Below are 57671 nucleotides of genomic sequence, written 5' to 3' on the forward strand. Positions count from 1 at the left end.
GATCCTCGGATTCGTCGAGTCTTAATTTTGTTCCGTTTTTCTGAAGTAAATAAATCGGTTGTTTTTCAGTATCGTAAGGAAGAAGTTTTCTTTTAATTTCATGAACCAATTCATTTGAATTATCGATTTCTAAAATTTCGTTCCCCTTTTTTATTTTTTCTTCAATAAATTTTTCATCAAACGGATGTGATGAAATAATTGTTTTTGGTAAATTTCGCTGAATCACACATTTACACCAATAAGCCAGCACGTAATCTTCAGAATTTTGCCAAAATTTCATCGCCTGAATAATATCATTATCATCCAACTGAGTGAATCTTTCTACATCTTCATCAGATGCAGCGGCTTTTCCACGATGCAAAAAATAGTTTAAATTATCAGAAGCAGGAAGTTCAAAACCTTGAGAAACGAGATATTTAGCTCTTTCTAAAATTTTCACCAAAATAAATTCCGCCAACGCTGATGTTTTGTGATAATAAACCTGCCAATACATAAACATTCTGGCTGTTAGGAAGTTTTCTATGGAATAGACTCCTTTTGCATCAATCACCAACTCTCCTTCTTCACACACATTCATCATGGAAATAATTCGCTGGGTATTAATATTCCCTTCAGAAACTCCAGTGAAAAAGCTATCACGCTTTAAATAATCAAGCCTATCGACATCCAACTGGGAAGAAATTAACTGATTGAAAAATTTTCTGTGATATTTCCCCTGAAACATTTCAATCGCAACAGAAAGCTGACCATCAAATTCCACATTCAATCTGTTCATTAATAATAGCGAAAGATTTTCGTGATGCCAATCATCCATCAACATACTTTCGAGCGCATGAGAAAACGGACCATGCCCAATATCATGCATTAAAATCGCCAACATCGCACCTTTCTCTTCCTCTAAAGAAATTTCAACGCCTTTCTGTTTCAACGTATCCAAAGCCGTCACCATCAAATGCATTGCTCCCAGCGCATGATGAAACCTCGTATGCGTTGCTCCGGGAAATATGAGATTTAAAAGTCCGGTTTGCCCGATTCTTCTTAATCTCTGAAAATACGGATGCTCTATAATATCGAATAAAATTTCGTGTGGAATTCTGATAAAACCGTGAACAGGATCATTAATAATTTTTAGCTTATTCTGCATTGAAAGGTCTGATTAGTAAACAAAGTTAGGAAATTTAAAACGGAACTTCAATTAAATAAATATTAAAACAGTTTTCAATTCGGCTATTCGCTGTTCTGTATCATTTTATTTTTACTTGAAACAATTCTAAATTTAAATTGATTTTTTCTCTATAAATCCTTTCATTAAAGCTTTAAAAATTATATATTCATAGTCTTTAATTGTTGAAGATAATATAAATTTGTTTTTAACGATTATTTAACTATAAAGCTGCGTATTTTGGCAGTTTTTAGAAAGAATTGGTCAACATTTTGATACAATAACCATGTAAAAAAAATTATTATGTCGGAAAAGATATTATGGATTGATGATGAAATAGATTTACTAAAACCTCATATCGTATTTTTAGAAAAAAAAGGTTATCAGGTAACCCCTGTTAACAATGTAAACGAGGCTTTGGAATTGATGGATTCAGAGAAATTCGCCTTAACACTTATTGATGAAAATATGCCCGGAATTTCCGGTCTTGAAGCGATTCCTATGATCAAGGATAAAGATAATGCGCTGAAGATTGTAATGGTAACGAAAAGTGAAGAAGAGCACATTATGGAAGAAGCAATTGGTTCCCAAATTGCCGATTATATCCTGAAACCTGTGAATCCTAATCAAATTTTACTTTCATTAAAGAAAAATCTGCAACAGGATAATCTTGTGGAGCAGAAGACTATTCTACAATATCAGCAAGAATTCAGAAACCTTTCTATGGAATTGTCTTATTTAAGAACATACCAGGAATGGGCAGAATATTATAAGAAAATCCTTAATTGGGAAATTAAATTTGATAAAGTAGCGGATAATGAATTTGCCGATCTTCTTCAAAGTCAGAAAGAGGAAGCCAATATTCAGTTTGCAAAATTTATAGAAAACAATTACGAAGACTGGTTACAAGGGCATGATAAACCGATCATGAGCCATACACTCTTCAAAGAAAAAGTAAAACCTGAAGTAGAAAAAGACAAAGTTCTTTTGCTGATGGTTGATAATCTTCGTTATGATCAGTGGAAAGTAATTGAGCCTTTATTCACTAAATTTTACAACAAAACATCTGAGGATTATTATTACAGCATTTTACCAACGGCAACTCAGTATGCAAGAAATTCTTTTTTTGCAGGATTAATGCCTTCGGAAATCGAAAAACGTTTTCCAGATAAATGGTTTAATGATAATGAAGAAGGTAACAAAAACGAATTCGAACGCGATTTCTTAGAAGATCAAATGAAGCGAATTGGTCTAAGTTCAAAATCAATGAAATATTTAAAAGTTTTGAATGCCGATTTTGAAAGAAAGATTTATGACGATTTCAATCAGCATAAAAATAATGACCTATTGGTGATTGTTTACAACTTTATAGATATTTTGTCTCATGCAAAAACAGATAATCATATTGTTGACCAATTGATTCGTGATGATAAAACCTTCAGATCACTAACATTGAACTGGTTTGAGAATTCTTCTTTATTAAAAATCATTAAAACAGCTGCGGAAAGTGGTTTCAAATTGATTATTACAACCGATCACGGAACGGTTTATGTTAAAAAGCCAAGCAAAGTGGTTGGTGACAGAGAGACTTCTACCAACATTCGTTATAAGACGGGTAAAAGTTTAACGTATGACGATCGTGATGTTTGGGCAGTTACCAACCCCGAAAAACTGTTTTTACCAAAAGGAAATTTAAGTTCAAAATATATTTTTGCAAAGAATAATACGTTTTTAGCCTATCCTAAGAACTACAATCATTTTGTGAATTATTATAAAGAAACATACCAGCACGGAGGAATTTCTCTTGAAGAGTGTATTATTCCGTTCAGTATTTTAGAACCCAAGTAGTTTTTTTCATAGTTTATTCAATTCTGGGTTGAGCCGGAAAAGATCGAAAGGTTTTTTCCGGCTGTTTTTTTATATTTTTGAACCATGAGATTAATTACCTACAACGTAAACGGAATAAGAGCCGCTTTTACAAAAGATTTTTTGGGTTGGCTGAAGACTGCCGATCCCGATGTAATCTGCATTCAGGAGAGCAAAGCCGGAAACGACCAGATTGATATCGATAGTCTTGAAAAATTAGGATATCACAGTTATTGGCATTCGGCGCAGAGAAAAGGTTATAGCGGCGTCGGAATTGCCTCTAAAATAAAGCCTAATCATGTGGAATATGGTTGCGGTATAGAAAGCTATGATAATGAAGGGAGAATCATTCGTGCGGATTTCGACGGATTCTCAGCAATTTCAGTATATGTGCCTTCTGCTTCAAATATCGAAAGGCTGGATTTTAAGATGCAGTTTTGCCACGATTTTCTGGCTTATATTAAAGAATTAAAAAAGACCATTCCTAATTTAATTATTTCAGGAGATTTTAATATTTGTCATGAAGCGATTGATATTCATAATCCGATCGGTTTAAAGAATGTTTCAGGCTTTTTACCGATGGAAAGAGAATGGATGACCGATTTTATTAATGAATGTGAGTTAATCGATTCTTTTAGGTTTTTCAACAACGAACCGGATAATTATACTTGGTGGAGCTACAGGCAAAATTCTCGCGAAAGAAATAAAGGTTGGAGATTAGATTATAACTTTACTAGTTATACTTTAAAAGACAAGCTTTCGAGAGCTGTTATTTTGAAAGAAGCAGTACATTCTGATCATTGTCCTGCCTTAGTGGAATTAGACATTTAATACAAAGCAAAAAGCCAACTGAGTCAGTTGGCTTTTTTAATTTAAAATCATAAATTTTAATCGACAATTTCATATTCGATCGGAATTGTACCTCGGTCAATATCTCCGATCTCATCGAACGCGGCTTTAGACATATCTAATGCTCTTGATGAATGGAAAGGTCCTCTATCATTTACCTTCACTATAACCTCTTTTCCATTGTTCAGATTGGTTACTTTAATATTAGTACCAAACGGAAGCGTTCTGTTTGCTGCTGTAAATTTTCCGTTATCGAAAATCTCACCGCTCGCTGTTTTTCTACCATTAAACTTATCGTGGTAGTACGATGCATAACTTGTTTTTTTCGCATCTATGGCACTGTTCTTGAAAGAATAAATACCAAAGGTTGAAATCATCATTATGATTACGAGAATGAATCTTTTCATCATGTTGAACTTTTATTGGTTTTGACAGGGCAAATGTATCAGTAAAGTTCCAATGAGCCTATTTCATTTGTTAAAATATGTTAACAAAAAATCAATTCTATGTTAACTACATTTGTAACTACCTATGAATAGGGGGCTTAAGTAACATTGTTAAAAAATGTTAAAATAAAACTTAAAAAGTTAACAAAATTAACTAATTAAAGCATAATTTAAATTTATAAATTTCAAAACCAACTGATTATCAATCAAATCACTATTTTAGAAATTTCCATAAAATATTAAAACTCTAGATAAGTTTATTCTAATCGTATAAAAACAAAAAACCAATGAGAATCTCATTGGTTTTTATATTATTTGATTTAAAATATTATTATTTCAAATATTCTAATACATAATCATAAGTTCCTGTAGGATATACTACAGACATGCTTGGAGATCCTGTAACAGCTGATCCGTTAGTAATATCATAAGAATAAAGCTCTCTACCATATACTGTGTTAGTTCCCGCTTTATAAATAGTAATACCATACATTGAAGTAATACCTGTTGGAGCAGGAATTGTTACACCTGTACTGTTACCTGTTGTAGTAAAAGTACCTTTGATACCGTAGATTTGAGCATTGTTAACTAATCTGTTAGTAACAGTTTCTGTAGTTAAGATATTTTCTTTACCACCTCCACCAATGATTGGTCTCCATGTACCACCATTTGTGGTCGTCGTTTTATTATCATAATACCAAAATCCTGCAAATAAAGGTTCAGAAGTAGAACCAACACCAGCAACTCCACTTGTAGCCGTATTATATACAATCATACCGTCAAAACGAGTAGGAAAAGAGGTACCAATACCAACCGGAGTTCCACTGAAACTAGTAAAAGTCGTTAAATCTGTTCTTGGAAAGATTAAACCTTTACCAACATTTGTTGTACCATTAGTTGTAGAATTGGAAGAGGCATCGATAAATGCGGAACTATTATTTACTGCTTGGTTTGTAGCTGAGTTTACAATTCTAACTTGCCCAAAAGAGAAGTTAATAGCACCCAATAAAATAGCAGCAGAAAGATATTTAAATTTATTATTGTTCATCATTACAAATTTTATTAGATTAATAACCAGAAATAATTGACCAAGGACTTGTAGCATTACCAGTATACATAAGGATATTCCCTTGACCAGCAATTAAACTTACGTTAGCTGTTTCTCTAGGAGCTGGAGACAAAGCAACATCCGCTGTACCTATAACAGACACATAAATTCTCTTACCAACAGTAACACCTGTAGTTGGTAATGTCAAAGTAGCTGGAGCTGAAGTTGTATAAAGAATGATATCATCAGTTGCTAATGCAGTGTAACTAGCAGTTTGATTAACTACATTTAAAGCCGGGTTAGCAGCAGCACCGCTTCCTACTCCCTTCCATACATTATTTCCTACAGTTCCATCATAGTAATAGAATCCTGTAGCAGTCACATTAACTGTCTTTCCGGTTCCTGTACCGCCTAAACCAGTAACAAAAACTAAGGCTCCATTTTGAGTACTAGGAGTACCAGCTGTACCATCTACGTAAGCTGCATTCTTAGCTTCTAATTGAGCTCTTGTCATACGAGGGACTAATAGCGCGTCTGGCCTAGTAGCGTCAGCAGTATTAGCAGCAACATCTAATGTAGCTGCCGGAGTAGTAGTATTAATACCAACTCGTCCTTGCTGCGCATTAGACAGCGCTGAGAAACAAACAAGCATAGTTGCTGTAAATAAAAATTTTTTCATAAGTTTTTAAAGATTTTAATTACATTTTTTTCACCAATAATTTTTTATTATCATAGGATCTTACGATCCCAACTTGTGCCTAATTTAAAAACTAAACCGCTAAATTTTAAATGCAGTAAATCAAAAACCATTCCGCTTCTGATTTCTTCACTCTTTAACCATTTAATTCTCAACAAATAGCATTTATAAAAAACTATTCTTGTTGCAAATTTATGATTTAATTTTTTAATTTCATTATTATATTATAAAAAAAACAAATAATTTTTAAATTAAAAAATACAAACGATTGATAAACAATTAATTAACTTTATAAATAGTTAAAACTGTAAATCATTAAATTTTATTAATATTTTAAAATCAGAAGCTTAATAATCCTGATTATCTTTAAATTATGATAAATAGCAAACAGATTTACTAAACCAATTCGCCATATAGATCAAATTCTTCAGCAGAGGTAATTTTAACATCAGCAAATTCACCAATTGAGATATAGGTATTCTCCGCAGAAACCAACACGGTATTATCAACATCCGGCGAATCGTACTCTGTTCTACCAATGAAATAATTTCCTTCTTTTCTGTCGAACATACATCTATATATATTACCTATCTTTTCCTGATTTTTTTTCCAAGAAATTTGAGACTGAAGCTCCATAATCTCCTCTACCCTAGCCTCTTTCACTTCTTGTGGAATATCATCCTCTAATACATAAGCTCCGGTATTTTCTTCATGAGAATAAGTGAAACAGCCTAATCTGTCAAACTTCTGCTCTTTTACCCAATCTTTTAATTCTTGGAATCTTTCTTCAGTTTCACCAGGATAACCCACGATAAGTGTAGTTCTAATCGCCATATCAGGAACTTTTTCTCTGAATTTGCCTAAAAGTGCATCAGTTTTTTCGTGAGTTGTTCCTCTTTTCATCGATTTCAATAAATCTGAATTAATGTGCTGAAGGGGAATATCTATATAATTACAAACTTTAGGTTCTTCACGAATAATATCTAAAACATCTTCTGGGAAACCACTTGGGAAGGCATAATGAAGACGAATCCATTCGATTCCTTCTACTTTTACCAATTCCTTTAATAAATCTCCTAGAGCACGCTTTTTGTAAATATCTAAACCATAATAGGTAAGATCCTGAGCAATCAAAATCAATTCTTTGGTTCCTTTTTTAGCCAACTTTTGTGCTTCAAGGACTAATTTTTCAATTGGAGTGGAAACATGACCTCCTCTCATTAACGGAATTGCACAGAATGAACAAGGTCTGTCGCAGCCTTCTGAAATTTTCAGATACGCATAGTGCTTTGGCGTTGTCGTTAATCTTTCTCCAACCAATTCATGCTTATAATCAGCACCCAAATGCTTTAATAAAATCGGAAGATCTCTGGTTCCGAAATATTGATCAACATCAGGAATTTCACGAACCAAATCTGGCTTATATCTTTCTGAAAGACAACCTGTAACGAATACTTTTTCTACTTCTCCTCTGTTTTTAGCATCAACATAATCAAGAATTGTATTGATTGATTCTTCCTTCGCGTTATCGATAAATCCGCAGGTATTGATTACAACAATATCTCCTCTGTCTTCATGAACCACTTCTTTACCATTAGCCTTCAGCTGACTCATTAAAACTTCAGAATCATAAACATTTTTGGAGCAACCAAGCGTTACAACATTAATTTTCTTCTTACCTACAGATTTTGTGCGCATCTTTTTGATTTTGAGTTTGCAAAGATACAAAATATTGAAAGGTTTGAATTAAAAAATAAAAACCACTTCAATGAAGTGGTTTTCAATATCATATTAAAAGTTTCTTTCTGAAAACGTGGGCAATACGCGGTCTTTTTCTGATAACTGAACAACATCTAATGGTAATTTCCAGTCGATATTTAATTCAGAATCATTCCAAATTACACTACCTTCAGACTCTTTATTGTAAAAGTTATCGCATTTGTAAGCAAAAATAGCAGTTTCGCTTAATACAGAAAATCCGTGACCAAAACCTCTCGGAACATAGAGCTGAAGCTTGTTCTCCGGAGTCAATTCAATTCCGAACCATTTTCCAAAAGTTGGAGAATCTTCTCTTAAATCAACAGCAACATCATATACCTTTCCTTCCAGACACGAAACCAATTTTGCCTGCGCGTGCTCCCCTTTCTGCAAATGAAGACCGCGAAGAACACCATACGAAGATTTTGAAATATTATCCTGAACAAAATGACCATTCATACCTGTAAGCTCTTCGAATTTTTTTTCATTAAATTTTTCGAAAAAATAACCTCTGTCATCTTCAAAAACAGTAGGCTCGATGATATAACAATCCTTTAGTGGAGTTTCTTTAATTTTCATAATTTATTTTGTTTTTTCTAGAGATTAAATTGCTTTTTCAAACTCCATTTCAGCCCCAAATAAAGACCTCCAATCGGAATAAAAATAATTAAAATGATTGCCCAAATCGGAAGTTGCGAATTTACTAAAAATATATTCACAATTAATTGAAAAATGGCATACACAGAGCTAATTACTAAATGAGAAACCTTCTTCTCGTTTACAAATAGTTGATATAAATGCCTTCTGTGGGCTTCAAAAATATTTTCTTTTAATAATATTCTTTCAATAATTGTTAAAACGACCTCCATTCCATAGATTGAGAGTAGTAAGATGAATTTGTACTCACCTGTTCTCATAATCAGTAACGTAATTAATCCGATTACCCAGAAACCAATTCCCATACTCCCAACGTCACCTGCAAAGCATTTTGCTTTCTTTCTGAAATTAAAAAATAGAAAAACAATACATGCCAAAATAGGATACATGATGAAGTTTTCATCTGTAAACGGAATTATATTTTTATTGATATATAATATTGAACCTAATGTGACTAAACTGTAAGCACCTGTCATACCATTAATTCCATCCATAAAATTATAGGCATTTAGCGTACCGATAATTAGAATGAATAAAATTGGCCAAGCCCAAAACGGCATTAGATCAAATGCTCCCGTAAAATAGAGCAGTAATACTACAGAAATCAAATGAATGGAAAGCCTGATTCTGTTTGACAACGTTTTAACATCATCAATAAAACTAATAGTACAGATGGCAAGTAATCCTAATCCAAATGACCAGTAATTTTCAATAACTTCATTGAAATTAAACAAGCAGAAAACAATAAAAGCAATCGGAAAAATAACTCCACCACCACGAAGTGTAATCTGAGTGTGCGCACTTCTGTGATTGGGTTTGTCGATGATATTATATTTATCTGCAATCTTGAAATAGATGACCTCAATAACTAATAATATTAGAATTACAGCCCCAAATGTTAATATACTCATAAAGTGAATTTAATCGTTAGTATATTTTACAGAAAAGAATAATTTTTCAAGCATATCTCTAATAATAATTGTTTTAGAAAACTGAAATACATTAAGCAAAAATAATAGTGGTTTCAATAAATTTCGATTAATTATAATATTGGGATTATCTATTTTGAAATAAGCTAGTAAATCTTTTTGATCATGATCTTTAGAATCTTTAACAATTAATAAAGAATTACTATTGTCTTGAATAAGATCTTTGATTTTTTTGGTAACTATGTCCATATGACATAATGTATATGATCTTTCTTGTTTGGTAATAAAAGACGATTTAAAAATTGGTAAAAAAACTCTTTTGCTAATATCTTGTAAATTTTTCTCCGTATATACTGGACTCAACCGAAGAGTATGAAAATACTTGGGTTTCTGGTCACGTATAATTTCTTCACATTTCAGCTTACTTTTTCCATATTTCGTGACTGGTATTGGAATATCATTAATGGAAATAATTTTCTTATTATTTTTATAACTATAGACAGAAACGGAACTTAGAAAAATAACTTTGCTTTCAGAGGTATCTAAATATTTAAATATATTTTCAGTCATTAAAATATTCGCATTTTCTACAGACATATTATTAACTTTATTTTTGCCATGAGCAATAGCAGCTGCGTGAATAATAATATGAAATTTTCTATTCTTAAAAAATTCTTCACAAGCCAAACTATCTAATAAATTAAGATTTGTAAATAATGAACTCGCTGAAGAGGTTGTTAATGCCGTAATATCAAAATCATTCTCTAATTCTTTATAAATCTGTGAACCAATAAAACCACTTGCACCTGTTAATAAAAGTTTAGGTCTCATTTTTTATAATTTGATTAAAGGTAACAAACTCGTAATTATTTTGTTTTAGCAATTTAATAAGTTTATGCATTTTATTTTCAACACTTTTTCTTCCCATATTAAATCTAATTTTGGTTTTGAAATTAGTATTTTCAGGTACTTTTATATTATAATTTTCAGAAAATTCAAATGGATGAATATAAAAAAAGTAATGTTTGTTTGTTTTAAAAAATCTTTTCAGTAAACCTTTTGTTAAAAACCATGGGAAAATTCTAAGATATCCGCCCCCTGAAACGGGAAGGTTTTTATTCAAAAACTCAACAGTTGATGCTTCAAATTCATAAAAATTTGCTTTCTTATAAATATTTGTATCTGTATCTTGAAAATCAGAAATGTTAATTCTTCCGTAAAGATCATGAGCATCAAATTTTATTTTACTAGAATCAAATTCAAATCCTAATTCTCGTAAAATATCTAATCTATCTCTATCTAAGCTAAAACAAGGAGCTCTATAACCTTTCACATCAGTATTAGTAAAGTTTTTAAATGATTCAACACCTAAAATTGTATCCTTTTTAAAATCTTCCAAGCTCAATTGAAGTGGTCTTTTATGCGCGTAGGAATGAAGACATATTTCATGCCCCTTTCTCTTAATAATTTCTATTTTATCTTTTAATTTTTCAACTAATTCCCCAACAATAAAAAATGTCGTTTTAATATCGTACTGATCTAAAATATCTAAATAAATATCTAAACCATCCATTGTAGATTGATTTTGATTACATTCATCTTTATTAAAGTAATCAAGATGATACCAATCTTCTACATCCATACTAAGAACAGCATATTTTTTCATATTAATTTTCCTCCGTTTTTAGTAAATTCTTGAAATTGTTCTATTGTAGGCCAAGTAAAATAATTCCCATTTTCAGTTATATTTTCTGTTGTCTCAATATTTGCATTTTTAATTCTCAGTATCGTATCACACATCAAGTTTCCACCAATTTCTTTACTTTTTAAAATTAGTGAAAACATAGTCTCATTAGCAGAAATTTGTATTTTTTTTTGGTTCAAAATCTTTCCATTATCAATTTTTGAGTCCATGTAGTGAACTGTTGCTCCTGTTTCTTTTTCTTTTTTATAAAGCGTCCAAAAGCTAGGCATTACTCCGGCATAATGTGGCAAATATGAACAATGTAAATTAATACAGCCATGTTTAGGAATTTCTAATAAATCTTTTTTAAACACGACAGGTGCAGAATATGAAACTATAAGATCGGGTTGTAATGATTTTATGCTATTTAAAAACTCTTTATCATTAGGGTTTTTAATTCGTAAAAAATCAATCTTATATCTTTTTGAAACTGCTTTTAAACTTTTAGGTGTAATTTTCAAAGTTTGAAAAGTAGCAAAATCAATGATATTAATAATTTTTGCCGACACAACATTAAGTCCCATTTTAATTGTCTGCAAAATCCCAAATCCCTTTATAAAATAAGATTTTTTATTTACTAAACTATAATCAGAATCAATATCTACAACTTTCAAAATCTCTACTCCATCTAATTGAGTAATTTTTTCAATATTTTTTGGAACAACAAAAGCATCCTCTTGTGTTATAATTATTATTTTCATCTAAACTTTACTAGTCATTAATTAATTTACTTATGTGTTTAAAATATTTTTCGGTCACTTTCTCTTTTGTATAATATTTATTTACAATCTCATACCCTTTATTCCCCATTTCTTTTAATATACTTTTATCATTAAGTATATCATCAAAAATATTAAAAAGATCTTTAGACACATCATTACCTTTATTCTCTATTAAAAATGCTGCATTTGTGTTATCTAATAGATCATAAAGAGGAGTATTTTTATTACTTATTACCAAAAGAGGCTTTTTGCATGCCATAATAGTATAAACTTTTGAAGGTAATCCATCATTTTCTAATTTTTTATTCATAAAAATGAAATGCAAATCTGCATAATTAACAATTTGTGGAATACTTTCTCTCGACTGATAATCTATTAAATGAACATTTTTAAGATCATATTTTTCAATCTCATCTTTTAGCCAATCCCGACAAGCCCCATCACCGATGATAAAATAGCTCACTTTGCTGTCTTTAGTTCTTCTTGCAATCTCAATTAATGGTTCCCAGTCTTGTGCAAACCCAATATTACCAGCATACATTACTTTTAGATCTTCATTATCCGGAAATAATTCTTTATTTACAAGAGGTTTTTCTATTGGATAGTACAATTCTGTATCAACAAAATTTGCTATAATTTCAATTTTTTCAGGATTTTTCATTCGTGGAGCAAGAGTATTCTTAAAATTCTGATCAATAGTAATTAAAGAGTCTGAATGTTTATAAACAAATTTTTCTAACTTTTTTAATTGATTCAAAACAAAATTAGATTTCATTTTTCCTTGATTTACAAAAAAGTCAGGGTAGATTTCCTGTACATTATAAATAAACTTAGACTTCTTTAATTTTGCTAATATAATTGAAACTAATGCTATAGTTAGTGGTGGCGAAGGGCTAATGATTACATCAACATTCTTAATTCTTAAACCTAAAATAAATGAAACAATATGCCAATATATCATACCAATACCTCTCAAAAAAACACTATTGTATTTTTTCTGTGGTATATGATATACTTTAATTCCTTTATAATAGCTTATATAATATAGTCCTCCTGCTTTTTTATCAAATTTAGTTTGATCTAAATTTTCTTTTACTTGATTATAATGAGGTGTAGTAGATAAAACTTCTACATCAAATCCATTTTTTTTTAAATTATAAGCTATATCATTATACAAGTAAGCTGTTGACACAGCATCTGGTGCAAAAACAATACTGTGAATTAATATTTTTTTATTCATTATTTCTTACTCCACACTACTCTATTAATATAATCTGTATAACTTAAAATAATTCTGACTACTTTTTCAGAAACATTTGGCATAGAATAATCTGCTACCGGTCTGTAATTTCTTTCTTTACCTGTTTTCTGTTGTTGAAGCTGAACCAACCCTTGTAAAACTCTTTCAGGAGATAAACCTACCATCATTACAGATGCTTCTTCCATTGCTTCTGGTCTTTCGTGAGCATCTCTGATATTCAACGCTCTGAAATTTAGAATTGATGATTCTTCCGAAATTGTTCCAGAATCTGATAACACTGCATAGCTTCTCATTTGCAATGCATTATAATCATGAAAACCAAGTGGTTTTAGAAACTGAATTTCCGGTCTTACCTCAACTTTCATTTTATCAATCATATTTCTTGTTCTTGGGTGAGTAGAAACAATGATCGGATAACCGAATTTTTCGGCAATAGTATTTAAGCTCTCAATTAATCCGTTAAAGTTTTTCTCAGAATTAATATTTTCTTCTCTATGAGATGAAACGACGAAATACTTTCCTTCTTCTAAATTCAAGCGGTTTAAAACGTCTGAACTTTCAATTTGTGGTAAATAATGATTCAGTACTTCAAACATAGGAGAACCAGTCTTAATAATTCTGTCTGCAGGAAGCCCTTCTCTTAGTAAGTATTCTCTTGCGATATCAGAGTAGGTTAAATTAACATCCGAAGTATGATCTACAATTTTTCTATTGGTTTCTTCCGGAACTCTTTGATCAAAACATCTGTTTCCTGCTTCCATATGGAAAATCGGGATTTGTCTTTTCTTAGCAGGAATTGCACAAAGGCAAGAATTGGTATCTCCCAAAACTAAAAATGCATCCGGCTTCAATTCTTCTAAAAGCGGATCTATTTTAATCAAAATATTTCCAACGGTTTCGGTTGCTGTTTTTCCGGCAGCTTCTAAAAAATAATCCGGTTTACGAAGTCCAAGATCTTCAAAGAAAATCTGATTCAATTCGTAATCATAATTTTGTCCTGTATGAACGATAATATGGTCAATAGCTTCAGACGCATCTAAAGCTGATAATACTCTTGATAATCTAATAATTTCCGGACGAGTTCCTACGACCGTCATTACTCTCAATTTTTTCATTATATTAGTGTATAAATTAAAACCTCCTATGAAAAGATTTTTTTTATTATTATTAATTTTTATTCCTTATTGTCTTTTTTATTGTAAAGTTATTAATATAAAAGATCATGGTGCTATAGGTGATGGAGTTTTTGACAACTCTAAAATATTCAACTCTATTTTAAAAAACACCAAAAATACTGAAACTTACAAGATTTTAATACCTGAAGGCGTATTTTTAATTACAAATCCTATCGAACTTCCTTCTAATATAAGTATTGAAGGAATAGCAACAAATCTTTCAATATTAAAAGTAAACAATTATAATATTAATGCTATTACAATTCTTGACAATAAGAATGATAATACATATCAATATAAATACGTTCGAAATTTATCAATTTATGGACCAGAGTATGGTAAAAACCCTTTTAGTTGGAAAAATACTACACAAAACTTTGAAAATAATATAGGAATTAAAATCTTAGGTATCAGAAATAGAATAGAAAATTGTGAAATAGATGGCTTTTTTACAGCAGGTTTGCACCTTAGTTCCTCTTATTATAATTTCATAAATAATTGTTTTATTAAAAATAATAAGTACGGGATCAAAATAAACAAGACGTGTACCTCTACATATATTTCAAAATCTGAGTTAAGAGTCAATTCTATTGCAATCTTAATTCAGGATTCCTATTCGATTTATGTTACAGATAATATCTTAGAGGCAAATTTCTCAAATTTTATTGATAATTACGATGTAACTAATACTCTTTCCAATGGTAAAGCTTTGATTCTAATAAATTCTAATAATAATTATATTGAAAAAAATTATTTTGAAGAGCAATTCTACAATATCCTTTTAGATGGCTCCAACAATAATATTTTTACTTCTAATTTTTTCGCCATTGGTAATAAAATGCCTGATAATATTAAGAAAAAAAATCAAATAACTTTTCTTTTTAAAAATAAAAGTTCTTCAAATACAATTACTAATAACAATATTCTAACCTCAACCTCCCAAGTACAAAAGGCAGAAATGATCTTTGATGATTCAAATTTTTCTTCCAATAATATTAATTTTGATAATGAAATTAATTCTTCATTAAGAAAAATATGGCAAAATGATGCTAAAAAACCAACTATAAAATAATTCAATCTAAACTTCTACAAAATAAGTATCAGAATCTTCCGGATTAAAAGGTTCATTAATCCAGAAAATTGTATATAATTCTTCTTCTCCTATATTTTTGATGTTATGCGTATACCAAATTGGCATATCTACATAAGCAGGTTCGTTTCCGTCAAGATAGAAATCTAAAACTTCATCGGTATCAATTTTTCTTAATTGAATTAAAGCTTTTCCTTTAATTACCGCAAATCTCTCAATTTTTCTTGTATGAAAATGATTTCCTCGCGTTATTCCCGGAACTGTGGTAGAAAATGAACATTGCCCGCCAATTCCTAATCTTATAACCTCAACAAATGCACCTCTGGGGTCTGTATGTTGAGTAAATTTAACAGGATAATGATCTTTAATATTAAAATAACAACGGAAAGTATTAAACAGATTTAAATCAAACTTACTTTCCAACACAGGAATTTCTCCGTTGTTAAAATATAAATTTTTGAAATTTTCTAATTTCTGAAGAACCTCTGAAACTTTATTTAAAGAAGTATAAGGTACTTCATATAGCACATTAGATTCTTCTTTTTCAATCTGATCAATAATTTTCTGAACAAGCTCTCCTACATAGATTAATTTCACCTCGCCATCGTTATCAATTACCGGAGTTTCGCCATGAGTAAGTTTATGACAGAAAGTGGCAACAAAAGAATTATAATTGGGTTTACCGAAAGGGCCAAAAACATTAGGAATTACCATTCCTGTAAATTTTCCTCCTGATTTTTCTGCCCAATTTGCTAAAAGCTCTCTTCCTTCCTTTTTAGATTTCCCATATAAATTATCTTTTTCTTCCTGAGAAGATGATGAGAAAAGAACATGTGCTTTAGACTTTGTTTTTTCTAGGGAAACAATTATCTTTCTTACAAGATCAACATTATTGTTATAAATAATTTCCGGATCCTGATGACGATTCATTGCTGCAAGATGTACAATAACATCGCACTTTCCAACAAATTCATTTAATTTTTCTTCGTCATCAAAAAAGTTTCTTTCGAAGTTTATTTTTTCATATTTATCAGGCTGTAGACCTAATGTATTATATAAATGTGAACCAACAAAACCGTTTTGTCCCGTGATACCTACTTTTTTCATCATTTTAATTTTTCAAAATAATTTATTTCAAAACGATATTCATCATTTACTTCTCCTAACAGATAATCTGCCATTACCATTAACTTTGAGTTATCTTCTCTTGCTTGAATAGCAGTTGCAAATCCTTTTGGAATATGGAGAATATTAAACTTCTGACTATTCAGTTCAAACTCTAATATTTCAGTTTTTTTATTAGGATTATCCCAATTATCAATTTTTACTAACCTTATGGTAAAATTTCCTTGTAATGCACTAAACCAGCGTTGCTCTATCTGATGCCCCGTCCAACCTCTGATAATACTTACATCTTTATTTTTAATAAAATAGATCCTTTTTATTTCCGAAGCATCAAAGTTATTATTGAAAAATAAATTTCCTCGTTCATCAGAATGCTTTCCTCCTTCAATAATTCTAGGAATATTCATATCAATCTTATTAATCAGGATACTGCATCAAATCTTCTCCAAGAACTTCTTTTCTTATTAAAGGAAGTTTTAATAAAAGTTTTTTCATTCCTTCTACGTCTTCCTGCTTTGTGTTATGAGAATGGTAATCTTCTATTTTAGAAATATCTTCCACCCCTTCAGAAAAATATTGTGCATAATTAAGATCTCTGTTGTCTGCAGGAATTCTATAGAAATCTCCCATATCTTCAGCCTTAATCATTTCTTCTCTTGTACAAAGAGTTTCGTACAATTTTTCGCCGTGTCTGGTTCCTATAACTTTGATAGGATTTTCAACTTTAAACATTTCTTTTAAAGCTTGGGCCAAATCTCCAATAGTTCCTGCAGGAGCTTTATTTACAAATAAATCGCCCGCATTACCATGCTCAAAAGCGAATAAAACCAAATCTACAGCTTCTTCTAATGACATTAAAAATCTTGTCATATTCGGATCTGTAATCGTTATAGATTCACCACTCTTAATTTGTTTTACAAACAAAGGAATTACAGAACCTCTTGAGGCCATTACATTCCCATATCTTGTAAGACAAACCGTTGTATTTTCTAAATTTCTGGAAGCTGCCACTGCCACTTTTTCCATCATTGCTTTAGAAATTCCCATTGCATTAATAGGATATGCAGCTTTGTCTGTACTTAAGCAAATAACTTTTTTCACACCATTGGAAGCTGCTGCATCAATAACATTTTGAGTACCCTCTACATTTGTCTTTACAGCTTGCATCGGAAAAAATTCACAAGAGGGTACCTGCTTCAAAGCCGCCGCATGAAAAACATAATCAACACCTCTCATAGCCGGCTCAATACTTCTATAATCTCTTACATCGCCAATATAAAATTTCAGTTTATCATTTTTAAACTGATTTCTCATATCGTTCTGTTTTTTTTCATCACGAGAAAAAATTCGGATTTCTTTAAAATGGTCTGTATTAATAAATTTCCTTAAAACAGCCGTCCCAAATGAACCTGTTCCTCCCGTTATAAGTAGTGTTTTATTTTTGATTTGCATATTCCTTAGATTTTTCAGAAAGATATTTGAATGTAGCATTCGCACAATCTTTCCATGTATAATTTATAGCTTTTTTAAAATTAATTTCAGAGGTTATTTTTCTTTTTTCCGTGTCTAATAAATATTTTTTCAATGAATCGTAAATATCATCTACATTCAACGAATTAAAAAAAGAAGCATTGTTTTCTAATATTTCTTTCATTGGCTGTTTAATAGAGCTCGCGATTGGCAATCCTGCAGTCATTGCTTCAATAAGAATTATCGGCATGTTTTCGCATGTTGAAGCAAATATAAAACCATGAGCATCTTTATAAATTTCGCTTAATTCTTCATAAGGAATTAATCCTTTATAATTTACAACCTTTTCTTCATCATTCACTAGAACAATTTTAAGTTTTTCTAATGCTTCATTTGTATAGCCTCCCACCAAATCTAAAGTCACGAAAAAACCGTCTTTGCGTAATCTAATTACTGCCTCTGCAACATTCCATTGATGCTTGTATTCTGTAACAATTGAAACATATAAAAACCTAAACGGATTTGCTTCATTATAAAATTCAATATCATTTTGTATTTTGGGAGAATTTAAAAAAGAGCTTTTTATTCCGTGAGGAATTACAATATTATCTTTTTGATTAAGCTTTGCAGACTTAATAATATAATTTTTAGCATAATTAGTCAAAAATATTACCCCTTTAGATTTTCTAAATGTATAAGATTGGGTCAACTTAAGTAATCTAAACTTCAATCTGGAACTCCATTTAGGAAATCTTTCCAGCTCTTCTTTTTCAAAAGGAAGCATATTTTGGCTCATTGATACTATTTTACTAAAGCTTCCTAAAAACGTACCTCCCGGTACAAATACAATATTACAGTTGTTCTTTTTTATATCTGAAGAAATAAAAAGACTTTGATATATAAAAGATATAATAAAAGATTTATTGAGCCATTTATTATTAATTTTTAATAGCCATTCATAGTTTGGTAACTTATCTAAAGTGGACTTACTACTCCAAATAAGGACTTTATTAAAACCATATTTTTCTGGTTCTCCATTAAGAAGAATTTCTTTTAAATGTGTTACCCCGCCACCTTCTCGAATATTTGAAGCATCAATTCCTAATATCATATTAAAATTAAATATTTACAAGAGATTCAAAAAGGTTTTCCCATTCCTCCATTATTTTTGATTTTGAGAACTCTTGAGACTTATTTTTAGCATTATTCCCCATCATCATTCTCAAGTCTTCATTGCGAATAATATCTGTTAATTTTTCGGCAAATTGCTCTATATTTTCTTTTTCTACCAAAATACCAGATATATTATTTTCAATAATCTCCGCCGGCCCTTGAGGACAATCAAAACTTACTATTGGTAAACCACAACTTATTGCCTCTAATAAAACTAAAGGAAAACCTTCATATCTAGAGCTGCATAAGTAAAGTGAGCTCTCTAATAATTTATTCTCTATTTCATTTGTTGAACCCTTAAGTTCAATATTTTCAACTTTTTTTTTAGCAATTTTTTCTTTTAATTTATTTTCCCATTCTCCCTGTCCATAAATCTCAAGTTTCCAATCTTTATTATATTCTTTTATTTCAGCCCATGCATCAATTAACATATCGAACCCTTTTTGAGAATCTAATCTTCCAATAGCAATGGCTTTTTTATTTTTAAAATTTGATTGAGACTTGGTTTCAATAAAAGAAAAATTATAAATCTGCTCAACATTTTTATTTGTATTAATCCAATCTTGTTTATCCTTTTTTGTTAAAACAATTAATTTATCTAATTTTTTTGTTTGATAAATCAATTGCTTTGTTCTTAAAGTACCAATAAAATTGTTAAGTAATGAGTTTTTTCTAGCTATCAAAAATTGTTTTCTTATATCTTTTGCGAAATGTATTTCACAGATTTTTTTACAGTTGACATCTAAACTGGATAAAAACTCTAACTCTTTCCCTCCTAATGATATACAAATATCAATTTTATTTTCTATAATAAAGTTTTTAAGTTTAGAATTATAAAGCTTTAATAATTTTTTCGTCTCAAGATATTTTTTAATTAAATTATAATTAAAAAACATATTAAAATTTAAGTTCAAATGTATAGTATTAACTCTTTTATCTAAAAAGAAATAATTTGGTTTTTCCATTTGATCTGTCGTCATAATAGAAACGTCATATTTGCCCGTTCCAACCAAATGATTTATTTTATTAGTTAATATTCTTTCCATTCCTCCTGGAGCATATAAAGAAGGTATGAGATATAATAATTTTATTTTTTCAGGAATCATATTTATGATTAATCTTGGTTTATTATAATGTGGAATAAGCTTTGATTTGATCATTATCTTTTTTATTCAAGTTATAATTATTAATATTGTTAATATAACTCTCAAAATTCTCTTCAATCTTAGCTAGTGCTGTAAGAAAACTATCTACAGACATTGGATCAAAAGTCTCCCCACTTTTAATATCTTCCAGAAGTTCTGGGTATGACCCCACCCTATTACTTAGTAGCAAAATACATTTATTATATAAAGCCTCTTCTACAACTAGTCCCCAAGGCTCAGATAAAGAGGGAAGAATAAAAACATCATGTGTTGCATATATATCTTTTATATTATCATTCTTTACAAAACCTAAAAAACGAATATTCTTATTTGCTATAGACTTTAAATAGTTTTCATCCTCTCCCGTTCCAACAATTGTTAAAGACCTATCCAATTCGTTGAAAATATTAATTAAGAATTCTACATTTTTTAACTTGATCAATCTACCAACAAATAAATAATTTAATTTCAATGACTTAGACTTAATAAAATGAAGTTTTTCCTCACTTTTTTTTATGATTCCAACCCCTTTCGTAATTTTTATATTTCCTTTAAAACCCATTTTCAAGAGAACTTCCTTATGTATTTTACCTGAAACTATTGCCGATGAAAATCTGTTTATAATCATTCTTTTTATAAAAAATTTTACTCCCGATAATTTACTTTCAAAAGCACTTTCAGTCTGTAATATATTTTTATTTTTAGGAAAAAGAAAAGATAATAATATTAATTCCGGTAAAATATATCCTCCATAAACAATTTTTTTAAAATGAAAATGTTTCAATAATTTATAAACCTTATAAAAAGTCAAACTTTTATTTCTTTTATCTACATCACTATTATTAATTAAAACAAAAGGAAAATTACAATCATTACTAAAATCCTCATTAATAACAACCTGAGATGTAAGTCCTAAGAAAATTACATAAATATTTGTATTTTTAGCAACCTCATTATATAAATTAATTTTATAAAATGATGGACAATTATTTATTATAATTAAATCAAATTCATTATTCATTATAATATTTTTCTTAGTGATTTAATATAGGCTTTTGATTTATTGACTCTATCTGTGTTATTTAATAATGTAAAAATCATCAAATGTATCTTAAGTTCAATTATTCTTAGATTTAAATATTTTCTTAATCCTAAATTATGTTTATTAAAATATTGTTTTAATGACTGAGAGCCAATATCTAATAATTGTACATTAAAACTTTCTTTTTGCTCCATAAGATGGATATAAGACTTAGAATGATCATAAATAACTTTTTTATTACTTGCATTTAATCGTCTTGCAACATCTGGCTCTTCAAAATACATAAAAAAAGATTCATCATACATTCCAATACTTTCAAAATCTTCTTTTCTAAAAAAAACGAATGCTCCTGATAGAGAATGCTTATATTGATTAAATTTTTCTTTTTTATTATCTATTTTATTAATAATACTATAAGTGATTGGAAAAAATAATTCTGGTAATCGAAAAAAAGAAAAATCGCCTGCATTATTTATTTGTTTAAATCCTAGAGAAGCTACGTTATCATTATAAAATGTTTCAATTACTTTAGCAAATAAAGGTTCATTCAATCTTATATCCGGATTCATAATTGCTATTATATGACCTTTAGATTTTCTGATACCGACATTATTTCCTTGTCCATAGCCGAGATTTTTATTTTTAATAAAAATCACCTTATTAGAAAAATGTCTTAATAATAGTTCTTTTATTTTCTTTCCCTCATCATCAGAACTATTATCTACAACTATTATTTCTATTTCATTTTCTTTGATATCATTATACCTAAAAATTGACTCAATACATTTTAATATTAAATCAGATGAATTATAGGTAACAATTATGATAGATAATTTGACTTTCATGCTAAAATAAAAAAAGATTTAAAAGCTTATTAGATGTAAAAATTTTTATAATATCTTCACTACTTCCTCCTCCTGCAATAAGCTCAGTAAATACATACATATAAAACAGGAAAATAACTACTATACTTATAAATTTGATAACTAGAATTGCTTTCTCATCTCCATCATAATATTTCATAGAATAAAAAACAAATAAAATTTGAAATAATGTAGCTGGCATAATCATCCGATGTCCTACAACCTGTGTAATTAAAGCAACACCTAATAAGCATATATTCGTAATACTCATGATATATAAAAAATGATATTTTTTATCATCCGTGATATTACTATTTTTACTGATATTTTTCTTATGTAATTGTTGTATAAAATAAACAATTATAATATAAGGAAGAAAGGTTAATAATCCGCCTAAAAAAGAAGATTGTAACTCGGAGACGAAATAACCTATAAACCTAACTTGTGAAAAAGCAGCTGCTCCTACCCCTACAATGAATAAAGTAACTAATAATATTATAATGGTAACAATTACCAATTTTGATAAAATCTTATCTGTTTTTATATGAAAAAACGGAATTATAGCCACAAATGAGATAAGCCCATAATGATTTGACATTCCAAAAACTAAAAAAAATATGGCCAAAAGTAAGTTTCTACTTACATAAAAATAATAAATTCCTAAGCATACAGCATAAAATCCCATAAAATATCTCAATTGCGTAACGTAAAAAATGAGAATAGTGCTTATATGAAGGAGACTTATTAGAAATAACTTATTAGAAAATCTACTTATCAGAAATAATAAAATAAAGGTGTATGTAGAGATAAAAAAAAGATGTAGTTCTTTATAACCGTATTGATGTTTTACTAGATATGTTGCAGAAAGTTTAAAAAATGGCTCTAAATGATCCGGAATATTATATATCCAATATTCATAAAATTTTTTATCTGGTGTATAGTCAACAAAACCTAAAATTATTATTATAATTAAAAATATCATTAAAAAATTTAATATCTGACCAAGCTTAAACTTATCTAAAAATAAGCTCAAAATCAACATAAATATGAATAATTGTACTAGAAACATTATTTTTTCTTAAATATTTTTATTTTACTTCAATCTTATTTAATAATTCATCTACATTATGAAGTAAATATTATAATTCTAATTATTTTGTTATCAATAGGTTTTATTCACATTATTTTCTAACAATTTACCATTATTATCAAAAACCCAGCTTGTAGAAATATTATTCCCTAAATAATATTTTCTTTCTTCTTCTAAATCACCAGGTAATACATACCAACCTCCGTGCTTGGCTATATAATTTCCTGCAATTCTAATGGCTTTAGAAAAATTTGAAAAAAAATATGGATAATAACATGGTTTATAAAGAGCAAAAGTTGTATCTATTTCAGCTAAATAACAACTATCCTCAGATATTTTATTTTGCCAAAATTTATCTTCCCATTTAAGAACGTTCTTTTTAAGTGGATACTCATCCGGAATATCTGAAATATCAAGTGCAGAACCTACTTTTGTAATAAAAAAATGTTTCTTCTTAAGAATTGTAATCATTTTTTCTATAAACTTTTCAGGCATAACCTTATTCAAAATTACGTCTGCATCAGTCAAAAAATAAAAACCTTTGCAATAGGTATCATAAGCTTTCTTATTTTTATATAGAACTCTGTGTCCTAAATTTTCATTTAAAAGAACAACTTCAACCTCCTCAATTAGCATTAGTTTTTTATAATATTCTAATAAAGCGGGATAAGTAGAAGCATTGTCTAAAATTATTATTTTTTTAAAACCATTTAAAAGTAAATTTTCAATGTTTTTTTTAAAATAAAATAATTGATTATAATTAACGACAATTACCGGTATTTCAGCAGGATTTTTTAATTGCTTAACTACACTCTTATTAAAATACAAATTATAATAAAAAAAAGGAATACGAATGATATAATCTAAGTAATTTAGAAAAAACATTATTAATATTTTAATTTTTCGCAACATTTAATTACTTTTAAATAAGCTATAATTTCTCTTTTCAGTAGAATAAATATATCGAAGGAGTATATATATTTCTACAATCATAACAGCAAAGGCAGCCCCATAAGCTTTAAAAAAATAAATCAAAATGGGTGCAACAATAATATTTAAAATCCCTCCAGAAATGATAATTCTAGAATATATTTTATTTTCAGAAAATACAAGAAGAGTACATAACGCAAAAACACTATGCAAAAATAAAATTAATGGCAAAAATGAAAGAATCTTCAAAACTATATTAGATTGTAAGTTGTATTCACCTAAAACAATTATTAAAATATGCTTAGAAAAAATAACAAAAACTAAGCCTATAAAGGTAAAAATTAAACCACCAATTATTAATATTTTTTTATTATATCTCAAGACCAACTCTTTAGATTCTTTTGATAATATGGCCATTTTTGGATATACAATTTGTGAAATTGGCGAAATAAGCACTTTCACAGCTGATATTAATTTTTCAGAAGCGGAATAATATCCTACATATAGATTCCCATGAAAAAAGCCTAAAAATACGGAGATAGTGGTAGTATATAATGTCATCGAAACATTAGAAATAAATAATAACCATCCATCTTTTAAAGATTTTAAAATATCATTAGTGTTAATCCTTACAAATCTAAATCCATATTTATAATACATTGAAAAATATAATAACATTGATACGAGTAAAGTACATATACTATTAATTATTTGAAGAATTATATAATCTCCTTCTTTTCTTATAAATATAAAAATTAAACCTGTTTGTAATGTTTTTATTATAACGTTTGTAATTGTTATATTTTTTAAATTTTGGATCCCTTGAAAAAACCATACAGGATTAAAAGATTGTCCAGCTGCAAAAATAATTGTAATTAAATATAGAGATAAATTATTCTGTAAGTGATTATTAAAAGGATAAGTAAAAAAAAGAAGAGCAATACATCCTAAAAAAAGTATTGATTTTACACTTAGAATAATACTTATTATTTTATTAATAAGTAGTTTATTTCCGATATTAACAGAAATATCTTTTGTAGCAGAAATTATATACCCATATTCAACAATTATAATTATATATGCAAAAAAAGAATTAACAAAAGTGATTAATCCAAATTTTTCAAATCCCACTGTTCTTATTAAATATGAAAATGTAATAAATGGAAAAACATAATTTGCTATATTTTGAATTATTAAAAAAAATAAATTTTTAAAGTCAGTGTTATTAATTCTTTTCAACATTATAATACACTTAATAAATATGATTTTGATAATTTTACTTATTTAAAAGTTTTTCCCACCATTTTTTTTCTTCAGCATTATATCCATACCCATATTTATTTCCATATCCAAAATAACCATTTGGTACATCATTTAATACAAAACCAACATTTTTAATCTTATTTGTATCAATATTCTTATTTGCAAATTCTAATAAAGATTTTTCGGTATATCCTGATCTTGTAACATATATAGTAGCATCAGCAAGCTCTGCATTCAAAAATGTATCAGTAACCAACATTAGTGGCGCTGTATCCACAATTATATAATTGTATTTATTTTTTAGTTCATCCAATAGTTTTTCAAATCTACCATTAGTTAGTAACTCTGTGGGATTAGGGGGTATACTACCAGAATAAATTACATCTAAATTGGGATTAAATGTTGAAACAAAAACAATATCTGAAATATTTGTATTCTCATCATATAAATATTCAGTGAGCCCAATTAATCCTTTTCTCGAAGTATTATAACGTTGTAATTGGGGATTTCTAATATCCGCACCAATAATTACAGCCTTTTTACTTGGTGTCGCTAAAGTTAAAGATAGATTTACAGAAGTAAAAGTTTTTCCTTCTCCTTTTACTGTAGATGTTACAAATACAGTCTTACCTTTCTCTTTTTTAGGAAGCATAAAATTCATATTCGTAATAAGAATTCTAAAAGCTTCTGCCATAGGAGATAAATCATTTACCTGAATAATATCACTTTCTCCTTTTTTTACTTGTGGTAATTCTGCTAAAACAGGAACATGTGATAGTTTTTCTAAATCATGTTTGGTTTTAATTCTATTATTTAATAATTCGCTTAAATAAATAACTCCAAAAGGAACTAACAATCCTATCAGCAACCCAGACAGCAAGTATACCGTTTTTTTAGGAGCTACAGGAGCAGGTAATGCATAAGCATAATCTACGATTCTAGCTTTATTGGCTGTTACAGCTAATGAAATAGCATTTTCTTCTCTTTTTTGTAATAATAATAAATATAAATTCTCTTTGATTTGCTGCTGTCTCTCAATACTTCTAAATAGTTTTTCCTGAACAGGAATTTTTGTAATTTTTGTACTAATACCATTAAGTTCTCCTTGATATTGATCTTTAGCAAGCTGAAGACCTGTTCTATTCTTCAGTAAGCTTTCTGTAACAGAACTTCTAACTGTTGATATTTGTTTATTAAGATCAATTATTAGAGGGTTTTGAGGAGTAGCACTTTCTAACAATCTATTGCGCTCTAATACTAATTGATTATAAGTAGTAATATTAGCAACTGAAGCGGGATTATCCAAACCTACATTTGCTGGCAATACTTGATTAGTTCCTTGCTTATTTACAAAATTAATCAACATATTAGTTAGCTCTAATTGTGATTCGATTTCTATTTGTTTTGCTCTTGCCGAAGCAGAAGTTTCTAAATCTATTTTTGCTTCCGTTTCAAGATCCGTAATTCGATTGGTAGATTTAAACTTTTCTTTTTGGTTTTCTACTTGTCCTAATTCGCTAGAAATAATATTAATCCTACCATCTATAAAACTTTTAGTCTTATTAGATTCTGAGTTTTTGTCATTGATTGCCTCATTATTATAAACTTCTACAAGCTTATTAACAATATCTTTAGCTTTATTTATATTTGGATAACTAAATGACAGATTAATAACAGTTGCATCTTTATTTGCTAAACTTACACTTAATCTACCTTGCAAAGCATTAACAACATTATCACTAGGTGAATATGTAAAACTTATCTGTTCTAAATCTCCAGCTTCAACTTTATTGAATTGAGGATTGGGTGAAATAATTATATTAGCGTAGGGTAAATTAATTGTCTTATTAAAAGATGTTGATATTTCCTTCGATAATTCTTCTGAATTTAAATGAATATTATTTCCAGAAATCTTGATAAATATAGGTTTTTGAGGTAATTGAGCTAAAGGCTTATCTTGTATGATATGAATTATTATAGGAGAAGTGGTTTTATAGAGCTCTACATCTTTAAATTTTGATTTAGAAAAAATTGAGGTTTGCAGATGTAACTTCTCCACTACATCCTTCATTATTTTCTTTGACTTAAAAATCTCTATCTCATTTTCTATACTACTAGTGCCCATTCTTCCTAATCCTGATAGATCTTGCAAAACACCAAACTCACCCTCAGCAGATGGGGCGTTTTTAGCATCTTTTATAAGTACTGTAGATTGAATACTATAAATCGGCGTACTAAACTTTAGATAAAAATAAGTTATTATTAAAGAAAAAATAGGTACAATTATGAACCAAATCCAATTTCTTAAATATGGTTTAATAATTTCTTGAATATTAATTTCTTTTTTTGATTCTTCAGCTATCGAACTATCCATTATTTACCTTTATAATTTATTTTTAAATAATAATTTAAAATTTCACTTACAATCTAGCATCAACTAAATTTCTGTCTAAACAAGATTTTGTATCAAAAATTATAGCATTATCTTTTTTAAAAGCTGTAATATCTATTTTTAAAAATTCATCGTGAGATACAGCAATTATTATTGAATCATATTTTTTTTTCCCTTCTTCTAATTTATCCATAATACTAACACCATATTCATTTTCAACCTCTATTTTATTAGCCCAAGGATCAAAAACATCTACATTTATACCGTACTCTTTTAATTCTGTATAAATATCGAAAACCTTTGTATTCCTTACATCTGGACAATTTTCTTTAAATGTTATTCCTAATATTAATGCATCCGAATTCTTAATAATACCTCCCTTTGCTATAAGTAGCTTTACGACTTTTGATGCTATAAACTTTGCTATGGAATCATTTACTCTCCTTCCTGATAAAATAACATCAGGGTGATATCCTAGTTGCTCTGCTTTATGAGCTAAATAATATGGATCAACTGAAATACAATGACCACCAACTAGCCCTGGCTTATATTTTAAAAAATTATATTTAGTTCCTGCAGCTTCCAGAACGTCTGTAGTATCTATCCCGATTCTATCAAAAATTAATGCTAGTTCATTCACGAATGAGATATTAACATCTCTTTGAGCATTTTCAATGGCCTTTGAGGCTTCTGCAACTTTAATACTTGGTGCTTTGTGAGTTCCTGCTGTAATAATTTTACTATATAATAGATCTACTTCTTCAGCAATTTCAGGGGTGGATCCAGAAGTCACTTTTTTAATTGTTGTAAGTGTATTTACTTTATCACCAGGATTTATCCTTTCAGGAGAATAGCCAACAAAAAAATCCTTGTTATAAACTAGCCCAGAATATTTTTGTAGAATAGGAATACATACCTCTTCTGTACAACCCGGAAAAACAGTAGACTCATAAATTACAATATCACCTGTTTTAATAATTTCACCCAACATCTTTGATGCAGATTTAAGTGGCCTTAGATCTGGAGCATGGTAATCATCGATAGGTGTTGGAACTGTTACAATAAAAATATTGCATTGAGATATTTCAGTAAGAACAGAGGTTGCTTTGTACCCTATATTGCCATTTGATTTTCTGTACTCGGTTAAAGATATTTTCAACTTTTCTAGATCAGCTTCTAGAGTATTATCTTCACCATTATTTAATTCTTCAACACGATTTGTATTAATATCATAGCCTAAAACCGAATAATAATTAGAAAATTCTAAGGACAAAGGCAAACCTACATAGCCTTGGCCAATAACAGCAATCTTATATAATTTATTCTCATTCATTTAAGTAGTATCATTTTTTTAATTCAATCTCAAAGTAAAAACAATGAAATATATTTTCGTGTTTTTATTTCTTGATTAAACTGATAACAAGAGCAGCAGCAGTAAGAGCAATTGAAGCAGCCGTTAAATAAATACCTGTATTAGGATTTTGTTTAGAAGATAAATCTTTGGTATTATTAGCTGCAACTATAATTGCATCTCCTTGCTTCAAATTGTAATAAGGTGAATTTATTAAATTAGCATCTTGTAAATTAATTTTTCCGTGAGTTATTTGTCCGTCGACATTTCTAATAATTAAAATATTATCTCTTTTTCCAAAAGCCGTTAAATCTCCTGCTAAACCTAGAGCATTCCAAATTGTACCTTGCCCATTCGCTATAACATAATCACCTTGTCTATTTACTTCACCTAAAACCGTAACTCTAAAATTTGCTAATCTTATGTTTACTGTAGGATTAATAATGTAGCCTGTAAGCTTTTCTCTCAATTCATTTTTAAATTCTATCAGAGTCTTATTAATTGTATTTATTTTTCCAATAATAGGAAAGTCTATATTCCCATCTGTATCAACATTATATGTTGGCCCTGCAATAGTAGTCATACCTTGATTAGGTAAATTAGTACCTCCTGGAGTATTGGACTGAACTAGTTCTGATGAAGAATAACTCTGATTGAAAGGTTTTACAACATCCATATCTTTTGCAGTAATAAGAATCACTAATTGATCGCCAACTTGTATAGTTGAATTTGAATTTTTTATAGACGATTCTATTGCAACATTTTCTATATTTTGCATATAGTTCAAATCATTCTTAGCCTTCTCGTTTACTTTACAAGAAACCAAAACTAGTGCACAAAATATAGTTAAAATTTTACCCTTCATATTTTAAAAATTGTACAAATATACATTTATATTTTATCTATTTATCCAGCACCTCATATACAGAGTTATTACTCTTAAATTCAGGTACAATTGTCTTTAATAATTTTACAACTTCCACTTTATCTCTTCTGATAGAAGCTTTTGTTACTAAGTTTATTAATGAACTAATTTCTTTAAATTCCGCTGAAGGATCTTTAGAAATCATTATTTTTTCATTATGTGTCGGAAGAGTTTTTGTATTATCACTTAATAACTCTTCATATAGTTTTTCTCCAGGTCTTAAACCGGTATAAATAATTTTAATATCTGTATTTGGTTCAAAACCGGACAATTTAATCATTCTGTGAGCCAAATCTAGAATTTTCACAGGCTCACCCATATCAAATACAAAAATTTCGCCTCCTTTCCCCATTGTTCCTGCTTGCAAAACCAATTCACAGGCCTCAGGGATTGTCATAAAATATCTCACGATTTCCGGATGAGTAATCGTTACAGGCCCTCCCGCTTCAATTTGCTTCTTAAAATGTGGAATCACCGACCCATTTGAGCCTAAAACGTTTCCAAATCTTGTTGTAATAAACTTCGTGGTATTTCCTTCTACATTCTGTAATGATTGCACAAATAATTCAGCCGCTCTTTTTGAAGCCCCCATTACGTTGGTTGGGTTTACAGCTTTATCCGTAGAAACCATTACAAATCTGTTTACATGATACTTACTAGATAATGTTGCTATATTTTTTGAGCCTAAAACATTTACTAAAATTGCTTCATGCGGGTTTTCTTCCACTAATGGTACATGCTTATACGCTGCAGCATGATATACCATTGAAAAGTTATATTTCTGAAACAAGGGTTCAATCCTATGTTTATTGGAAACATCCGCCAAAACAAATTTAAATCTGATATGAGGAAATTTATCCTTCATCTCTAATTCTATATCGTAAAGAGGTGTCTCTGCTTGGTCTAATACAACGATTAAAGAAGGATTAAATTGTGCGACCTGTCTTACAATCTCACTTCCGATAGATCCTGCTCCGCCAGTAACAAGAACATTTTTATTAAAATGTCTGCTTTTAACTTCTTCATTTTCTATTTTAATGGGCTTACGATTTAATAAATCCTCAATTTGAAGATTTCTGATAGATCCACCCAAATCGCTATCTCTTAGCTTTTGTACAGAAGGTGACTTAAAAATTTGAAGGTCTTTCTCTAAAAATAAATTCACCCAAGAATTCATTTCATCCTTAGACATCATTTCTTTTATTACCAAAACCCCGTCTACAACAAGTTCTTCTTTTGTATTTTTTTCTATTCTTTCTTTGCCGAAAATAGGTTTTCCTAATAAAGATGCTCTTTTAGAATCTGTTCTCTGCGTCAAAAATCCTACAACTTGGTACGGTAAACTTGGGTTATCTAAAATAGCTCTTGCAATAGCAATAGACTGCTCATCAATACCTAATACAAGAATTCTCTTTTTCAATGCACTTCTTCTATATTCCCTCACCACCTGGAAAAATTCTTTCACATACAGCCTGAAAAGAAATAATCCCATAAATGAAATAATAAAATACAGAACCAAAAAAGAATTCATTATAAATTTAGTTCCAGAAGTCCAAAAATATAATGTGTTTACTGTGCCTACGATGAACATTGTACAAAAAGAGGCCAGTAATAATTTAAATAAATCTATAAAAGTAGAATGTCTGATAATACCCGCATAAGTCTTGAAAAAATACATAAAAAAAGTATTTATCAGAATAATCGATGCAAAGACCAAACTTTGATCGTCATGGTAAATAAATTCTCTCTGCGTAATTTTTTCAATGATGTAGGTTGAAAGAAATAAAGATATAACCAGAATAATAATATCTATAACAAGAATTATCCATCTAGGAAGGTATCTCACGTCTGAAAGGTTGACAACGTTATCCCCAGCAAATATTTTTTTTCTAAGAGACTTGTACATTGTCTTTATTTGTGTTCATATTTAATTAGTTGTAAAAAATCCGTCAATTCAAAAAAGTCAGGATCATGTGCGATGCAAAATTAAGATAAAATTTTATCTATTTACCAAATTCAAAAAATAAATTTAATTATTAAATAAATTCAAAACTTCTGCAATTCTGCCCTTATCACCGTTATTTAAGCTACTTCCTGATGGCAGGCACAATCCAATTTCAAAAAGTGTACCAGAGGTATTACTTCCAAAAAAATTATAATCTTTATACAAAGGTTGCAGGTGCATTGGCTTCCACAAGTATCTGGTTTCTATATTATTTTCCAAAAAGGTTTGCCTTAATTTTTCCTTCGACAAGTTAGCGTTTTCTTTTATTAAAATAGTATTCAACCAATAGTTAGAATAAAAATTTTCATCAGGTTCGGAAAACAAGTTAATATTTTCCATTCCACTCACTACTTCATGATAAAAATCATGATTCTCTCGTCGTTGATTTATGCGTTTTTCAAGCACTTCCATCTGCCCTCTTCCAATTCCGGCAGAAATATTACTCATTCGATAATTATAGCCAATTTCAGAATGGCAATAATAATCTTTATTATCTTTAGCCTGAGTTGATAAAAATAGAGTTCTTTCCTTGCTAATTTTGTTTCTTGAAATTAAAATTCCGCCGCCGGAAGTGGTAATGATTTTATTTCCGTTAAAACTAATAATCGACAAATCTCCAAACGTTCCACAAAGTTGATTTTTATAGGTACTTCCCAACGCTTCTGCGCTGTCTTCAATAATAGGAATTTCGTATTTTCTGGAAATTTCAAGAATTTCATCCACCATAAAAGGCATTCCATATAATGAAACGGTTATAATTGCTTTAGGTTTTTTTCCTTTCTGCAAACAATATTTTATGGCATCTTCAACCGCATTAGGACATAAATTCCAAGTTGAGCTTTCACTATCCACAAAAACCGGGATTGCTTTCAAATATAAAATAGGATTAGCCGTCGCCACGAATGTAAAAGACTGGCAGATCACAAAATCTCCCTCTTCAACATTTAATAATTGTAAAGCTAAATGAATGGCTGCCGTGCCGGATGACAATGCCGTAACGAATGAATTTTCACCAAAATAATTTTCAAGACTATTTTCAAACTCATCTATGTTAGAACCATATTGGGAAATCCAGTTGGTATCAAAGGCATCGTTTATATATTTAAGCTCGTTGCCACCCATGTGCGGAGGCGAGAGCCAAATTTTATCTTCTTTCAATCTTTGTTCTGTGTTAATTTCTGATTATTATATTTAATCAAAAATATCATTTATTTTCTCATATTCAAAGCCGCGGCTCATTAAATATTTTATGGTTTTGGATTTCCGCTGATATTCCTTTAATCCAGACTGTTTTGAATAATAATCTTCATAGATTTTTCGGATGGTTTTTAGATAATCATCCTCATCAATTTCGTCAAAACAGGAGTTAATCAATTTTTCAGAAATCTGTTTCTGCTTAAGATTCATTTTAATCTTAGCTTTTCCCCAATGCTTAATATAAAACTTACCGCGAATGTAGCTTCTGGTAAATCTTTCTTCATTCAGGTAATTTTCCTGTAAAAGATAAAGTATGATTTCTTCTTTAGCTTCATCAATCAGTAAAAACTCCTTCATCTTCTGCTCGACTTCCGAATGACAACGATCCTGATAAACACAGTAGTTCATCAGTTTCAGTTTTATTTCATTGAAGGTAAAAGATTTCTTTTCCATAGTTATAAAAAAAGAATGAGCAAAGGCGCCCATTCTTTTATATTTAAAATTGAAAGTAAATGATTAATAATTAAATAACGCCTTACCTTCCATTAATTCATTAACACTTTTTCTCACAGAAGCAATAACTTCTTCATTTTTAATATTATCAATCACATCAGAAACAAATCCTGCGATGGTATCCATATCATTTTCCTTCAAGCCTCTTGTAGTAATAGCAGCCGTTCCGAATCTGATACCAGAAGTCGTAAATGGTGACTTATCATCAAACGGAACCATGTTTTTGTTACAAGTAATATCAGCAAGCACTAATGCTTTTTCTGTTTCTTTACCGTTTACATTTTTATTTCTAAGGTCAACAAGCATTAAGTGGTTATCTGTTCCTCCGCTTACGATGTCAAATCCTCTGTCGATCATCGCTTTTGACAATGCCTGAGCGTTTGCCTTCACTTGCTTAGCATACACTTCAAACTGAGTATCCAACGCTTCACCAAAAGCAACCGCCTTACCAGCAATTACATGCTCTAGCGGACCTCCCTGAATTCCTGGGAAAACAGCTCCGTCAAGAACCTGGCTCATCATTTTGATTTCACCTTTTGGCGTTTTATGACCGTATGTATTTTCGAAATCTTTCCCCATCATAATCATACCTCCTCTTGGACCTCTCAATGTCTTGTGAGTCGTAGTCGTTACAACATGACAGTGTTCGAATGGATTATTTAAAAGACCTTTTGCAACCAAACCAGCCGGGTGAGCGATATCTGCCCAAAGTGTAGCCCCAATTTCGTCTGCCACCTCTCTGAATTTAGCATAATCTAAATCTCTTGAATACGCAGAGAAACCAGCGATCAACATTTTTGGCCTTTCTCTCAACGCAACTTCTCTCATTTGATCGTAATCGATAAGACCAGTTTCCTGCTGAACGCCATAAGAAACCACATCATACTGAATACCAGAGAAATTAACCGCAGAACCGTGAGTAAGGTGACCTCCCATAGAAAGATCCATCCCCATGATTTTATCACCAGGTTTCAAAACTGCCAAGTAAATCGCCGCATTAGCCTGAGAACCAGAATGTGGCTGAACATTTACATAATCAACTCCGAAAAGTTCTTTTGCTCTGTTAATTGCTAACGTTTCAACCTCATCTACTACTTCACAACCTCCGTAATATCTTTTTCCGGGATATCCTTCAGCATATTTGTTTGTCAGTACACTTCCCATTGCCTTCATTACGTTTTCAGAAACGAAATTTTCTGACGCAATAAGCTCTAATCCATGAGATTGTCTTTGTCTTTCCTTTTCAATCAGGTCGAAAATAATGTCCATTTTACTTTTACTTTTAGAATTTTTTCACCCCAAAAGTACGAAATTTTCAGAGAGAATGAATAATCACAAAGGATGATTTTTGAAATGCCTCCATGGTTTATAAGCTTATCAGTAAATCAAGCTATTCTTTATATAAAATCTTCTTCCGACAGTTCTTTATTCACCACAGCTCCGGCAAAATTACCTTGAGCAACAGCATTCGCAACCGATCTCATCATCGTGGTATTATCTCCGCAGGCAAAAACCCCTGGAATAGTTGTCTTCATCATCATATCAACTTTAATGAATCCATTTTCATTTAATTCAATTCCAAGATCATCAACATTGATGTTTTGTTCGAAAGGAATTTTAGCATACAAAGCTTCCAATAGAATTTCTTTTCCGTTTTTAAGAATCACTTTCTGAATTTGTCCGTTTTTATGTAGAATTTCAGCAATTTCATCTTCTATAATATTTATTTTATGTTGATTAAATTTTTCTGTTTGCTCTTCATTTAAAGCAGATTTTCCGTTCGTAAATAAAGTAACCTCTTTTGTTAAATTAAAAACAAGCTTCGTAAAATCAAAAGCCATATCTCCGTTTGCCATAATTCCGGTAGTTTTTCCTTTTACTTCATAGCCATGGCAGTACGGACAATGAATAACAGAAATTCCCCAACATTCTGCAAATCCGGGAATATCAGGCATCATATCTTTAACCCCAGACGCCAGGATTATTTTTTTAGCATTAAATTTTTCTCCGTTAGCTGTTTCAACCTCGAAATCATCTTCATTTTTAATTATTTTCACGACTTTTCCTTCATGAAATGTTACGGTTTTATATTTCAGAACCTGTTCTTTAGCCAAATCAGAAATTTCTTTCGGCGTTTTTCCGTCCTGGGTAATAAAATTATGTGAATGTGGCGTCTGTCGGTTGCAAGGTTTTCCGCTGTCTATGATTAAGACATTTCTTAAAGACCTTCCCAAAGCCATTGCGGCAGATAATCCGGCGTAGCTTCCTCCTATAATGATGACCTCTTTATTTTCCATAGTATTTCTTGTTGATAGTTGATAGTTGATAGTTGATAGTTGCAAAGGTAAGAGAAATTTTCATTAATGCGACTTAATCGCAATAATAATCCTTATCTTTGTACTATGGCAAAGAGAAATACCCCGACCAAGCAATTGATTTTAGATTCTTTAAAAAAGTCTAAATCTGCGGTGAGTCAGGAAATTTTACAGAAAGAATTGGGTGAAGCGGTAGATCGCGCCACTATTTATCGGGTGCTTAATAGTTTTTGTGATGACGGAATTGTTCACAAAATTTTAGGGGACGACGGAAAGTATTATTTTGCTTTTTGTGTCAACTGTTCCGAGAAAAAGCATTGGCATAATCATTTCCACTTTAAATGCCTGAATTGTGGAAAAATTGAATGTTTACCCAATGAAGTTGAAGTTAAATTACCGAAAGGTTATCGCTCCGTTAATTTCAATGGGTTTATTTCCGGATATTGTTCGGAATGTTCCTAGACCTGTTTAAATTTTATTTCTATTGCCTTTATTAATTTTGCTAAGGATTTTTTATTTTTAACGCAAAGTTTTAATGTAAAGCAAAGTATATTCTAGTGAGCAAAGAAGAATCAACAAGTTGATTGGATGAAGCTGTATTTTCAAGCTTCGCGAAGCAAATTTATTTGCGTTTACCTTCTAAAAATCAGTATAAAGCAATAAAATCTTTGCGTTAAAAAAAGATCATGATATTCTAAAATAAATATTGTATCAAAATTTTAAATGAGTTCTTAGTTATTCTTGAATAGTTTGATGGTATAATCCAGCAATTCTTCGCCGCCAATTTCACCATGACCAGGAATGACTATTTTAGCATCCGGATATTTTGCTTTCACTTTTTCAACGGTTGCTGACCAGGTTTTAACATTAGCATCACCAAGATAACCTTTTGTGGCATTCATTTCTTTAATTAAACAACCTCCAAACATTGCTTTTTCTTTCGGGAAATATCCCACCACGTTGTCTTTAGTATGCCCTTCACCAAAAAATTGGATATACACTTTTTGATTTCCAACTTTTAAAACCTGTGAATTTTCAAAGCCATGATTGGGAATACTTACTCCAGCTTTCTTAGCAAGCTCAATCGTTTTATTATTTGAATAAGAAGGAATATTATTTTTAGTAAATTCTTTCAACCCACCCAAACAATCTTCGTGAAAATGTGTGGGAATTACCGCATTTATTTTTGAATGAAGATTGTTTTTAATAAACGAAATTAATTCTGTAGAGCTTTTATCATTGGTTGGAGTGTCAAAAATAATGGTTTCGTTACCATCTTTTGCGATCATTCCGTTGCATTCAACTTTACCAAAAGAATCGGTTTGTAAATAGGAAATATGCTGAAAAACATTCTCCGATAACTGAATAATTTTTAGGTCATCAGAACTATATACTATTTTACTTTTTACAGCCACTGATTTTTGAGAATAGCAAACAGCAAAAGTGGTAATCAAAAGTAAAAACAGGAATCTGGATATTGATTTCATAGCAAATTTTTATTTTTACTAAAATAGAGAATTTCAAACATTCAATATTATCCTACCGTAGTTAATTATCTGTTAATATCCGCCTTTTTCTTCAATAATTTCTTCTTGAAGTCTTTTTCTGATATCTATTTTTGCACCTTCAAAACTGAAAATTACAGTACCCTTTTCTCTAGCATATTGATCAGTAACAGAATCTGCAATTTTAGATCTTTGAAAGATTTTACCGGTTTGCTCAAGCTCATCTTCAGGATTTTCTTTTACCCGAATAACATTATTGTAATACTTTGATAAATTAAACCAATTAAGATAGTCTGCATTAAAAGAAACCGCCCTTATTCCTTTGCGGGAATAATAGTTAATCGCTCCCGCTTCCCCGTAATTATCACAAATCACAATGGTATTTCCGGATTTCGACAATGCTTCATATTCTTTATCTACTTTTTCAGCCAACTCCTTCCAGCCGCGCATATCTGAGAAATCCTGTGGCAAAGAATGATCTTTTCCATCTTCCCAACGAAGCAAGCCCAATTTTTTATAATTTTCAGGATGATCTACAATATATTGCGGACTTTTATTCGGAAAAGCAATCTGATATAGAGGTAAAAAAAGCAAAATGGGAATCAAAATACTTATTGGTTGTACCAGTTTTTTCACCCAGCCTTTTTCAAAAAGATGAGCAAGAAAAACAGCTCCGACAGCGATATACGTAGGATACAAACCAATGGCATAATAATCTTTAGCTTTGAAAACTAAAAATATTGCAATCGTAAAAATATAAGTCCAAAATAAAAAACGAATTTTTTCGAAAGGTTGATAAAAAACTAACGCATAGAATCCTGAAATAATTACAAAAAGAACTCCAATAAAAAACAGAATCTGTGATTTCACAAAATCAAAACGATCAACATTTACCAATTGCCTTTCCGACAATTCTTTCATGTGCTTAATGACCGGAAAATGGTTATGGTACTGCCATAAAATATTCGGTAAAACGATCAATAAAGCTAAAATCAGAGCAAAATAAAGATGCTTTTGAAGAAATATTTTTCTTTGTTTTGTCACTAACAAACCAGGGATTAATCCCAACACCGCAAAAGCTATATTATATTTATTCAAGAATCCGATCCCGAAAATAATTGCGGCAGTATACAGCCATTTTACTTTTCTGAATTAAAATATTTAATTAAAACATAATATAACATCGTCCAAAGTAATACTTCTAAAGACGTAGGTTGAAAAAGCATATTAACACGAAGTAAAACAGAGAATAAAATTCCGGTTGAAGTCAAAATTTTAGCATAAAGGTCACCTTTTAATTCTTCAACGATTTTCCAAACAACAACAATCGTTAAAGCACCGAATAACGCCGGAAAAAATTTCACCCAAAACACAGAATTACCTAACATCTTCACGATAAAAGCCAACCAGGAATTTACTGGCGGAACGGATAAATATCCCCACGCTAAATGATTTGCCTGATCTAAATGCAAATATTCATCACGATGAAGCTCATATTCAGATCCTATCAAAGAATATTGCAAAATAAATTTCGCGAGAACAAAAAGAAAAAGGATAAGGTAATTATTTTTCATAGAATTAATTTAATAGTTTAAAAGTAAGACATTTCAGGCTGTGATCTCATTACTTTTCAGAATACATTTTAATACAAAATTATTCACAGCTTCTTCCCTTCACCCCGTCTCGTCCTGAATGATAAATTCAACGCTAAACAAAAAAATCCTGAGAAATAATTTCTCAGGATCTCAGTTTAAAACTATAGTGTTAGTTTATTATTTTTTTGTTTTTGCTTTCAGTTCTTCTTTGTCTTTGTCAGAAGGATTCCAAACTTTAACTTCAGAATTTTTGTCAATTCCTGAAAGAACCTGAACGTTGATTCCATCGCTCGCACCTAATTTAATATAGGCTTTCTTGAAAGTACCGTTAGCCTGCTTCACCTCAACGAAAGGAACATCTTTTCCGTTTTTCTTTTCGTATTGAACTAAAGATTCATCCAATAACAACGCATTTTTCTGGGAACTTAAAACGATCTCACCGTTTGCAGAAAAACCAGCTCTGATGTATTCATTATTCGGATTGTTCACATCACCTTCCACCGGGAATTTAATTGTTCCGTTCGTATCTTTTCCTTTCGGAGCGATCATCGTCAGTTTTCCTGGAAATGTTTTATTTTGAAGAGCACCAATGACAATGCTCATATCCATACCTTGCTTTAATTTACCCGCTTGTGCTTCATCAATCTCACCTTGGAAAATCAATGAATTTAAATCTGCAATTGAACAAATGGTTGTTCCTGCGTTGAACGAGTTCGCCTCAATTACCTGACTTCCAACTTTCACAGGAACTTCAAGCACTGTACCGGAAGCTTTTGAACGAATCTGAGTGGTTGCCAACCCTTGCAATTCCGGCGTGGAACCTGTTTTTGCGATTTGCAATGTTTTTTGGGCCGTCACCAAAGCCTGTTGAGCATTTTTAAGCGATTGCTGTGTAGAATATAGCTGTTGCTGAGAATTCAAAAACTCCTGTTTTGAAGCCACTCCCTGCTTGTACAGTTTATCCTGCATTTCGAATTGCTTACGCATGTTTTCAACATTCAGTTTTGCATTTGCAATTTGAAGTTGTTGGTTATCCACATTTTGCTGTGCACTGTTTACATCTGCAAGATTCGGAACAATTCTCACGGTTGCGATCAGCTGTCCAGCTACTACTTTATCACCTTCATCCACCAAAATTTTATCGATAATTCCTGCAATATTTGGCTTAATCTCAATTTCTTCTTTTGGAACAATTTTTCCTGTTGCCATTACCTTATCATCCATATTCTGAATGGTTGGTTTTCTGGTAAGGAAAGCTTCGTTCTCTTTGGAGTTCGATTTTATTAAATACCCGATTCCCGAGATCAATGCCACTGCAAATAAAAGCCCCAGCAAAATATAAATGGCCTTTTTCCAAGTGAATTTCTTTTTCATATAGATAGTTTATTTTTTTTTTGAATGAAAGATTTAATAACTCAAAGATTGGTTTTTGATGATCAAATTTTCACATTAAATTATTTTCAAATTACTCTGTTCTTAATGCTTCAATTGGTCGGATTTTTACGGCTCTTTGTGCCGGAATCATCCCGATAATTAACCCTAAAAATACCATTACCGACATGGCTGCGAATACATTTCCATAGTTTACCGTCGGATTATAAAACGGAAACGAATCCTGACCCTGGGTTGCCATATTTAAAATAATAAGCACAAATATTCCGAGGATAAATCCTAATATTCCCGAGGAAAGCGTAATCACCACGCTCTCCAGCAAAATTTGGTTTCTCACTTCGGAAGGTTTTGCTCCTAATGCCCTTCTGATACCAATTTCCTTGGTTCTTTCTTTTACTGTAATTAAAAGGATGTTGGAAATAGCAATTACCCCGGCTAAAATCGTTAAAGTTCCCACAATAATGGTTAACAACTGCATTCCGGTAAGGAAACCGGTCAGTTTTTTAAACTCTTTTCCTAAGTTGAAACTTCCGAAAGCATTGGTATCTTCAGGAGAAACTTTATTTTTTGATTTTAAAGCCTGCTTTACTTTTTCTTCAACATCATTCACGTTAGCATTTGGTTTACTTACAATCGCAAACATATCGATCTGATCTCCCGCATTGTACATTTTCGTATACGTAGAAAGTGGAATAAAAGCCGTTTGATCATTCTCAAAACCGCCGCCTTTTTTTATTCTGAATACTCCGATCACATTAAAGAAAATCCCTTTGATGTTAATTGATTTTCCAATCGGGTTTTCATTCTTTTTAGAATCGAAAAAGTTTTTATAAATCTCTTCCCCAATTACGGCTACATTTTTATTTCCAGAAACATCGGCATCATTAATATATCTTCCGAAAATCAGCTTCTTTTCAGAAATTTTATTTCCTACAGGATAATCTCCCGTTAAAGAATAGGTTGCGTTTTTACCGTTTCTAGACATTGATTCTCCCGGTGTTCCTGTGAAACTTCCACGAGAATTTTGAGGCGAAATATAATCGATCTCCGGAATTTTATTTTTCAACATCTGAATGTCGGGTAAATTAAGATGCAAATCTCTTCCTTTTGGAAAACCTTCGTAAGGAATCGCCGTATTTTGTGCCCAAAGGAAAATGGAATTCGTGGCGAATCCCGAGAATAATTTATCAAAACCATTCTCCATCCCTTTTGCGGCACCCAAAAGACTTACATACAAAAACATACCCCAACCTACCCCGATCATGGTAAGGAACGTTCGAAGCTTATTATTCCTCAACGAATAATAAATTTCCTGCCACGTATCTTTTTTAAATATGATGTTCATTTTTAATGTCAATTTTTTATAATATAAAAGTGAAATATCAATACTCAATTTACTTTGTAGTCAATTTTTACAATTTACTTGCGGAGCAAAATTCATTATTCACCATTCACATTTTTATTCCGTTCTCAATGCTTCAATTGGTTTAATTTTCGACGCACGGTATGCCGGAACAAATCCTGCAATCAATCCTGAAAATACCAAAGCGATAAATGCCGCGAAGATCGTTCCCCAACCCACACTCGGGTTTTTGATGAAAAATTCTTCAAGACTGTCTCCAATCAAGCTTAAAGCTAAAACCCCAACACCGACACCTACAAATCCTGAAACTACTGTGATCACCACACTTTCCTGAACAATTAAGGCAACAATACTTCTTGGTTTGGCTCCAATCGCTTTTCGAACTCCGATTTCTTTGGTTCTTTCTTTCACGATATACACCATGATATTACTGATCCCTATAATTCCTGCCAGCAAAGTTCCTAATCCGATGAAGGTTACAATGGCGGTAAGAACTGCCATAAACATGAAGGTATCTTCCATATTTTTAGCATTGTTCCAGACACGCACACCGTTTTCGTCGTCTGGAGAAACACTTTTTCTAGCTTTTAATTTATCTCTTAATTCATCACCATATTTTACGGCTTCCTGTGGGCTCAGCTTTTCGTTGTAAGCAATATAAACCGTGCTTACCGTATCAGACCCCTTTTTCATCTGTTGCAAAGTGGTAATCGGAACAGAGATATGTCTTTCATCCCAGTCGCCGCCGTCGTCGGAGAACACGCCAACCACTTTGAACATGGTTCCGTTGATATCTAAATCTTTACCAACAGGGCTTCCGTTTTTAATTAAATCTCGCTGAACCATTCTCCCGATCACCGCAACATTCTGTTTTCTTTCCAAATCGGTAGGTGTAAGATATCTTCCTTCAAGAATTTTTCTGTTTTCGATATATTTTTCTCCAGGTTCAGATCCGTTTACAGAATAAGTACCGCTTTCCTTTCCGTATTTTACCAATAAACTCGATTGGTATCTCGGTGTTGCCTGTCCTACTTTTTCTTTATCCGTATTGACTAGAAAATCATAGTCATCATTATTCATTGTCACTACTCTATCAGACTGCAAACCACCGTACGCAATGGTTGTTTTTCCTGTAAAAATGGAAATCAGGTTTTGGGCATCTCTCGCGAAACCTTCCGTAAAGGCATTTTGAAGACCTTTCCCAATTCCGAAAAGAACAATGAAAATAAATAACCCTAAAGCCACGGTAAAACCCGAAAGTACCGTTCGCAATACATTACTGCGAATAGAACTGAATATTTCCTGCCAACGATCTAGGTCAAACATATATTAAGATTTGAAGCGGGAAGCCTGATGATGGAAGTCTCCAATCTTTCCGCTGATTTATTTTTATTATTAATACTTCCTTTCTTCTATCTTCCAGCTTCCAGCTATAAGACAATCTGCTTTATAAACTCATCGCTTTCAATGATTCCGTCACGAAGAACAACATTTCGTTTTGTCTGCGCCGCCACATCAGGTTCGTGAGTTACCACAATAATTGTTTTTCCCTCATTATTAATTTCCTGAAGAAGTTTCATGATATCATGTGTTGTTTTAGAATCCAATGCTCCCGTAGGTTCATCCGCCAAAACAACTTTAGGATCGGTAATTAGCGCTCTTGCAATCGCCACTCTTTGCTTTTGTCCTCCGGAAAGTTCGTTCGGAAGGTGAGTCGCCCATTGCGCCAGACCTACTTTTTCAAGATATTCCATCGCTTTTTGGTTACGCTCTTTTCTGGGAACATTTTGATAATATAAAGGAAGAGCGACATTATCCAACGCCGTTTTATATCCAATCAAATTAAATGACTGAAAAATGAATCCCAAAAATTTACTTCTGTATTCCGCTGCTTTTACTTCTGATAAATGTTCGATAGGAACGCCATCCAATTCATAAGTCCCGGAATCTTTTTCATCAAGAATCCCGATGATATTAAGAAGAGTAGATTTTCCCGATCCCGAGCTTCCCATAATAGAAACAAACTCGCCTTCAGAAATATTAAGATTAATACCCTTGAGAACGTGCAACTTACTTTTTCCCGTATCGTATGATTTATGTAAATCCTGAATTACTAACATTAAGTGATGTATGTTTTTATAGCTAATAAGTAGATGATATTTTCGATTTGTTACAAGATTAAAAATTTATTGAATATTTTTATTGTTTAACTCATTACACCTTTATTTAAAGCAAATTATAAAAAAGTGTTTAATTGTAACTTTACAATTCCCTTTATTTTCCACACATATTCGTGGATAAGCCAATACCTATGCAGGTTTTATGTAAATGTGGAAAACTTTTGCGATTAAAAGTCAATCAATTACTCTTTAGCTCTTTCAAATACAGTTCTTTTTTTCGACCTTTGTGCTTCGCACGGCACAAGAAATAAAAACACTTACTATGTGAAAAATTTACACCAGTAAATCACAAAAAATCAAGTTGTTGAATATTTTTTGCACTTTATCCACAGTGATCTAATTATTTTAATTTTAAAGACATTTTAATATGGGAATTTTTGATAAAAGAGTAAGTTACAAACCATTTGAATATCCTGAGGTTCTTCAATTTGTAGAAGCTATCAACAAATCATTTTGGGTACATTCTGAAGTGGATTTTACTGCAGATGTTCAGGATTTTCATTCGCAGTTGGAACCACATGAAAAAAATGCGGTGAAAAACGCACTTTTAGCAATCGCACAAATCGAGGTTTCTGTAAAATCTTTCTGGGGAAATCTTTACAACCACCTTCCGAAGCCGGAACTAAACGGTTTGGGATCTACTTTTGCAGAATGTGAATTCCGTCACTCGGAGGCTTATTCTCGTTTGCTTGAGGTGTTGGGATACAACGAAGAGTTTACGAATGTTGTAGAAGTTCCTGCTTTAAAGAAAAGAATTGAATTTTTGTCTAATGTTTTAAAACATGCCAATTCTTCAACTCCTAAAGAGTATGTTTCATCTCTTTTATTATTCAGTATTCTTATCGAAAATGTGTCTTTGTTTTCTCAGTTTGCAATCATCCTTTCATTTACAAGATTTAAAGGTTACATGAAAAATGTTTCTAACATTATCGCTTGGACTTCGGTAGATGAGCAAATTCACGCCAACGGAGGAATTTATTTAATCAACAAAATTCGTGAAGAGCAACCTAACCTTTTAACAGATTCTGACATTGAAGACATCTATACTTTGGTAGATCAGTCGGTAGAATTAGAAGGTGAAATCCTTGACTGGATCTTTGAATTGGGTGAGCTTGATAAATTCTCAAAATTAGATTTAATCAACTTTATGAAATACCGTGTTGATGACAGTTTAAAGAAAATAAACATGGCACCGCGTTATAATATTTCTCCTGAACAATATCGCCCTTTAATGTGGTTTGAGGAAGAAGTTTTTGCTAATTCTATGGATGATTTCTTTGCGAAAAGACCTGTAGATTACACGAAGCACGATAAGAGTATTACGGCGAACGATTTATTTTAATTATCAAGATTGAATTTAGATTTCTATAAAAATAAGTTCGAAAGAGAACAGAAAAGACGAGTTGATTTAGATAGTGCTATGAATCTTCCCATTCTTGTTTTAACATTGATAATGGGATTAAATTCATATGTTTTAAAAGCTTACAAATTTAATTCTACATGGTCTATTTTAGATTATTCAATTGTTGTTTTTTTAATATTAAGTGTTATATTAATTTTAATATCTTCTTACTTTATATTTTTAGCTAGTAATAATCTTCTCAAAGGATTCGATTATCCGCATTTTGATTTAATGTTAAAATATAGAGAAATTGAATTATTTAATAAAGATTGTGATGATGAGAATGAAAAAATAGATTTAGAAGAACTAGTTAAAGACAAATTAGTCATATACGCTGACGAATCAACCTTGATTAATGAAAAAAGAGGAGAAAATTTATTTCAGTCTAGAAAATTTATAATAATAAACTTTATAATTACGATAATCAATATTATCATAACCACTTCAATAAATTTATTAAAATGAGTAATACAAATAATAAACCTTCAGAGCCAAAGCCTCGTCCCCAATTACCTGGTGACAGAAGAGAAAAAGGTGAAGATTTACCTATTGTTAAAAAGTAAACCAAACACAAAATATGATTAATGTAATTGTAACCTACACCGTAAAACCTAGCTTTGTTTCAGAAAACAAAGCCAATATTCAAAAGTTTTTAAATGATTTTAAAAATCTTGATCAGGAAACATTTGAATATAAGGTATATGTAAAAGAAGATGGTGTTACGTTTGTACATTATTCTAATTATAATAATGAAGAGGTTCAGCATGAGGTTTTGAATGTTCCGTCTTTTAAAGAATTTCAAAAATTAAGAGATGAAAGCGGATTGAATGATTCGCACAAAGTAGAAATTTTACAATCAATATAAAAAACAACAAAATTCCGGAGTATAAACACTGCTTCGGAATTCGAAAATATAATTGCAATGGACGAAAATAACAATATTTGGTGGCTCAATGAAGAATCTGAGCAAATGCTAAACAGAGGATATTTGCTGAAAGGTGAAACTGTAGAAGGAGCAATCGACAGAATTACTACGGCAGCTGCCAAAAAACTATACAAACCTGAGCTTCAGCCTGCTTTCAAGGAAATGATTACTAAAGGATGGATCAGTTTCTCATCTCCTGTTTGGGCAAATATGGGAACACAGAGAGGTCTTCCGATCTCTTGTTTCAACGTTCACATTCCGGACAGCATTGAAGGAATTACCCACAAAATGGGTGAGGTGATCATGCAGACGAAAATTGGCGGTGGAACTTCAGGATATTTCGGAGAGCTTCGTAACAGAGGAACTGCCGTTACAGACAACGGAAAATCTTCTGGTGCGGTTTCTTTCATGAAATTATTCGACACCGCAATGGATGTTGTTTCTCAAGGTGGTGTAAGAAGAGGTGCTTTTGCTGCGTATCTTGACATCGACCACGGAGATATTGAAGAATTTTTATCAATTAAAGATATTGGAAGCCCTATCCAGAACCTGTTTACAGGAATTTGCGTTCCTGATTACTGGATGCAGGATATGATCGATGGTGACATGGATAAGCGTAAAATCTGGGCGAGAGTATTGGAAAGCCGTCAGCAAAAAGGTCTTCCTTATATTTTCTTCACAGATAATGTTAACAGAAACAAACCACAAGTTTACAAAGACTTAGGAATGCCTGTAAACGCAAGTAACCTTTGTTCTGAAATCATGCTTCCTTCTACAAGAGAAGAATCTTTCATCTGCTGTTTATCATCAATGAACTTAGAATTATATGATGAGTGGAAAGATACAAATGCTGTACAATTAGCAGTGTATTTCTTGGATGCAGTTTTAACTGAATTTATCGAAAAAACAGAAGGAAACTATTATCTTCAGGGAGCAAGAAACTTCGCAATGCGTCACAGAGCACTTGGTTTAGGAGTTTTAGGATACCATTCTTACTTACAGAAAAATATGATTCCGTTTGAAAGTTTTGAGGCAACTCAATTCAATGCAAGAGCTTTCAGACACATCAAAGAGCAAGCAGAGCAAGCTTCAAGAGAATTAGCAAACATCTACGGAGAACCTGAATTATTGAAAGGTTACGGATTGAGAAATACTACGACAATGGCAATCGCTCCTACTACTTCAAGTTCTGCAATTTTAGGACAAACTTCTCCAGGAATCGAGCCGTTTGCATCTAACTACTACAAAGCTGGTTTGGCAAAAGGAAACTTTATGCGTAAGAACAAGTATTTAGCAAAATTGTTGGAAGAAAAAGGCATCGACAACGAAGAAACGTGGAGAACAATTATGTTGAACCACGGATCTGTTCAGCATTTGAAAGAATTAACTGACGAAGAAAAAGCAGTATTCAAAACGTTCAAAGAAATTTCTCCAATGGAGATTATTTCGCAGGCAGCGCAAAGACAGCAATACATCGATCAGGCACAGTCGCTGAACTTACAAATTCCTTCTACAATGCCGGTAAAAGACGTAAACTATCTTTATATCGAAGCTTGGAAAAAAGGTGTAAAAACTTTGTATTACCAAAGAAGTTCTTCTGTTTCTAAAGAGATGATGGTAAATTTCGTTACCTGCTCAGCTTGTGAAGCTTAAGATCAGCAAATAATAAACATCTATATATTTACGAAGCACGCTGAAAAGCGTGCTTTTTTATTTCTTCGGATTGTTCTATCTTTGTTTACATAGTTTAATCACAAAAAGAAAGCAGATATGAAATTCGGGCAAGTAGAAGATCCTTCAAAAATAGATTTTACATTACCAAAAGACCATTCAAAAACAAAGGAAATTTTAAATCAAAATAAAAAAGGATTAGAAAATATTTCTATCGGATGTGCAAAATGGAATAAAACAGATCTTAAAGGATTTTATCCGAAAGGAACAAAAGATGAATTAACCTATTATGCCACTCAGTTTAATTCTATAGAACTGAACGCTACTTTCTACGGAATGCCAAGTCCGGAACAGGTACAAACCTGGAAAGAAAAAACTCCGGCAGATTTCAAGTTTTTTCCGAAGATTACCAATACGGTTTCACATTTCAGGAGATTGATTGATGTGACAGATCCGGTGACTCAATTTGCAACATCAGTTTTAAATTTTGATGAAAAATTAGGAATGGTTTTCCTTCAACTTCATGATAATTTTAAACCAAAAGATTACGACAGATTAGAAAAATTTGTAAAAGAATGGCCTAAAGAAGTTCCGTTAGCGATTGAATTGAGAAACACTGAATGGTTTACAGATGAGGAAATCTTAAACACAACTTGTGAACTTTTTGAAGCTCATAATATAACCAATATTATTGTTGATACTGCAGGAAGAAGAGATATGCTTCATATGAGATTAACGACCCCCAACGCATTTATCCGTTATGTTGGAGCCAACGCAGAAAGCGATTATGCAAGACTGGATGACTGGATGAATCATTTAACAAAATGGAAAAAAGAAGGACTTCAAAATCTATATTTCTTTGTTCATCAAAATGTGGAAAAAGCATCACCATTACTTTCGGCCTATTTCATTGAAAAAATGAATAAAGAGTGGAAAACTGACCTTCAAATCCCTAAAATGGCTACAGAAACCAACGGAACGCTATTTTAAACCACTTAAATATTTTCATTCGATATAAATATTCACCATAAAAATCGAATAGAAAATCAATATTAAATAAACAGAATTCATCTTTTCTTTTCGAAGAGATGAATTTTTTTTGATTGCTATTTTTTTGAAAAAACTTATGTAAATTTAGTATAGACAGTTATATAGAATATTAAACCATAAAACAAAAAAGTTATGGAAAATAAAATTTGTGAAATTAGCATTTCCGACAGTTGGCTTGGTGACACTTACATTTTTTATGAAGACAATAGCATCAAGCGAGTTTTTGATTACAACAGCCTAAGCTGCGATGTTACAGAATGGCTGAAGCCAAAACAGATAAGCAAACATAATAAGGATAAACTGATAAAAAAATGTCCGGAATCATGTAAAGAAAGAATAATGTTAATTTTAGACTATCCTTAACAAAACTGAAACATTATTCATTAAAACACAAAATCCCTACTTCCACTTATTCCAATCTCAACTTAGCAATTTATTTCTTTGCTCTTATCAGTAAAACTAAATTTAAGAACAGCAAAAGAAAATCCAGCGAAACCCAAATCCCTTCTTTAATATTCTCATAATTATAGGCTTCAATCTGTTTTTTAGCCTTATCTGAAAGCCTCATACTCTGATTGATATAATTCTGAACCTCAATAATCTGATCAATATTTTTATTCGGAACCGAATGCTGAGAAAAGTACACCAGATTTTTCTTTCCTAAATATCCCACAATCCAATATTCATCAGATTTATCCATTTTTAAATATTCTATTCTGTAATATTCCGGACGAATTTTTCCGATGTGCTTAGTATCTAAAATTCCATTATTATCTACATCACTTTGATTGATTACATAAAAATCCAACGGCTGTGGAAGTTTATTAACGACCTGCAAGGCCACAGAATTTTTCACAATTCCCACCGCGCTTTTCTTAATAAACCAATAAGTAAACACAGAAATTGCAAAAACCAACGTCAATACACGAAATAATTTTGCCCATTTTGCCGCATTTCCTGATTTTACTTTTGATAAAATCAAGGAAAGGACAGATGCCCAAAATATGATGAAAATAATGAATGTCATATTTTACAAAGATACAGATTTCGAGAATGCCAGATTAGTCCACATTCCATTCTTTATAAAACTGGTCGAGGAAATTCAGCATATATTGATGTCTTTCTTCAGCTATTTTTTTTCCTTCCTCAGTATTCATAAAATCTTTTAGCAGCAACAGTTTTTCATAGAAATGATTAATCGTTGTTCCGTTCGATTTTTTGTATTCTTCCTTAGACATATTCAGTTTGGGCTCGATAAAAGGATCATACATCGGATTATTTTTAAAACCTCCAAAATTGAAAGTTCTTGCAATTCCAATCGCACCAATGGCATCAATTCGATCGGCATCCTGAACAATTTGAAGTTCAATCGGCGGATTCACAGGCGCTTCTCCTCTATTTTTAAACGAAATATTTTTGATAACATACAAAACCTGCTCGATAACATTTTCCGGTGCATTCTGACCTTCTAAAAACTCTCTAGAAACCGTTAATGCAATCGTTTCATCACCATTGTGAAATTTCGGATCGGCAATATCATGAAGCAAAGCTGCCAATTCTACAACCTCTTCGTTGCATTTTTCGGTTGCCGCAATTTTTTTCGACAATTTCCAAACTCTTTCAATGTGAAACCAATCGTGTCCTGCTTCTGCACCTTCCAACTTTTCTTTTACAAATTTTACCGTATTTTCAATTATACTTTTCATTGATCTTTCAATTCATTTAAAATAATACTCCAAAGCTTTTTATTATAACTTCTAAAAAAATTCACATGTCCGATTTCACCTTTCTCAGATTCCGAAGTTTTTATCAATCGATAAGTAGGTTTAAGATTAGGATAAGTATCATTCAACAAACTTTTCACTCCTTTTTCCGTTAACCAAACATCATCTTCAGCCCGAATGACGAAAACTTTCTGCGTTAAATTTTTAGAATAATCATCAATTTTCTCCAACAGACTTTTGGTTGATTTCTTGTTTAAAATTAAGGTTCTCCAGTCATATGCGCAATTTTTCGGAAGACTTTCTCCAAGCCCAAACCAATTTCCGGGGAAATACCCTAGCAATGCGGTAGTTAAAGGTTGAGCAATTCCGAAACCGAGATAGGCTTCAACTTTTGTTCTGAATTTTAAATTTCCGACAAATGCATTTTGAGTTCCTACAAAAATCAATTCATCAAATATCTCAGAATCTTTATTCATTCCTAAAATCAGTGCGCCCACAGAATGACCTACACAATATTTTTGATACTCATTAAAATGAATCTTGATATAATCTGTTAAAGCTTTATAATCTTTCGAGCCCCAAATTCGCATCGAAGCCTTAAAACCCTTCATATTTTTTGGCTTTGAAAGCCCAATTCCGCGGTAATCATAAGTAAGAACAGTAAATCCTTGATCGGCAAAATATTGAGCAAAAGAAAAATAAATTTGTTGCTTCACACCCGTTGCCGAATTAATCAGCAATATTTTCTGATTGCTTTTTTCAGGCTTGAAAATATGAGCCGTGAGTAAAATCTGATCTTCAGTAGAAAGAATTAGTTTTTCCATAATATAAAAAGAAAAAATCCACTATAAAAGTGGAAATTTTACTTTGTATTTTATATTAAGTTTACAACTTTCGATATGTAGCAAATAGCTTAAAAGAAATCTGAAACTCTCGGAAGTCCCGTTTGAGAACCTTTTTTCTCAGCAACTCTAGATGAAACTTCGTTCCCGAATTTCACACATTCTTCAATAGAATTTTGGTGACATAATGCGACTGCAAAACCAGACGTAAAGGCATCCCCCATTCCCATTTTGTGAACCGTTTTATCACCATCATTTCGGAAATATTTCATTTCTGTTCCATCAAAATAAATTGTAGCATTGGTATCATCACGCAAGAAAACTTTGTTGAAATATTTTTTAAGAACCTCTTCTCTTTGTTCTTCACCGAAAATAATGTGCAACTCGCTACTTTTAGCAATAATAAAATCTACATTTTCAAGCACATATTCGCTTAATTTTGCTCCCGGAGAAGCATACAGTCCGATTTTTTTGCCAAATCTTTTGGTTTTTTTAACGGCATATTCTACAACATCCATCGGCGCCTCCAATTGCACTAAAACCAAATCTACTGTGTGAAAATATTTATCCGCAGCTTCTACGTGATCTTTGGTTAAATATTGATTAGCTGCCGGCACTACAACAATAGCAGCATCACCACCGGAAGTAGTAACATAAGCCGTTCCTGTAGATTCTTTGTCGGTTTCATAAACAAATCCTACGTTTACGTTTTCACTCACCATGTTTCGCATGATCTGCTGTCCCAAAGGATCCATACCAACGCAACCGATGAAATATACACTGGCTCCTAATCTTGCAGCTCCTACAGCCTGATTGGCTCCCTTTCCGCCAAAATAGCTGTCTGAATTGTAAGATAAAACCGTTTCGTTTGCTGAGGGAAGTTTTTCGGTTTCCAAAACCAAATCGATAGAGCAACTGCCTATAACGATGATTTTGGGTTGTTCTGAAGAGAATTTCATTTCCTTACTATTAGTTTTAAATTATTTTTCTGTGTTTGTGTATAAATATAAAAAACGAAATATAGTTTTAAAAAGAATTAACTTTAATTAACTAATTTCTATAAATTCAGTTACAATCTTAATAGGTGAATTATTTTTATCATACGCAATATAACTTGCATAAAAACCTTCGCCATATCCTGTTTCAAAGGCAAAAATAGTTCCAGGATGCGTTTCTGAGGGTTTTAAAAATGCATACTGATCTATCGCTCCTTTTTCATCAAAGAAATGTTCATGGAAAAATTCTTCATAAATTCCCATAAAATCAACTCCTTTGCTTTTGTATAATTTTTGTTCTAAGTCATTCAGACTATTCTGAGTATCAACGTCCATAAAGCATCCCATCCCGCTTTCCACAGGATATCCGAACACTTCTCCTTCTGCCAATTCCTTTACATTCTGTCCGGCAGTGGTTGCTAATTTCCATTCTGCAATCTCCGCATTACTGAAAATAATTTCGGCATATGCTACACAATTACTATCCTTTTCTTTGTGTAATAAAACAGAAAAATCTCCTTTAGGAAATTCTGTGGAAAAAGGCTGCATATCACTTGTAATCACAGGATCACAAGTTACCAACTTCCCACTGGAAAGATAGATTTTCCCTACTTCGAAGCTTTCCAATAATGGGCTTTCTACGAAGTTTTTTGAGAATAGTTTTTGTATGTTTTCTATATGTTTCATTCTAATTTTAGGCTAAGATTAAGACTAAGGCTGAGCTTGAAACTCAACCTTAACCTCCATCTTTAATTTTATAAACTTTTCAGCTTCTCTTCTAAGATCGCAATCTTATCAAGAGCATCTTTTTGTTTTTTACGCTCTACTTCTACAACTTCCGGTTTTGCGTTGGCAACAAATTTTTCGTTTGAAAGTTTTTTATCTACAGAAATCAAGAATCCTTTTAGGTATTTTAATTCTTCTTCTGTTTTTGTTTTTTCTTCTCCTAAATCTAAGTTTTCGCTTAAAGGAATTGAAATTTCGGTTGCACCCACCAAGAAAGTAAAGCTTGGCTTATCTGTTTTTGTTCCGAAATGAATTTCTGAAACGTTGGCCAATTTTTTAATAACCGATTCGTTTGCAAATTCTGAAGCGTTTGTATAAATTTCAGCAGCTTCTCTTGGCGAAATACCTTTTGTCTGACGGTAATTTCTTACACCCGAAATAATTTCAGATGCCGTTTCGAAGTTTTTAATAATATCTTCACTGAAAGCTTCCGCTTTTTTCTGCTGAGCAATCACCAAAGCTTCATCTGCTTTTCTTTCAGAGATCAATTGCCAGATTTCTTCTGATTGGAAAGGTAAGAATGGATGAACCTGCTTCATTAATTCTTCGAAAAGAGCAACCGTTTTGTTATAAACTTCTTTTGAAATTCCTTCACCATAATTTGGCTTGATAGCTTCAAGATAAGAACCACAGAAATCGTCCCAAATCAGTTTATAAATTAAATGTAAAGCATCAGAAATTCTGAACTTTTCAAACTGATCGTTGATTTCAGCAATCGTTTTATTTAATTTATTTTCAAACCATTCAATAGTTTCAGTTTCTGTCGTGTTTGCAGGCTTATCTTCATGATTCCACATGTTGATCAAACGGAATGCACTCCAAATTTTCGTCATGAAATTTCTTCCCTGAAGCATTAAATCTTCATCAAAAAGAAGGTCATTTCCAGCCGCAGAACTTAATAAAATTCCTACACGAACTCCATCTGCTCCGTATTTATCCATCAGTTCCAAAGGATCCGGTGAATTTCCTAAAGATTTTGACATCTTTCTTCGCTGCTTATCTCTTACAATTCCTGTGAAATAAACATTTTTGAACGGAACTTCTTTTCTATACTCTAATCCGGCCATGATCATTCTCGCAACCCAGAAGAAAATAATATCCGGACCTGTTACCAAGTCTGAAGTCGGGTAATAATAATTGATGTCTTTATTTTCAGGATCGTTTATACCATCGAAAACCGACATTGGCCACAACCATGATGAGAACCATGTATCAAGAGCGTCTTCGTCTTGTTTTAGGTTGTCAATTGTTAGTTGATCGTTGTTAGTTTTTTGTTTTGCAAGTTCTAAAGCTTCTTCAATGGTCTCGGCAACGACGAAATCATTTTCTCCATCGCCATAATAGAACGCAGGAATTTGTTGTCCCCACCAAAGCTGACGGGAAATATTCCAGTCACGGATGTTTTCCATCCAGTGTTTGTAGGTATTTTTAAACTTTTCAGGATAAAATTTAACCTCATCATCCATTACAACATCCAAAGCCGGTTTTCCCAATTCAGACATTTTTAAGAACCACTGAACAGAAACTTTAGGCTCAATAACGGCACCTGTTCTTTCTGAAGTTCCAACTTTATTTACATAATCTTCTGCTTTCAACAAAAGATCTTTTTCTTCTAATTCTTTCGCGATCTGCTTTCTTACGTCAAATCTGTTTTTTCCGGCGTAATGTAAACCATAGTCATTCAAATTTCCATCATCGTCTAAAGCATCAATCATTTGAAGATTGTGTTTTTGCCCGATTTCGTAGTCATTGATATCGTGAGCAGGAGTAATTTTCAAAGCACCAGTTCCGAATTCAATATCAACATATTCGTCTTCGATGATAGGAATGACTCTATCAACGATCGGTACGATTACTTTTTTACCTTTCAAATGAGCATATCTCTCATCATTAGGGTTGATACAAACCGCAGTATCTCCGAAAATCGTTTCAGGACGCGTTGTAGCAACCGAAAGGAACTCTTCAGAACCTTCGATTTTATATTTTAGAAAATATAATTTTCCATTTTGCTCTTTGAAGATTACTTCTTCGTCGGAAATATTGGTTTTCGCTTCCGGATCCCAGTTTACCATTCTGTAGCCACGGTAAATCAATCCTTTATTGTATAAATCAACAAAAGATTTGATAACCTGCTGAGAAAGTTTTGGTTCCATTGTGAAACGGGTTCTATCCCAATCGCAAGAACAACCTAGTTTTTTCAACTGCTCAAGGATCGTTCCTCCGTATTTATCGGTCCAATCCCAAGCATGTTTTAAGAATTCTTCGCGGGTAATATCAGATTTATTGACCCCTTCAGACTTCAGTTTAGCAACAACTTTGGCTTCAGTAGCAATTGAAGCGTGATCTGTTCCCGGAACCCAACAAGCATTAAAGCCCTGCATTCTTGCACGACGGACCAGAACATCTTGAATGGTATTATTCAGCATATGCCCCATGTGTAAGATCCCCGTAACGTTTGGCGGAGGAATTACAACAGTGTAAGGCGGCTTGTCATTGGGCTCTGAATGGAAATATTTGTTTTCCAACCAGTAATTGTACCACTTTTGTTCTGTTTCCTGTGGATTGTACTTTTCTGAAATCTGCATAAATTCTATTACTTTAATTTACAATTTGCAAAAATAGTCTAAAGAAAAAAAATTTTAAGTATGAATTAAAATAATTTTTAACTTTGTTTCTCAAAATTTATCTAACAACATATTTAACATTCAAGAATATGAAAAAATTAATCGCAGGAATTGCATTATTCGGAACCTTCGCATTGGCATCTGCACAAACTATTACTTTCGACAAGACTACGTTCGATTATGGAACTGTAAAGCCAAGTTCTGATGGTACAAGATTCTTCACGGTAACAAACACTGGTGATAAGCCTTTGGTACTTTCAAACGTAAAAGCATCTTGCGGATGTACAACTCCTGAATTCAAGACAGATCCTATTATGCCAGGAAAATCTGCTCAAATCAAAGTTGGATACAACACTGCTATCAACGGGCCTTTCAACAAAATGATTGAAGTATTTTCTAATGACCCTGCAAACAGCAGAACAGTTATTTACATCAAAGGAAATGTAGACGCTAACGCTCCTGAAGTTGCTGCTGCACCTGCAGCTCCGGTAGATGCTAAAGCTGCTAAGAAAGCTGCTAAAGCTGCAAAAAAAGTAGCTGCTGCAAAGTAAGCTCTACTCAAAAAATAAAAGAACCGTCTCGCTTGAGACGGTTTTTTTGTTACCTGCTTATGCTTAACTATCAAATAAAACATAAATTTTTACAATAAGATATTCTAAAATACAACAAATACTTATTTTTTAATATCTTTATTTACAATTAATAATCAACTTAACCATGAAATTAAAATTATCAGTCATTTTTCTATTAATTACGTCTTTTACAATTGTTGCACAAATAAAAAAGAGACAAAGGGATGACCTCTCAGCAATCAATAAAGAATGGAGAATTATTAAAACTAATGGAAGTACTTACGGAATAATTGGACAAAATGAGAAAATAATCGTTCAGCCTATTTATTCAAAGATTGAAAAATTTGGAATTTACCATCCTAACCTAGCACTAGTGAAAAATATTTCAAAAGCTTATGGGTTTATTGATAAATCAGGTAAAGAAGTAATTCCAGCACAATATGAATTAAAAGAAATTCAGTCAAACTTTTCCACGTTATACAAAAAATATGTAAAATAAAATATGAACACCAATTTTTCAGATGATTTCGAGGTAAAAGGAAAATTTTCCATCAAAAAAAACTCAACAAAATATGAAGGAAAGCTTACGAAAGAAGAAGGCATACAAATATTAATTCAGGAAAAAGAGAAACTGCGTGAGCTTCAGGAAAGATTGTATGCCGATGGGAGCCAATCTCTTTTGGTTGTGCTTCAGGCGATGGATGCAGCTGGTAAAGACAGCATGATCGAACATGTTTTTGGTGGCGTAAATCCGCAGGGCTGTAATGTAACGAGCTTTAAAACACCCAGCTCAAAGGAATATTCTCACGATTTTCTGTGGAGACATTATTTAGCTTTACCTC

54 protein-coding genes and 1 pseudogene (2 of these 55 cut by a window edge) are annotated in these 57671 nt (G+C 31.5%); 13 read left to right on the plus strand and 42 right to left on the minus strand.

What is annotated here, in order from left to right; genetic code table 11:
• On the minus strand, nt 1-1144 hold the 5' portion of the coding sequence (locus tag ABEG63_RS16600; RefSeq protein ID WP_346586328.1) for an HD domain-containing protein. Its footprint begins 92 nt before the window's first position; only the first 1144 of its 1236 coding nucleotides appear in the window; the start codon lies at nt 1142-1144; its stop codon lies off the left edge, out of view.
• Between the two features lie 321 nt (nt 1145-1465).
• Between ABEG63_RS16600 and ABEG63_RS16605 the strand changes: the two genes are divergently transcribed.
• Together ABEG63_RS16605 and ABEG63_RS16610 are read left to right on the plus strand one after the other, a co-directional pair.
• Nucleotides 1466-3010 carry a bifunctional response regulator/alkaline phosphatase family protein gene (locus ABEG63_RS16605; RefSeq protein WP_312390669.1) on the plus strand — a complete coding sequence of 515 codons (1545 nt, stop codon included), beginning with the start codon at nt 1466-1468 and terminating at the stop codon, nt 3008-3010.
• An 84-nt stretch (nt 3011-3094) separates the two neighbouring features.
• Nucleotides 3095-3859: an exodeoxyribonuclease III gene (locus ABEG63_RS16610; RefSeq protein ID WP_346586329.1), complete on the plus strand. Its 765-nt coding sequence runs from the start codon at nt 3095-3097 to the stop codon at nt 3857-3859.
• 56 nt (nt 3860-3915) lie between these two features.
• On the opposite strand, the gene ABEG63_RS16615 is transcribed toward ABEG63_RS16610, so the two are convergent.
• From ABEG63_RS16615 to wecB, 11 genes are all read right to left on the minus strand, one after another.
• A complete protein-coding gene (locus ABEG63_RS16615) occupies nt 3916-4287 on the minus strand; it encodes a septal ring lytic transglycosylase RlpA family protein (protein ID WP_267401695.1) in 372 nt (123 codons plus the stop codon).
• Between the two features lie 367 nt (nt 4288-4654).
• Entirely contained in the window at nt 4655-5371 is a 717-nt protein-coding gene (locus ABEG63_RS16620; RefSeq protein WP_267401696.1) for a hypothetical protein, read from the minus strand.
• Between the two features lie 19 nt (nt 5372-5390).
• Entirely contained in the window at nt 5391-6050 is a 660-nt protein-coding gene (locus tag ABEG63_RS16625) for a hypothetical protein (RefSeq protein WP_346586331.1), read from the minus strand.
• Between the two features lie 414 nt (nt 6051-6464).
• Entirely contained in the window at nt 6465-7766 is a 1302-nt protein-coding gene (gene rimO / locus ABEG63_RS16630) for a 30S ribosomal protein S12 methylthiotransferase RimO (RefSeq protein WP_346586332.1), read from the minus strand.
• 93 nt (nt 7767-7859) lie between these two features.
• Nucleotides 7860-8405, minus strand: coding sequence for a dTDP-4-dehydrorhamnose 3,5-epimerase (gene rfbC / locus ABEG63_RS16635; protein WP_346586334.1), 546 nt, complete (start codon nt 8403-8405; stop codon nt 7860-7862).
• A 17-nt stretch (nt 8406-8422) separates the two neighbouring features.
• Nucleotides 8423-9394, minus strand: coding sequence for a glycosyltransferase family 4 protein (locus ABEG63_RS16640; protein ID WP_346586335.1), 972 nt, complete (start codon nt 9392-9394; stop codon nt 8423-8425).
• 9 nt (nt 9395-9403) lie between these two features.
• The gene (locus ABEG63_RS16645; RefSeq protein ID WP_346586337.1) at nt 9404-10243 is read right to left on the minus strand and encodes an NAD(P)-dependent oxidoreductase; all 840 of its coding nucleotides are present in this window, start codon (nt 10241-10243) and stop codon (nt 9404-9406) included.
• Nucleotides 10233-11078 carry a polysaccharide deacetylase family protein gene (locus ABEG63_RS16650; RefSeq protein ID WP_346586339.1) on the minus strand — a complete coding sequence of 282 codons (846 nt, stop codon included), beginning with the start codon at nt 11076-11078 and terminating at the stop codon, nt 10233-10235. The genes ABEG63_RS16645 and ABEG63_RS16650 overlap by 11 nt, the downstream gene beginning before the upstream one ends.
• On the minus strand, nt 11075-11857 hold the full coding sequence (locus ABEG63_RS16655; protein ID WP_346586341.1) for a formyltransferase family protein: 783 nt from the start codon (nt 11855-11857) through the stop codon (nt 11075-11077). Before ABEG63_RS16655 ends, ABEG63_RS16650 begins: the two co-directional genes overlap by 4 nt.
• A 10-nt stretch (nt 11858-11867) precedes the next feature.
• Nucleotides 11868-13118, minus strand: a complete 1251-nt coding sequence (locus ABEG63_RS16660; protein ID WP_346586342.1) for a glycosyltransferase family 4 protein — start codon at nt 13116-13118, stop codon at nt 11868-11870.
• The gene (gene wecB / locus ABEG63_RS16665) at nt 13118-14254 is read right to left on the minus strand and encodes a UDP-N-acetylglucosamine 2-epimerase (non-hydrolyzing) (protein WP_267401706.1); all 1137 of its coding nucleotides are present in this window, start codon (nt 14252-14254) and stop codon (nt 13118-13120) included. Before wecB ends, ABEG63_RS16660 begins: the two co-directional genes overlap by 1 nt.
• A 28-nt stretch (nt 14255-14282) precedes the next feature.
• Here wecB and ABEG63_RS16670 point away from each other — a divergent pair, with 28 nt between their 5' ends.
• The gene (locus tag ABEG63_RS16670; protein WP_267401707.1) at nt 14283-15386 is read left to right on the plus strand and encodes a glycosyl hydrolase family 28-related protein; all 1104 of its coding nucleotides are present in this window, start codon (nt 14283-14285) and stop codon (nt 15384-15386) included.
• Nucleotides 15387-15392: 6 nt separating this feature from the next.
• Here the strand turns inward: ABEG63_RS16670 and ABEG63_RS16675 are convergent, their stop codons facing one another.
• The 18 genes from ABEG63_RS16675 to ABEG63_RS16760 all read right to left on the minus strand — a co-directional run bounded on the left by ABEG63_RS16675 (nt 15393) and on the right by ABEG63_RS16760 (nt 36185).
• Nucleotides 15393-16511, minus strand: coding sequence for an NAD-dependent epimerase/dehydratase family protein (locus ABEG63_RS16675; protein WP_346586387.1), 1119 nt, complete (start codon nt 16509-16511; stop codon nt 15393-15395).
• Nucleotides 16511-16936, minus strand: a complete 426-nt coding sequence (locus ABEG63_RS16680) for a WxcM-like domain-containing protein (RefSeq protein WP_267401710.1) — start codon at nt 16934-16936, stop codon at nt 16511-16513. Before ABEG63_RS16680 ends, ABEG63_RS16675 begins: the two co-directional genes overlap by 1 nt.
• Before the next feature lie 10 nt (nt 16937-16946).
• Nucleotides 16947-17981 carry a polysaccharide biosynthesis protein gene (locus ABEG63_RS16685; RefSeq protein WP_346586343.1) on the minus strand — a complete coding sequence of 345 codons (1035 nt, stop codon included), beginning with the start codon at nt 17979-17981 and terminating at the stop codon, nt 16947-16949.
• A complete protein-coding gene (locus ABEG63_RS16690; protein WP_267401713.1) occupies nt 17965-19110 on the minus strand; it encodes a glycosyltransferase family 1 protein in 1146 nt (381 codons plus the stop codon). The genes ABEG63_RS16685 and ABEG63_RS16690 overlap by 17 nt, the downstream gene beginning before the upstream one ends.
• A gap of 7 nt (nt 19111-19117) precedes the next feature.
• Nucleotides 19118-20278: a glycosyltransferase family 4 protein gene (locus ABEG63_RS16695; protein ID WP_267431554.1), complete on the minus strand. Its 1161-nt coding sequence runs from the start codon at nt 20276-20278 to the stop codon at nt 19118-19120.
• 22 nt (nt 20279-20300) lie between these two features.
• On the minus strand, nt 20301-21338 hold the full coding sequence (locus ABEG63_RS16700; protein ID WP_346586344.1) for a glycosyltransferase: 1038 nt from the start codon (nt 21336-21338) through the stop codon (nt 20301-20303).
• Complete coding sequence (locus ABEG63_RS16705; protein ID WP_346586346.1) at nt 21338-22204, minus strand: glycosyltransferase family 2 protein; 867 nt, start codon at nt 22202-22204, stop codon at nt 21338-21340. The genes ABEG63_RS16700 and ABEG63_RS16705 overlap by 1 nt, the downstream gene beginning before the upstream one ends.
• A 1-nt stretch (nt 22205) precedes the next feature.
• On the minus strand, nt 22206-23291 hold the full coding sequence (locus ABEG63_RS16710; protein WP_267401720.1) for an EpsG family protein: 1086 nt from the start codon (nt 23289-23291) through the stop codon (nt 22206-22208).
• 93 nt (nt 23292-23384) lie between these two features.
• Nucleotides 23385-24224 carry a hypothetical protein gene (locus ABEG63_RS16715; RefSeq protein ID WP_346586348.1) on the minus strand — a complete coding sequence of 280 codons (840 nt, stop codon included), beginning with the start codon at nt 24222-24224 and terminating at the stop codon, nt 23385-23387.
• Entirely contained in the window at nt 24225-25484 is a 1260-nt protein-coding gene (locus ABEG63_RS16720) for an oligosaccharide flippase family protein (protein WP_267401723.1), read from the minus strand. It abuts the gene before it with no gap.
• Between the two features lie 34 nt (nt 25485-25518).
• Entirely contained in the window at nt 25519-27879 is a 2361-nt protein-coding gene (locus ABEG63_RS16725) for a polysaccharide biosynthesis tyrosine autokinase (protein ID WP_346586349.1), read from the minus strand.
• A gap of 46 nt (nt 27880-27925) precedes the next feature.
• On the minus strand, nt 27926-29230 hold the full coding sequence (locus ABEG63_RS16730; RefSeq protein ID WP_346586350.1) for a nucleotide sugar dehydrogenase: 1305 nt from the start codon (nt 29228-29230) through the stop codon (nt 27926-27928).
• A 64-nt stretch (nt 29231-29294) separates the two neighbouring features.
• On the minus strand, nt 29295-30113 hold the full coding sequence (locus tag ABEG63_RS16735; protein WP_267401727.1) for a polysaccharide biosynthesis/export family protein: 819 nt from the start codon (nt 30111-30113) through the stop codon (nt 29295-29297).
• Between the two features lie 37 nt (nt 30114-30150).
• Nucleotides 30151-32079: a nucleoside-diphosphate sugar epimerase/dehydratase gene (locus tag ABEG63_RS16740; RefSeq protein ID WP_346586352.1), complete on the minus strand. Its 1929-nt coding sequence runs from the start codon at nt 32077-32079 to the stop codon at nt 30151-30153.
• A gap of 123 nt (nt 32080-32202) precedes the next feature.
• Entirely contained in the window at nt 32203-33336 is a 1134-nt protein-coding gene (locus ABEG63_RS16745; RefSeq protein ID WP_346586353.1) for an aminotransferase class I/II-fold pyridoxal phosphate-dependent enzyme, read from the minus strand.
• Nucleotides 33337-33369: 33 nt separating this feature from the next.
• On the minus strand, nt 33370-33828 hold the full coding sequence (locus ABEG63_RS16750) for a regulatory protein RecX (RefSeq protein ID WP_346586354.1): 459 nt from the start codon (nt 33826-33828) through the stop codon (nt 33370-33372).
• 63 nt (nt 33829-33891) lie between these two features.
• Nucleotides 33892-35157, minus strand: coding sequence for a serine hydroxymethyltransferase (gene glyA / locus ABEG63_RS16755; protein WP_346586355.1), 1266 nt, complete (start codon nt 35155-35157; stop codon nt 33892-33894).
• Nucleotides 35158-35285: 128 nt separating this feature from the next.
• Entirely contained in the window at nt 35286-36185 is a 900-nt protein-coding gene (locus ABEG63_RS16760) for an NAD(P)/FAD-dependent oxidoreductase (protein WP_346586357.1), read from the minus strand.
• A gap of 105 nt (nt 36186-36290) precedes the next feature.
• Between ABEG63_RS16760 and ABEG63_RS16765 the strand changes: the two genes are divergently transcribed.
• Nucleotides 36291-36665 carry a transcriptional repressor gene (locus ABEG63_RS16765; protein WP_346586359.1) on the plus strand — a complete coding sequence of 125 codons (375 nt, stop codon included), beginning with the start codon at nt 36291-36293 and terminating at the stop codon, nt 36663-36665.
• A gap of 269 nt (nt 36666-36934) precedes the next feature.
• Here the strand turns inward: ABEG63_RS16765 and bla are convergent, their stop codons facing one another.
• From bla to ABEG63_RS16795, 6 genes and pseudogenes are all read right to left on the minus strand, one after another.
• The gene (gene bla / locus ABEG63_RS16770) at nt 36935-37690 is read right to left on the minus strand and encodes a subclass B1 metallo-beta-lactamase (RefSeq protein WP_346586361.1); all 756 of its coding nucleotides are present in this window, start codon (nt 37688-37690) and stop codon (nt 36935-36937) included.
• 72 nt (nt 37691-37762) lie between these two features.
• Nucleotides 37763-39282: pseudogene (locus ABEG63_RS16775) on the minus strand (glycosyltransferase family 39 protein).
• 198 nt (nt 39283-39480) lie between these two features.
• On the minus strand, nt 39481-40677 hold the full coding sequence (locus tag ABEG63_RS16780) for an efflux RND transporter periplasmic adaptor subunit (protein ID WP_312390592.1): 1197 nt from the start codon (nt 40675-40677) through the stop codon (nt 39481-39483).
• Between the two features lie 91 nt (nt 40678-40768).
• Nucleotides 40769-42040 (minus strand): ABC transporter permease, encoded by a 1272-nt coding sequence (locus ABEG63_RS16785; RefSeq protein WP_267401744.1) that lies wholly within the window; start codon nt 42038-42040, stop codon nt 40769-40771.
• A 114-nt stretch (nt 42041-42154) separates the two neighbouring features.
• Nucleotides 42155-43384, minus strand: a complete 1230-nt coding sequence (locus ABEG63_RS16790) for an ABC transporter permease (RefSeq protein WP_346586362.1) — start codon at nt 43382-43384, stop codon at nt 42155-42157.
• Nucleotides 43385-43488: 104 nt separating this feature from the next.
• Nucleotides 43489-44178 (minus strand): ABC transporter ATP-binding protein, encoded by a 690-nt coding sequence (locus tag ABEG63_RS16795; protein ID WP_267401750.1) that lies wholly within the window; start codon nt 44176-44178, stop codon nt 43489-43491.
• Nucleotides 44179-44605: 427 nt separating this feature from the next.
• Between ABEG63_RS16795 and ABEG63_RS16800 the strand changes: the two genes are divergently transcribed.
• The 6 genes from ABEG63_RS16800 (at nt 44606) to ABEG63_RS16825 (ending at nt 49649) form a co-directional block, all read left to right on the plus strand.
• On the plus strand, nt 44606-45580 hold the full coding sequence (locus ABEG63_RS16800; RefSeq protein ID WP_267401752.1) for a ribonucleotide-diphosphate reductase subunit beta: 975 nt from the start codon (nt 44606-44608) through the stop codon (nt 45578-45580).
• A gap of 9 nt (nt 45581-45589) precedes the next feature.
• Nucleotides 45590-46105: a hypothetical protein gene (locus ABEG63_RS16805; RefSeq protein WP_346586365.1), complete on the plus strand. Its 516-nt coding sequence runs from the start codon at nt 45590-45592 to the stop codon at nt 46103-46105.
• 112 nt (nt 46106-46217) lie between these two features.
• Nucleotides 46218-46505, plus strand: a complete 288-nt coding sequence (locus ABEG63_RS16810) for a hypothetical protein (protein WP_346586367.1) — start codon at nt 46218-46220, stop codon at nt 46503-46505.
• A gap of 57 nt (nt 46506-46562) precedes the next feature.
• On the plus strand, nt 46563-48218 hold the full coding sequence (locus ABEG63_RS16815; RefSeq protein WP_267401755.1) for a ribonucleoside-diphosphate reductase subunit alpha: 1656 nt from the start codon (nt 46563-46565) through the stop codon (nt 48216-48218).
• 117 nt (nt 48219-48335) lie between these two features.
• Nucleotides 48336-49226, plus strand: coding sequence for a DUF72 domain-containing protein (locus ABEG63_RS16820; RefSeq protein ID WP_346586369.1), 891 nt, complete (start codon nt 48336-48338; stop codon nt 49224-49226).
• Nucleotides 49227-49418: 192 nt separating this feature from the next.
• Complete coding sequence (locus ABEG63_RS16825; RefSeq protein WP_267401758.1) at nt 49419-49649, plus strand: hypothetical protein; 231 nt, start codon at nt 49419-49421, stop codon at nt 49647-49649.
• Between the two features lie 70 nt (nt 49650-49719).
• Here the strand turns inward: ABEG63_RS16825 and ABEG63_RS16830 are convergent, their stop codons facing one another.
• The 6 genes from ABEG63_RS16830 to ABEG63_RS16855 form a co-directional block, all read right to left on the minus strand.
• Nucleotides 49720-50313, minus strand: coding sequence for a hypothetical protein (locus ABEG63_RS16830; protein ID WP_312390573.1), 594 nt, complete (start codon nt 50311-50313; stop codon nt 49720-49722).
• 34 nt (nt 50314-50347) lie between these two features.
• Nucleotides 50348-50992 carry an HD domain-containing protein gene (locus ABEG63_RS16835; RefSeq protein WP_346586370.1) on the minus strand — a complete coding sequence of 215 codons (645 nt, stop codon included), beginning with the start codon at nt 50990-50992 and terminating at the stop codon, nt 50348-50350.
• Nucleotides 50989-51834 carry an alpha/beta fold hydrolase gene (locus ABEG63_RS16840; RefSeq protein ID WP_346586372.1) on the minus strand — a complete coding sequence of 282 codons (846 nt, stop codon included), beginning with the start codon at nt 51832-51834 and terminating at the stop codon, nt 50989-50991. The genes ABEG63_RS16835 and ABEG63_RS16840 overlap by 4 nt, the downstream gene beginning before the upstream one ends.
• An 89-nt stretch (nt 51835-51923) precedes the next feature.
• Nucleotides 51924-52811 carry a ribokinase gene (locus ABEG63_RS16845; protein WP_312390568.1) on the minus strand — a complete coding sequence of 296 codons (888 nt, stop codon included), beginning with the start codon at nt 52809-52811 and terminating at the stop codon, nt 51924-51926.
• Between the two features lie 87 nt (nt 52812-52898).
• Nucleotides 52899-53534 carry a DUF4241 domain-containing protein gene (locus ABEG63_RS16850; protein ID WP_346586374.1) on the minus strand — a complete coding sequence of 212 codons (636 nt, stop codon included), beginning with the start codon at nt 53532-53534 and terminating at the stop codon, nt 52899-52901.
• A gap of 68 nt (nt 53535-53602) precedes the next feature.
• Nucleotides 53603-56218 carry a valine--tRNA ligase gene (locus ABEG63_RS16855; RefSeq protein ID WP_346586376.1) on the minus strand — a complete coding sequence of 872 codons (2616 nt, stop codon included), beginning with the start codon at nt 56216-56218 and terminating at the stop codon, nt 53603-53605.
• A gap of 128 nt (nt 56219-56346) precedes the next feature.
• Here ABEG63_RS16855 and ABEG63_RS16860 point away from each other — a divergent pair, with 128 nt between their 5' ends.
• The 3 genes from ABEG63_RS16860 to ABEG63_RS16870 form a co-directional block, all read left to right on the plus strand.
• A complete protein-coding gene (locus tag ABEG63_RS16860; RefSeq protein WP_346586378.1) occupies nt 56347-56808 on the plus strand; it encodes a DUF1573 domain-containing protein in 462 nt (153 codons plus the stop codon).
• Between the two features lie 166 nt (nt 56809-56974).
• A complete protein-coding gene (locus ABEG63_RS16865; protein ID WP_346586380.1) occupies nt 56975-57328 on the plus strand; it encodes a WG repeat-containing protein in 354 nt (117 codons plus the stop codon).
• Nucleotides 57329-57331: 3 nt separating this feature from the next.
• Nucleotides 57332-57671: the beginning of a PPK2 family polyphosphate kinase gene (locus tag ABEG63_RS16870; protein WP_346586382.1), read on the plus strand. The gene runs 530 nt beyond the window's last position; only the first 340 of its 870 coding nucleotides appear in the window; it begins with the start codon at nt 57332-57334; its stop codon lies beyond the right edge, outside the window.

The organism is Chryseobacterium sp. C39-AII1, from assembly GCF_039672645.1.
In the GTDB taxonomy this organism is placed as follows: Bacteria; Bacteroidota; Bacteroidia; order Flavobacteriales; family Weeksellaceae; genus Chryseobacterium.

Bases quoted from the DNA above. Each gene is read 5' to 3' on its own strand.
- ABEG63_RS16605 (WP_312390669.1), top strand. From the start codon at position 1,466: ATGTCGGAAAAGATATTATGGATTGATGATGAAATAGATTTACTAAAA.
- ABEG63_RS16610 (WP_346586329.1), top strand. From the start codon at position 3,095: ATGAGATTAATTACCTACAACGTAAACGGAATAAGAGCCGCTTTTACA.
- ABEG63_RS16615 (WP_267401695.1), bottom strand. From the start codon at position 4,287: ATGATGAAAAGATTCATTCTCGTAATCATAATGATGATTTCAACCTTT.
- ABEG63_RS16620 (WP_267401696.1), bottom strand. From the start codon at position 5,371: ATGAACAATAATAAATTTAAATATCTTTCTGCTGCTATTTTATTGGGT.
- ABEG63_RS16625 (WP_346586331.1), bottom strand. From the start codon at position 6,050: ATGAAAAAATTTTTATTTACAGCAACTATGCTTGTTTGTTTCTCAGCG.
- rimO (WP_346586332.1), bottom strand. From the start codon at position 7,766: ATGCGCACAAAATCTGTAGGTAAGAAGAAAATTAATGTTGTAACGCTT.
- rfbC (WP_346586334.1), bottom strand. From the start codon at position 8,405: ATGAAAATTAAAGAAACTCCACTAAAGGATTGTTATATCATCGAGCCT.
- ABEG63_RS16640 (WP_346586335.1), bottom strand. From the start codon at position 9,394: ATGAGTATATTAACATTTGGGGCTGTAATTCTAATATTATTAGTTATT.
- ABEG63_RS16645 (WP_346586337.1), bottom strand. From the start codon at position 10,243: ATGAGACCTAAACTTTTATTAACAGGTGCAAGTGGTTTTATTGGTTCA.
- ABEG63_RS16650 (WP_346586339.1), bottom strand. From the start codon at position 11,078: ATGAAAAAATATGCTGTTCTTAGTATGGATGTAGAAGATTGGTATCAT.
- ABEG63_RS16655 (WP_346586341.1), bottom strand. From the start codon at position 11,857: ATGAAAATAATAATTATAACACAAGAGGATGCTTTTGTTGTTCCAAAA.
- ABEG63_RS16660 (WP_346586342.1), bottom strand. From the start codon at position 13,118: ATGAATAAAAAAATATTAATTCACAGTATTGTTTTTGCACCAGATGCT.
- wecB (WP_267401706.1), bottom strand. From the start codon at position 14,254: ATGAAAAAATTGAGAGTAATGACGGTCGTAGGAACTCGTCCGGAAATT.
- ABEG63_RS16670 (WP_267401707.1), top strand. From the start codon at position 14,283: ATGAAAAGATTTTTTTTATTATTATTAATTTTTATTCCTTATTGTCTT.
- ABEG63_RS16675 (WP_346586387.1), bottom strand. From the start codon at position 16,511: ATGAAAAAAGTAGGTATCACGGGACAAAACGGTTTTGTTGGTTCACAT.
- ABEG63_RS16680 (WP_267401710.1), bottom strand. From the start codon at position 16,936: ATGAATATTCCTAGAATTATTGAAGGAGGAAAGCATTCTGATGAACGA.
- ABEG63_RS16685 (WP_346586343.1), bottom strand. From the start codon at position 17,981: ATGCAAATCAAAAATAAAACACTACTTATAACGGGAGGAACAGGTTCA.
- ABEG63_RS16690 (WP_267401713.1), bottom strand. From the start codon at position 19,110: ATGATATTAGGAATTGATGCTTCAAATATTCGAGAAGGTGGCGGGGTA.
- ABEG63_RS16695 (WP_267431554.1), bottom strand. From the start codon at position 20,278: ATGATTCCTGAAAAAATAAAATTATTATATCTCATACCTTCTTTATAT.
- ABEG63_RS16700 (WP_346586344.1), bottom strand. From the start codon at position 21,338: ATGAATAATGAATTTGATTTAATTATAATAAATAATTGTCCATCATTT.
- ABEG63_RS16705 (WP_346586346.1), bottom strand. From the start codon at position 22,204: ATGAAAGTCAAATTATCTATCATAATTGTTACCTATAATTCATCTGAT.
- ABEG63_RS16710 (WP_267401720.1), bottom strand. From the start codon at position 23,291: ATGTTTCTAGTACAATTATTCATATTTATGTTGATTTTGAGCTTATTT.
- ABEG63_RS16715 (WP_346586348.1), bottom strand. From the start codon at position 24,224: ATGTTGCGAAAAATTAAAATATTAATAATGTTTTTTCTAAATTACTTA.
- ABEG63_RS16720 (WP_267401723.1), bottom strand. From the start codon at position 25,484: ATGTTGAAAAGAATTAATAACACTGACTTTAAAAATTTATTTTTTTTA.
- ABEG63_RS16725 (WP_346586349.1), bottom strand. From the start codon at position 27,879: ATGGATAGTTCGATAGCTGAAGAATCAAAAAAAGAAATTAATATTCAA.
- ABEG63_RS16730 (WP_346586350.1), bottom strand. From the start codon at position 29,230: ATGAATGAGAATAAATTATATAAGATTGCTGTTATTGGCCAAGGCTAT.
- ABEG63_RS16735 (WP_267401727.1), bottom strand. From the start codon at position 30,113: ATGAAGGGTAAAATTTTAACTATATTTTGTGCACTAGTTTTGGTTTCT.
- ABEG63_RS16740 (WP_346586352.1), bottom strand. From the start codon at position 32,079: ATGTACAAGTCTCTTAGAAAAAAAATATTTGCTGGGGATAACGTTGTC.
- ABEG63_RS16750 (WP_346586354.1), bottom strand. From the start codon at position 33,828: ATGGAAAAGAAATCTTTTACCTTCAATGAAATAAAACTGAAACTGATG.
- glyA (WP_346586355.1), bottom strand. From the start codon at position 35,157: ATGGACATTATTTTCGACCTGATTGAAAAGGAAAGACAAAGACAATCT.
- ABEG63_RS16760 (WP_346586357.1), bottom strand. From the start codon at position 36,185: ATGGAAAATAAAGAGGTCATCATTATAGGAGGAAGCTACGCCGGATTA.
- ABEG63_RS16765 (WP_346586359.1), top strand. From the start codon at position 36,291: ATGGCAAAGAGAAATACCCCGACCAAGCAATTGATTTTAGATTCTTTA.
- bla (WP_346586361.1), bottom strand. From the start codon at position 37,690: ATGAAATCAATATCCAGATTCCTGTTTTTACTTTTGATTACCACTTTT.
- ABEG63_RS16780 (WP_312390592.1), bottom strand. From the start codon at position 40,677: ATGAAAAAGAAATTCACTTGGAAAAAGGCCATTTATATTTTGCTGGGG.
- ABEG63_RS16785 (WP_267401744.1), bottom strand. From the start codon at position 42,040: ATGAACATCATATTTAAAAAAGATACGTGGCAGGAAATTTATTATTCG.
- ABEG63_RS16790 (WP_346586362.1), bottom strand. From the start codon at position 43,384: ATGTTTGACCTAGATCGTTGGCAGGAAATATTCAGTTCTATTCGCAGT.
- ABEG63_RS16795 (WP_267401750.1), bottom strand. From the start codon at position 44,178: ATGTTAGTAATTCAGGATTTACATAAATCATACGATACGGGAAAAAGT.
- ABEG63_RS16800 (WP_267401752.1), top strand. From the start codon at position 44,606: ATGGGAATTTTTGATAAAAGAGTAAGTTACAAACCATTTGAATATCCT.
- ABEG63_RS16810 (WP_346586367.1), top strand. From the start codon at position 46,218: ATGATTAATGTAATTGTAACCTACACCGTAAAACCTAGCTTTGTTTCA.
- ABEG63_RS16815 (WP_267401755.1), top strand. From the start codon at position 46,563: ATGGACGAAAATAACAATATTTGGTGGCTCAATGAAGAATCTGAGCAA.
- ABEG63_RS16820 (WP_346586369.1), top strand. From the start codon at position 48,336: ATGAAATTCGGGCAAGTAGAAGATCCTTCAAAAATAGATTTTACATTA.
- ABEG63_RS16825 (WP_267401758.1), top strand. From the start codon at position 49,419: ATGGAAAATAAAATTTGTGAAATTAGCATTTCCGACAGTTGGCTTGGT.
- ABEG63_RS16830 (WP_312390573.1), bottom strand. From the start codon at position 50,313: ATGACATTCATTATTTTCATCATATTTTGGGCATCTGTCCTTTCCTTG.
- ABEG63_RS16835 (WP_346586370.1), bottom strand. From the start codon at position 50,992: ATGAAAAGTATAATTGAAAATACGGTAAAATTTGTAAAAGAAAAGTTG.
- ABEG63_RS16840 (WP_346586372.1), bottom strand. From the start codon at position 51,834: ATGGAAAAACTAATTCTTTCTACTGAAGATCAGATTTTACTCACGGCT.
- ABEG63_RS16845 (WP_312390568.1), bottom strand. From the start codon at position 52,811: ATGAAATTCTCTTCAGAACAACCCAAAATCATCGTTATAGGCAGTTGC.
- ABEG63_RS16850 (WP_346586374.1), bottom strand. From the start codon at position 53,534: ATGAAACATATAGAAAACATACAAAAACTATTCTCAAAAAACTTCGTA.
- ABEG63_RS16855 (WP_346586376.1), bottom strand. From the start codon at position 56,218: ATGCAGATTTCAGAAAAGTACAATCCACAGGAAACAGAACAAAAGTGG.
- ABEG63_RS16860 (WP_346586378.1), top strand. From the start codon at position 56,347: ATGAAAAAATTAATCGCAGGAATTGCATTATTCGGAACCTTCGCATTG.
- ABEG63_RS16865 (WP_346586380.1), top strand. From the start codon at position 56,975: ATGAAATTAAAATTATCAGTCATTTTTCTATTAATTACGTCTTTTACA.